Annotated in this window: 34 protein-coding genes and 6 pseudogenes; 18 read left to right on the top strand and 22 right to left on the bottom strand. The window is 39.4% G+C overall.

Translation table 11 applies throughout. The features are described 5' to 3' along the window. A partial coding sequence (locus IG80_RS0108280) for an AAA family ATPase (RefSeq protein ID WP_156962134.1) occupies window positions 1-5,070 on the bottom strand: 5,070 nt, incomplete at its 3' end. 182 nt (window positions 5,071-5,252) lie between these two features. Between IG80_RS0108280 and IG80_RS0108275 the strand changes: the two genes are divergently transcribed. Genes IG80_RS0108275 through IG80_RS0108265 form a run of 3 tightly spaced genes read left to right on the top strand, consistent with a single transcriptional unit; the run spans window position 5,253 to window position 6,243 of the window. Continuing rightward, window positions 5,253-5,609, top strand: a complete 357-nt coding sequence (locus tag IG80_RS0108275) for a hypothetical protein (protein WP_032113588.1) — start codon at window positions 5,253-5,255, stop codon at window positions 5,607-5,609. Next, complete coding sequence (locus IG80_RS0108270) at window positions 5,602-5,922, top strand: conjugal transfer protein TraD (protein ID WP_032113587.1); 321 nt, start codon at window positions 5,602-5,604, stop codon at window positions 5,920-5,922. Before IG80_RS0108275 ends, IG80_RS0108270 begins: the two co-directional genes overlap by 8 nt. Before the next feature lie 33 nt (window positions 5,923-5,955). Beyond that, the gene (locus IG80_RS0108265) at window positions 5,956-6,243 is read left to right on the top strand and encodes a GapR family DNA-binding domain-containing protein (RefSeq protein ID WP_084756309.1); all 288 of its coding nucleotides are present in this window, start codon (window positions 5,956-5,958) and stop codon (window positions 6,241-6,243) included. 1,089 nt (window positions 6,244-7,332) lie between these two features. Here the strand turns inward: IG80_RS0108265 and IG80_RS13385 are convergent. The 3 genes and pseudogenes from IG80_RS13385 to IG80_RS14695 all read right to left on the bottom strand — a co-directional run. Beyond that, window positions 7,333-8,442: a patatin-like phospholipase family protein gene (locus tag IG80_RS13385; protein WP_052046269.1), complete on the bottom strand. Its 1,110-nt coding sequence runs from the start codon at window positions 8,440-8,442 to the stop codon at window positions 7,333-7,335. 83 nt (window positions 8,443-8,525) lie between these two features. Further along, window positions 8,526-9,623 carry a patatin-like phospholipase family protein gene (locus tag IG80_RS0108255; protein WP_032113585.1) on the bottom strand — a complete coding sequence of 366 codons (1,098 nt, stop codon included), beginning with the start codon at window positions 9,621-9,623 and terminating at the stop codon, window positions 8,526-8,528. Window positions 9,624-9,882: 259 nt separating this feature from the next. After that, window positions 9,883-10,543, bottom strand: a pseudogene (locus IG80_RS14695) (IS5 family transposase); the annotation flags it as partial. Window positions 10,544-10,848: 305 nt separating this feature from the next. Here IG80_RS14695 and IG80_RS13380 point away from each other — a divergent pair. Together IG80_RS13380 and IG80_RS14065 are read left to right on the top strand one after the other, a co-directional pair. Continuing rightward, a complete protein-coding gene (locus IG80_RS13380) occupies window positions 10,849-13,218 on the top strand; it encodes a response regulator (RefSeq protein WP_052046268.1) in 2,370 nt (789 codons plus the stop codon). 504 nt (window positions 13,219-13,722) lie between these two features. Continuing rightward, a pseudogene (locus tag IG80_RS14065) lies at window positions 13,723-13,848 on the top strand (transposase); the annotation flags it as partial. Here IG80_RS14065 and IG80_RS15775 read toward each other — a convergent pair. The 4 genes from IG80_RS15775 to IG80_RS0108220 all read right to left on the bottom strand — a co-directional run bounded on the left by IG80_RS15775 (window position 13,812) and on the right by IG80_RS0108220 (window position 18,235). Continuing rightward, window positions 13,812-13,970, bottom strand: coding sequence for a hypothetical protein (locus IG80_RS15775; protein ID WP_198027318.1), 159 nt, complete (start codon window positions 13,968-13,970; stop codon window positions 13,812-13,814). The pseudogene IG80_RS14065 and the gene IG80_RS15775 overlap by 37 nt on opposite strands. Window positions 13,971-14,064: 94 nt before the next feature. Next, window positions 14,065-14,547 (bottom strand): hypothetical protein, encoded by a 483-nt coding sequence (locus tag IG80_RS0108230; RefSeq protein ID WP_032113582.1) that lies wholly within the window; start codon window positions 14,545-14,547, stop codon window positions 14,065-14,067. A gap of 2 nt (window positions 14,548-14,549) precedes the next feature. Beyond that, window positions 14,550-15,182 (bottom strand): hypothetical protein, encoded by a 633-nt coding sequence (locus tag IG80_RS0108225; protein ID WP_198027315.1) that lies wholly within the window; start codon window positions 15,180-15,182, stop codon window positions 14,550-14,552. A 35-nt stretch (window positions 15,183-15,217) separates the two neighbouring features. Beyond that, complete coding sequence (locus IG80_RS0108220) at window positions 15,218-18,235, bottom strand: Tn3 family transposase (protein WP_032113580.1); 3,018 nt, start codon at window positions 18,233-18,235, stop codon at window positions 15,218-15,220. Window positions 18,236-18,373: 138 nt separating this feature from the next. Here IG80_RS0108220 and IG80_RS0108215 point away from each other — a divergent pair, with 138 nt between their 5' ends. After that, window positions 18,374-18,997 carry a recombinase family protein gene (locus IG80_RS0108215; protein ID WP_032113579.1) on the top strand — a complete coding sequence of 208 codons (624 nt, stop codon included), beginning with the start codon at window positions 18,374-18,376 and terminating at the stop codon, window positions 18,995-18,997. 11 nt (window positions 18,998-19,008) lie between these two features. Next, window positions 19,009-19,212: a hypothetical protein gene (locus IG80_RS0108210; protein WP_032113578.1), complete on the top strand. Its 204-nt coding sequence runs from the start codon at window positions 19,009-19,011 to the stop codon at window positions 19,210-19,212. A 169-nt stretch (window positions 19,213-19,381) separates the two neighbouring features. On the opposite strand, the gene IG80_RS0108205 is transcribed toward IG80_RS0108210, so the two are convergent. The 4 genes from IG80_RS0108205 to IG80_RS15770 form a co-directional block, all read right to left on the bottom strand. Next, window positions 19,382-19,945 carry a hypothetical protein gene (locus IG80_RS0108205; RefSeq protein ID WP_032113577.1) on the bottom strand — a complete coding sequence of 188 codons (564 nt, stop codon included), beginning with the start codon at window positions 19,943-19,945 and terminating at the stop codon, window positions 19,382-19,384. 865 nt (window positions 19,946-20,810) lie between these two features. After that, a complete protein-coding gene (locus IG80_RS0108200) occupies window positions 20,811-21,902 on the bottom strand; it encodes an aKG-HExxH-type peptide beta-hydroxylase (RefSeq protein ID WP_198027314.1) in 1,092 nt (363 codons plus the stop codon). Beyond that, a complete protein-coding gene (locus IG80_RS0108195) occupies window positions 21,892-23,052 on the bottom strand; it encodes a radical SAM protein (RefSeq protein WP_032113575.1) in 1,161 nt (386 codons plus the stop codon). Before IG80_RS0108195 ends, IG80_RS0108200 begins: the two co-directional genes overlap by 11 nt. Further along, window positions 23,049-23,582, bottom strand: a complete 534-nt coding sequence (locus tag IG80_RS15770; RefSeq protein ID WP_198027312.1) for an aKG-HExxH-type peptide beta-hydroxylase — start codon at window positions 23,580-23,582, stop codon at window positions 23,049-23,051. Before IG80_RS15770 ends, IG80_RS0108195 begins: the two co-directional genes overlap by 4 nt. 45 nt (window positions 23,583-23,627) lie before the next feature. Here IG80_RS15770 and IG80_RS15765 point away from each other — a divergent pair, with 45 nt between their 5' ends. After that, window positions 23,628-23,918 carry a hypothetical protein gene (locus tag IG80_RS15765; protein WP_198027311.1) on the top strand — a complete coding sequence of 97 codons (291 nt, stop codon included), beginning with the start codon at window positions 23,628-23,630 and terminating at the stop codon, window positions 23,916-23,918. Between the two features lie 197 nt (window positions 23,919-24,115). Here the strand turns inward: IG80_RS15765 and IG80_RS0108185 are convergent, their stop codons facing one another. The 3 genes from IG80_RS0108185 to IG80_RS0108170 all read right to left on the bottom strand — a co-directional run bounded on the left by IG80_RS0108185 (window position 24,116) and on the right by IG80_RS0108170 (window position 28,094). Then, window positions 24,116-24,418, bottom strand: a complete 303-nt coding sequence (locus IG80_RS0108185; RefSeq protein WP_032113573.1) for a hypothetical protein — start codon at window positions 24,416-24,418, stop codon at window positions 24,116-24,118. Window positions 24,419-25,202: 784 nt separating this feature from the next. Beyond that, complete coding sequence (locus IG80_RS0108175) at window positions 25,203-26,180, bottom strand: alpha/beta hydrolase (protein ID WP_032113571.1); 978 nt, start codon at window positions 26,178-26,180, stop codon at window positions 25,203-25,205. Between the two features lie 945 nt (window positions 26,181-27,125). Next, complete coding sequence (locus IG80_RS0108170) at window positions 27,126-28,094, bottom strand: IS5 family transposase (RefSeq protein ID WP_052045949.1); 969 nt, start codon at window positions 28,092-28,094, stop codon at window positions 27,126-27,128. 351 nt (window positions 28,095-28,445) lie between these two features. Here IG80_RS0108170 and IG80_RS16835 point away from each other — a divergent pair. Next, window positions 28,446-28,731 (top strand): annotated as a pseudogene (locus IG80_RS16835) (site-specific integrase); the annotation flags it as partial. Window positions 28,732-29,169: 438 nt separating this feature from the next. Here IG80_RS16835 and IG80_RS0108165 read toward each other — a convergent pair. Further along, on the bottom strand, window positions 29,170-32,637 hold the full coding sequence (locus tag IG80_RS0108165; protein ID WP_032113570.1) for a tetratricopeptide repeat protein: 3,468 nt from the start codon (window positions 32,635-32,637) through the stop codon (window positions 29,170-29,172). Window positions 32,638-32,935: 298 nt separating this feature from the next. On the opposite strand from IG80_RS0108165, the gene IG80_RS0108160 reads away from it, so the two are divergent. Beyond that, window positions 32,936-33,526 carry a hypothetical protein gene (locus IG80_RS0108160; protein ID WP_032113569.1) on the top strand — a complete coding sequence of 197 codons (591 nt, stop codon included), beginning with the start codon at window positions 32,936-32,938 and terminating at the stop codon, window positions 33,524-33,526. Window positions 33,527-33,564: 38 nt separating this feature from the next. After that, on the top strand, window positions 33,565-34,107 hold the full coding sequence (locus tag IG80_RS0108155; protein ID WP_032113568.1) for a hypothetical protein: 543 nt from the start codon (window positions 33,565-33,567) through the stop codon (window positions 34,105-34,107). Window positions 34,108-35,032: 925 nt separating this feature from the next. On the opposite strand, the pseudogene IG80_RS16255 reads toward IG80_RS0108155, so the two are convergent. Both IG80_RS16255 and IG80_RS15130 read right to left on the bottom strand, forming a co-directional pair. After that, window positions 35,033-35,182, bottom strand: a pseudogene (locus IG80_RS16255) (DDE-type integrase/transposase/recombinase); the annotation flags it as partial. A gap of 653 nt (window positions 35,183-35,835) precedes the next feature. Further along, complete coding sequence (locus IG80_RS15130) at window positions 35,836-36,018, bottom strand: hypothetical protein (RefSeq protein ID WP_156962131.1); 183 nt, start codon at window positions 36,016-36,018, stop codon at window positions 35,836-35,838. 424 nt (window positions 36,019-36,442) lie between these two features. Here IG80_RS15130 and ltrA point away from each other — a divergent pair, with 424 nt between their 5' ends. The 4 genes and pseudogenes from ltrA to IG80_RS0108130 all read left to right on the top strand — a co-directional run bounded on the left by ltrA (window position 36,443) and on the right by IG80_RS0108130 (window position 41,027). Beyond that, the gene (gene ltrA / locus IG80_RS0108145; protein WP_052046267.1) at window positions 36,443-37,960 is read left to right on the top strand and encodes a group II intron reverse transcriptase/maturase; all 1,518 of its coding nucleotides are present in this window, start codon (window positions 36,443-36,445) and stop codon (window positions 37,958-37,960) included. Between the two features lie 82 nt (window positions 37,961-38,042). Beyond that, window positions 38,043-38,787 (top strand): annotated as a pseudogene (locus tag IG80_RS14055) (IS256 family transposase); the annotation flags it as partial. Between the two features lie 434 nt (window positions 38,788-39,221). Next, the gene (locus IG80_RS0108135) at window positions 39,222-39,803 is read left to right on the top strand and encodes a recombinase family protein (RefSeq protein ID WP_032113566.1); all 582 of its coding nucleotides are present in this window, start codon (window positions 39,222-39,224) and stop codon (window positions 39,801-39,803) included. A gap of 222 nt (window positions 39,804-40,025) precedes the next feature. Beyond that, the gene (locus IG80_RS0108130) at window positions 40,026-41,027 is read left to right on the top strand and encodes an IS110 family RNA-guided transposase (RefSeq protein ID WP_084756307.1); all 1,002 of its coding nucleotides are present in this window, start codon (window positions 40,026-40,028) and stop codon (window positions 41,025-41,027) included. Here IG80_RS0108130 and IG80_RS14050 read toward each other — a convergent pair. After that, entirely contained in the window at window positions 40,956-41,195 is a 240-nt protein-coding gene (locus IG80_RS14050; protein ID WP_032113564.1) for a recombinase family protein, read from the bottom strand. The two genes, IG80_RS0108130 and IG80_RS14050, sit on opposite strands and share 72 nt — an antisense overlap. A 663-nt stretch (window positions 41,196-41,858) precedes the next feature. Between IG80_RS14050 and IG80_RS0108120 the strand changes: the two are divergent. Both IG80_RS0108120 and IG80_RS0108115 read left to right on the top strand, forming a co-directional pair. Beyond that, window positions 41,859-42,431, top strand: a pseudogene (locus tag IG80_RS0108120) (recombinase family protein); the annotation flags it as partial. A 56-nt stretch (window positions 42,432-42,487) separates the two neighbouring features. Beyond that, window positions 42,488-43,081, top strand: a complete 594-nt coding sequence (locus IG80_RS0108115; RefSeq protein WP_320408881.1) for a group II intron maturase-specific domain-containing protein — start codon at window positions 42,488-42,490, stop codon at window positions 43,079-43,081. A gap of 224 nt (window positions 43,082-43,305) precedes the next feature. Here the strand turns inward: IG80_RS0108115 and IG80_RS0108110 are convergent, their stop codons facing one another. Further along, window positions 43,306-43,806: a hypothetical protein gene (locus IG80_RS0108110; RefSeq protein ID WP_032113561.1), complete on the bottom strand. Its 501-nt coding sequence runs from the start codon at window positions 43,804-43,806 to the stop codon at window positions 43,306-43,308. A 129-nt stretch (window positions 43,807-43,935) separates the two neighbouring features. After that, the gene (locus IG80_RS0108105) at window positions 43,936-44,424 is read right to left on the bottom strand and encodes a hypothetical protein (RefSeq protein WP_032113560.1); all 489 of its coding nucleotides are present in this window, start codon (window positions 44,422-44,424) and stop codon (window positions 43,936-43,938) included. Between the two features lie 393 nt (window positions 44,425-44,817). Here IG80_RS0108105 and IG80_RS0108100 point away from each other — a divergent pair, with 393 nt between their 5' ends. Beyond that, window positions 44,818-48,300: a tetratricopeptide repeat protein gene (locus IG80_RS0108100; RefSeq protein ID WP_032113559.1), complete on the top strand. Its 3,483-nt coding sequence runs from the start codon at window positions 44,818-44,820 to the stop codon at window positions 48,298-48,300. 199 nt (window positions 48,301-48,499) lie between these two features. Here IG80_RS0108100 and IG80_RS0108095 read toward each other — a convergent pair. After that, on the bottom strand, window positions 48,500-49,449 hold a 950-nt coding region (locus IG80_RS0108095), incomplete at its 5' end, for a group II intron maturase-specific domain-containing protein (RefSeq protein ID WP_269517183.1).

The raw sequence follows: 49,449 nt of genomic DNA, 5'->3' as shown, positions 1-49,449 counted from the left end.
AATTAATGTTCGAATATTCTCAATATTTAAATGATCAGGAAGTTTATCAGCCAGATCCCATTTTAACGGTAAGACTTTTGGAAGATCGACTGTTTTGACAGCACATTTAATACCTTGGTCATGATGTAATTGCTTTAAAATATTAGTAATCTTCTCCGCCGCCATAAATCCTGGCACGTCATTGTCGGGCCAAATAGTAACCTCGCGACCAACCAGTGGCATCCAGTCTGCTTTATTGACAGCGCCCGCCCCACCTGGCCAACTGAGAACGGCATGACTCGGAAGGATTTTTTGAGCGGCATCAGCTGCCTTCTCTCCTTCAACAATCAACACAGGCTTATTGTCTTGAAGGCGGTCTAGGCCGTATAGAGGGCGGTTATCGCCAAAGCCCTTCCAACGCCAATGTTGCTGGCCTTTTTCATTCTGGCAATAGGTTAAAGTTGGCGTTATCTTGGATCCGTCCTTATCCTCAAGGCGGGAGACATACCCGAGGGTCTGTCCCTGCTGATCCTTATAGGCATATAGGGATGTTACTTCCTTATCCTTGGTCATATAAGATAGATAAGGATTATCTTTAACATCAGGAGCCATAATTCCAGCAGGTACCGGCAATATAGGCATCCAGGTTTTTTCTTTTTCGGTTGCTAGCGTTTGTTGCAATGATAGAGATGATGTATAAGCTGGCGTCAGCGTTTGCCCCAACCAATCTCTTGCCCAACCAGTGGCCTCTTTCGGGGAGAGCTGAAGCTTATCCTCAATCATCTTTAATGGACCACCATGAACACCCGTTTCGAAGTTGGAGTAAAGTCCCTGATTAGATCCGTTTACCATGACAGAAATTGATCCTTTACGTCCGTATCTATGCTGATAAGCACTGCGACTGGAAGGATCCCCAAGCAACGTTTTACTTAATTCCCCTATCCGTTCCTTTAATGACTCGTGGATATTTTGGGAAACATTAAAGTTGATGCTTTTATTATGAGGCTGGCGTGGGCTGGCCAGATTACTCTGAACGGGAGATGGTGATTCCTGTGTGAAGGAGGATACTGTATCCTGATTCATATTAGAAGAGGATGTTTTTTTAAATTGAGATTCCTTTTCTTGTATATGGGTGATCAGTTCTCGGGGCAGAATCTTTGATTCAGCAAGCATCCCAAATGTCTGCTTTGATCCGGTTTCCCGATCAAAGTCAAGCCAAGCACGCAGCTCCTTAGCTGCTACGGCAGAGTGAGCCCCCATTCCGCTTAAGTAAACATCCGATATCTGACGCAAGTCATGGCGATGTGCTTCTTGATCAAGGCTCTTCAAGGAAACAGACATCTTTTCAGCCATAGCTTCAACAGATGGGTAGGACTGTTTGATCAGCGTAAAGGCAGCTGCGTCCTTTTCTTTGTTTACAGCTGCATACGCGGGATAATAACTACTTTCCCAAGGCTTAATGCCTTTATCATTTGCCTCTTCCACACAAAGCTTGTAGTGATCTCTAGCTGTATCCTTAATATCTTGGTAGTGACTCAGATCCTTAAACAATTGCTTATCTTGCTCATTTGTTAAAGATCCTTGCAGTTGGATGCGCTCAAAGTTTTGCGCTTCGGATTTGATCTCCAACAAATTAATTTTATTCTGCAGCAGTTCTCTAACTGTTGCTTTACTACCGACCTCTTTTTCGGCTTGCCATAAATGATTCAGCTCATAAGCGGCTAGTGACTTAGCCAATTGACTATTGCTCTGTTGATATTGCTCAATACAGGTTTGGCGAAGCCCGGTTTCTGCTTGCGTGAACAGCTTAGAGGTATCAAGAGTGATTTGGAGTGACTTCGCTAACGGGTGATACTCTTCGAACTGGTCGACAATTTGATAGGCAAGCTTATCGCGTTGCATAGAAAGGTTGCGCATAGACTGAACTTGGGCGTCTAATGTCGACTTCAGCAACGTTCCTTCTGCTTCCTTCAACTGCGGCTTCAATTCTTTCCATGTTTGACCAAACAGGTCTCTGGCGTCGACATATGCTGCCAACACTTCTAGTTTTTGAGAAGTTGAGTGGTCTAGCCCTTCTTGCTTCAAAGTCTGTTGTAACTGCGTGCTTTGGAAATCAATGGCTTGCTTTTGAATGGTCGAGAGGCCGTATCCCAAAGATTCAGAGACTTCTTTAATAAAAGGACGATGAAGAGTCGTTGACTCAACAATCATATTGGCAAGGCTGCCTCGTTCTTGCCGTAGTTCATCAAACCTTGGATAATCAGGATGTGTTTTAGCCAAGCTTCCAGGTGAAGTTTTCCGGATCTCTCGCCAAGTTTCTCTTGCCTCAAGGGCGACCATGGCATACTGCTCAACTGTCAGTTGGGCTTTTTGCTCAATCAGCGTTAATGGACGCTCTTTAAGACCAGCGGTCATCTCTAGCTTTTCAAAGGTCAGACCCGCCTGCATCACGTACAGCTTATGGTCATCCCTTTCTTCAACAATCAGGCGAGCTAACTCTTTTCTTTCCTTTAACAGGTCACTCAGAGAAGGAGCCGCCAATGACAGGCTTTCAGGAGAGGAAGAAAAAGCTTGATCGGGGATAGTATCTTTTTTGGTTCCCTTATCTTTAATGACTTGCATGATCTCACGGCCAAGAGCTTTGTAATCTTCGACATTAAAGTAAGCTTCATAATTCTCAGGCTTAATCGTGTAATCCACGGCAAGATCCTTATAACCAACCCGGATATTGTCAGCAAACTTACTAAACGATGCCACCTCTTCTTTATTGTGGTAAAGCGTTACGTCATCACGGTGACGCGTCATCATCACATACAGACCATACGCATCAAGGTTCTTACTTAAATGCACCATTGACCAATCAACTGTTTGGCCTTGCGCTTTATGACCCGTCACAGCATAAGCATGATCAATATCTTTATAGCCGCTTAAAGTAAACGTCACTCTCTCTGTATCACTGACGCGAACAGTTAGTTGGCTGCTCATTTCTTTTTTGGCAACGACTTGACCATCCTCTCCTCTTTTTTCAGGAATGACCACTGGCTTAATACTTTCAATAGTTCCTTGCGTCCCATTCTTGACAGCAAAGTTACCAGACTCACTGCTAACATGGTATTGACGTCGGTCATTAGCGAGAAAGACAATTTTCTCTCCTAAAGCCAAGCCTTTTCCTTGATGCTGAACCGCATCTTCTCCAAGAAGCCCATGGAGCTGTAGTTGCTGCCTGATTTCCTTGTTTAAAGCCAGACGTATGTCATTGGTGGAGGTGAGTACACACCCTGAGTGAGTAGGAGTGTTTTTGACCTTTTCGAGGTAGTCACGAGCAATAGTGGTGATCATATCACTAGAAGTATGTGACTCACGCACATGCCCTTTATTCTCATACGCCATTAAGGCTGTCGTTGTCTCTAATTGAGCCAGATTCATGGAAGCTTGCCTCATCCAATTTTCATTCTGACGGAAGATAAAGCTTACCTCTGCTTTGCAATCGTGAGCCTCGGCCACTTCAATACTTTTACGGAACACATCTCCCGCATCAATGGCTTTGTATTGATGATCATCACCGCAAACGATAAGTTTAGCCCCGGTCTTATCGGCCATAGCCACAAGATGATGCCAATCTTTTGTGCCTACCATCCCGGCTTCATCAACGATGATCACCGTATCCTTGGTGGGCAGAGTCCTTTGATAGGAATCAAGATCTCTCATCGCTTTGCCTCTATCCTTATCCGATAACTTCTCATTTAAAAGGGCCTCTTGAAGTTTCGGAATCTGCTTCCATCGATGAGTATAGTAAGCAATGGTCTCAGCGTGGCATCCCGTCTCTACGGCCAGGTTCTTGGCCGCTTCGGCAGCCAAAGCCATGCCCATCACCTTAAAACCAGCTTCTTGATGAAGCTTCACAACTGGCTTTAACACTGCGGTGGTTTTCCCTGTTCCTGCCCTTCCGACCAATACGCTAAAGGCAGAATCCTTACACAACGTATGGACCGCCTGTTCCTGCTGGTCACTGATTTGATCTTTTAAAGAACGACGATAATTGAGCTGACTTTGAATGGATAAGTGATCAATTTTCCTATCCACAGTGATCGTGGATAGCTTCTCAATGCCTTTAAGGAGTTCAGTTTCTTTTTGATGATATTCAGGCGACGTAAATCGTTTATGACGATCAAATCCATGACCGATGTGAACCGATTTATTGATCAATTCTTCAAAAACATGTTGGGCTAAATGAGGATGATCTAACGTTCGATTCTGGACAACTTTTAAAACATCCAGTTCACTAAAGGTCGCTTTTTTTGACGTCAATTCGTTAAAAATAATTTCGGGATACTGAGCAATTCGTTGTTGGTTTTCTTCTCGAATTTTTTTATTTTCTTCTACAACGCGTGAAGGAAGGCCTTTATCAGCAAGCGATTTTGCATACCAGCCTTCATGAATAGTTGGTATTAAATCAATGCCTTGATCCTTGTAGCTCCGATGATCAATACGGACATCCAATCCCTTTTTTTCTAAAGCATAATTAACTTCATTTGCGTAAATTTCTCTTTGAAGTTTTAACCCCGCTCTCGAATAAAGGTCTCTATTTTTAAAGAGGGATATGGTGCCATCTTTTTCAATCGTCCAATGAGAAACGAGTAAATGCGCATGAGGATTTCCCTCTTCTGCATGAACACCAAACGTAACCACATGACCTTTAGAAATAAAGGACTTTTGCATAATATTGTGCAGGATTTCTTTATGCTCTTCTGCAGATAATTCTTTGGGAAAAGCCAAAACAACTTTCATACCTGTTTGGGCAGACGCTTTAAATTTATCTTGAGTTTCTTTAGTTTTATAATATCTTGTTGCAAACTCATCAGCCTGCTTTTCAAAGGCATTCCAAGCTTTTTCTGTATCTCTAAATTCATCGCCTGCCCATTCAGGAGCGAGTGTTCCTGAGTAAGTAACATCATCTCTATTTGAGTAGTTTGCTGTTAAATTACGCCGCTCTTCATGTAGCTTTTCTCCTGTAATATAGGCAGCACTTTGCACAGAACTGCACCCTGTACTTCTGGAAACATGACTAACGCTATAATGACAAATGGCCAAAGATGAAAATTCCTATTACTAATCAACTACAATAATAAGCCGCCGGCCAGGCAAGCACAAGTGCTAATAGCACATAAGTGCGCATTTGTTCCAAATGACGGTGGATTAGAATTGCTTATTTTATTCATCCATGCTTTAATTTATCTAGATTTATATCAACTTTATTAACGTCCGAGAGATTCATGACCAAAAAACTATCCATCAAAAAAGTGCTAAGTAATCAAAATAAGTTAACAGATGTCCAACTAGAAATTATAAAGCTTCAAGAAAAAGAAAAGGCTTTGCAAAATGAAATTGCCATCAACTTTAGTTCAGTCTTAAGTAACACTGATGCTCTTTGTGTCCCTCACGATGTCTTAGTGGGTGGTATTCTCAATATCGTCAAATCTTACAAAGAGAATACCCCAGCGATAGGAGAATGGCAGCAAGCAGGCGCGACATTTCTTCAAGGAAAAAAGTCCTCTAAAAAGCCTAAAAATCAAAACTCACCACATTCAAAAGATAATAAAACAATTGCATCAAATACGCATCATGATTAATAGAAAGAATGCTGAGATGTCAGCCGTATCCTATAAAATGACAAAATCAAATTCTATAAATCGTAAAGCAAGAACACGCACATTAATTCAATTAGGAAATCTTGTATCAATATCTGGATTATCTTCTCTTCTCAATATTCAAGAGGGAGATGATCTGCAATCAGACCTCATCTCTAAAGATAAAGCGGCCATGCTTTTAGGGGCAATATCTGAAATAATGGAGAGTGAATCCCCCTCTCCTCTTCAGCAAGAAAGATGGCGAGATAAAGGGATACGCCTCTTAAAGATGAGAGAATATCAAAAGCGGTTATAAATAATTGGACCACTTATTTTTGAGTAGAAAAAAATGAAACTAGACAATAATTCAATGGAAGAAAGTTTTCAGAACCAGTTAGAAGAAATTATTTCCCAATTGAAAAAACTTGAAGCAGAAAAAGATCATATTTGTGAAGAAATACACAAGATCCTATTAGAAGCAAAAACAGCTGGCATTGATAAGGATATCTTAAATGAAATTCTAAAAATTCATAAAGTGCAAAGAGAGGCCCCTATTCCTAATGATGATATTCATCAGTTATACAATCATCTTTTGAAATGGAAAAATAATAAGGAAGGTTCTGCTTGCAGCCCTTAATATGAGAAAGGGCTCAAACTTATAAAGGCCATTTAAATTGCTTATATAATAAATTTAGATTCCATAAAAAATATATTTTTTATCTTTTAGAATATTTCCACAATATTTAAATATTATTCTTGATCATACTTTATAAAGTGCCACATACGTGGCACTTAGAAACGACACCACTTTTACAATGTTTTTTGTCGAAAAATCTAATCTTATTAAAAAGACTCCTCTTCCTCTTACAAATTCTTTCTTTTCATATTTCGAAACGATTTTGCCCACTTCGTCAAATGGTCTAAATTATGATGCTTTTTAGAAAAATCAATCTTCTCTTGGCTATAATTACTACCTTAATAAGGATGCCTACTTTTTAAGCAAATAGGTTAAAAGACTTAATTCTTGGGAAGTTAGATGTATGATAAGGGGGCAAACTCACAGAGTTATCCACAGGCAGGTCGAATAGTTTAAGGAATAGTTAATATTTAAAAGAAATAAAGAGAATAGTACTTTTCTCAGACAAGCTTCTTTTGATCTCTCAATCTCTTCTTTTTATTGGATGGATTTAAACGCAGAAACCTTGAATTACCGCTTATCTCAGTATTACAGTAGAGAAAATTATTGATTGCCAGCTTGGCATAAAAGATGAAAGTCATATGACCCGTCCCGTTCGTAGAAAACAACCTTCTTTTACAATTCCTCCCAAGGTAGCGATCTTAGGGGCCATTATTCTTGGATTTTCATATGCTGGTACTGAAATTTACAAATACCACAACTCCTATCAGGGGTTCCAGCCACAAACCCTCCATTTTTCTGAGTTACATAAATAACCACAACTTAATTCCAGGAAAACAGCTATTTTCTCTTTAAAAAGTAATGAAAAACCTTGTGATAGAAAAAACAATCTCTGCCAACAAAGAAAGGCACAGCAACGATTTTAAGCAGCCCTCAGAAAAATGGAGGGTTTGTGGCTGGAACCCCTAATATCTGAAGTCTGCCACAATGGCTGCTTAAAATTTTCCCTAACCTTATGTTAAATTATAATAATATGTAACCAAGACATATAAAGGAGAGTGTGCGACAAAACTTGATGGAGTCTCTTACCTACCATTTTCCTGCCCTCTTAAGCTGCTCACAGATTTCATCTACTTGATCCATTACAGATGATGCCGCTTTTTCTAATCGTTCTAAATTTTCCTCATCTACGCCTGCAAGGTCTATGGCTGCTTCTAAAACCGGCTGTACGCGTTTATAATTTTTTTTACCAAGCACGTATTTCATCTCTTTATGTACAGCCCAACTATTACTCTCCATAAAATAATCTGCTAGCACGGGTATCCATTTAGGTAAACAAGCATCAGCACCCGGCACAGAAAGCTTTTCTTGACTAACTACCCCTGTACCAAGGGAAAGCAAATAAACGTTGTCTGGCGTAGCGTTAAACTGTTTTTGCAGGCGGTTCCATACAAGTTGGGCAGGATTGTTACAGCAAATGCCACCATCTACATAATAAGTTACGGTGTAGCCTCTTTCATCTTCTGTCGGTTCTGTTACGCGTGCAGCTTGAAAATAAGTAGGTGCAGCCGAAGTGGCACGCATCACCTCTCGCATTAAAATTTCTCCTTCAAGTATTTTATTTCCAATATCTTTGCCTTCCTTACAAAATACACTCATATGCTTTGTTTTAAATTCTGTAGCAGTTATTAATATATTTGTTAAAGCATCGTTTAGGTAAAAATTCCCTACTTTTTTGCTAAGAAGTGTTTCATATTTATATGCTGAATATAAGGATCCTAAATATTTCCCAGCGGATTTAATCTTATTCATCAAAGAAGTCGAGAAGACCTCAAACCTCTCTTCTCCTGTAAAGAGGCTTACCAAACTCTTAGCCGTATAGCGAGGGACTCTTCCTTCTTTTTCATGAGGTACAGTAAGACCTAAAGTAAGTAAAGCTCCTGTTGATGTTCCACCAATATAGTCAAAAAGCTCACAAATCGGCTTTTCGGTTTTCTTTTCGATCTCCTCAAGTATTCTAAGTGGGATCAAACCACGGATACCTCCTCCATCAATTGATAAGGCTGTATAAATCTTGTTGCGAGAGGGATTACTGCTTCCTTCTGCTTCAAAAGCTTCTAGCCTCTCGCGAAAAATATTGAAAAAAGATACCACTAAAGTAAAGACCATAATATTTTTTTTAAAAGAATTCTTAAACATATTACACCTTCCTTTTAAAAATATTTTTTGTTTTTTATGTAAGCTATCAATCAATAGCAATATCGATTGGTAAAATACTCATATTAGTAATGTTCATTCTTCCTGTCATAAATATATAGAAGTTTGCGAGCCGTATCTTCGATCTCGCCTTTGCTTTTCAGCTTGTTTATTAAGTCCTTGCCGACCTCGTCAATTTTGATTATTACCTCATCTGTCGCGTCATCATATTTTATTTTCTCAATTTCTGATGTTGGAACAATGCGTTTATAGTTATCACCTAACAAACTTTTCATTTCGTGATTAACCCCATCATTTGCCCCTTCACGGAAATGGTTAATAAAGTAAGGGAGAAGCCATATGTTGCCCGTGTTTTTGTTTGTATCGCTTATTTGTACGTCTCCTCCGAGAGAAAGCATATAAATATTATTATGAGTAGCGACTTCACGCCCCTTTCTAAAATTCTCGTCTCGTGAGTTCTTCATAATCCTATTAACAATAAACTGAGATGAATTTATAAAAGAGATACAACCATCAATCAGGAGAGGGGTTGAAAAAGTAGCAGTCGAAACTCTGTAAGCTGGATATTGAGATACCACTGCGGTCGTTGCGCGTGCTACATCCCTTAGAAGGAAATTATATTTTTCGTCTCTTATTGCCTTTTCTTTAGTAAACAGGTAAGGTTTTTGCGTTTCTAGTTGGGTACTGGTAACAACGACGTCTGTGGTTAGGTCACTTAATGTTAATGGGCCAAACCAGTTCTTTAAATGCTCTTCATATTGTTTTGGAGAATATCGAGAACCCCAAAAAAATTGTTTAATATAATTCTTCCTACTCTTAGGAAAAATGACGTTCTTAGCACCTATAAATATGTCTAACCATTCTCCTAGAGAAGGAGGTTGTTGATCTGGCATAGGGGGAGGCAAAGTTAAAGCAAGCGCCAGCGTCCCTCCTCCAGAAGTGCCACCAATGTAATCGAACATTTCTGAAAGATGTTTTTTTGGCGCATGCTCATGAATTACATCTTCTAATGCAATAAGTACTTTTAACGATACTAAGGTTCTGATACCTCCCCCATCAATTGACAAGCCCGCATATTCTACTCTGGATTCCATGGCTTTTAAAGGGGTTAATTGTAAGAAAAAGGTAAGTATTGGAAGCAAAAAGAATAATATTTTTTTCATCTCAGTTCTCCTGATCTAAAATAGCGTTAAGCTCTCCAAGATTTTTCCTTTCATTAATTTTTTTTGGGACTACTACAGACTAAATCTGTATCTGTAAACAAAGTTTAGAAACTCAATTTTATGCCTCACCCTCAAAATAAAAAAACATCATTAAAAAAATACGTTAATTTTTATTTATAGTTTTCTACTTAAAGGTCGAGTAGCGACATTGTTGCGTAAATAGGACGAAAGAATAAAGTCCCCCTTTTCCCCGTATTTATTAGATTTTAACTGATTTCGGCATGCCAAGGTTGTAAAAGTATTCATGATAAGGCACCCAAGATGCAATTCTGCATCCTGGTTATCCCATAACCTGGCATTAAGCTTACGACCGATCACCTCTTTATAGCGGTATATCGTATTTTCTACTTTTGCTCTCCTGCCATAGTCATTTTTTGTTTGCCAGGCGTATAGTCCCTTTTTATCAATGTAATTAATACCCTTTTGTCTGACAGAGAAATCCTCTTGTGACAGTGAAGGGGATCCTGGAGCTGGAGGAATTGTTGGCTAATTCTAGCTTTTCATAAACACCTTCTCTATCATAGCCCGCATCAGCAATAAGCTGCGTAATCTTTGTCGCATCGGCCTGCTTAAGGTGAGCGTCTAAGCAGGATCGATCCTCTGTTAAATGACTTGTCATTATCCGAGAAACAATGAATCTCTTGCTGTTAATGCCAAGGTGAAGCTTACGCCAGACTTTGCGTTTGTACTGTTTTTGTTTCGAGCCATTCACTTTCTCCAAATACTTTAATACCTGTACTATCAATGACAAGATGACCGGGTTCATCCATTTTTTCTAATTGGCGCAAAGGGACAGTCCCTCGGCGTGATAGTCTTGTGTAATCAGGAACATCCAATTGAAGGCCAAGGAGGTGAAACAAGAGATATAACCGAAAGTTGTGTATAGGGGGTTCCAGGCGCAACCCCTATAGCTTATTTTTGCTGCTAAACTGTCCAATAATTGGGGACCACCTCTTTTTTCTTGGTTTCCCTAACGACCCCCCGGATTGGAATGCTCTCCTATCTTAAGATTAGTTGCAAATTTTTCTATTTCTGGTATAGTCTTAAGTAATTTTTCATTATTTAACAATAATTTAGCAACTTTCCTTATTGCTGGCAACTTGCCTTAATTTAAAAGTTATTCTTGTTAATTGTTGGTATTTTTATTTCCTGGGGAGTATTGAAAATGTCATACTTAAAAGCCCTCATTCTTTTCTACTTTCTTATAGCCCTTTCCCCTCTTAAAGCATCAGATTTAGAGGAGAAAAAGGATGATCTCCCTCTCCTTAAAGCATCCACCGTTCATGATAATGTTTCCTCTTCCATTGCAGTGCCATTGCCAGCCCCATCCCAGCCTTTAACTCTACACTCTCAAAGTCGGATATGGGGATTTACAGAAGATGAATTGGAGAGATTATTTGAGCAGTCACAGTATATTTTTGTGCTCGTGGAACTCCCACCACCTATGAAATTCAGGCGCGTCAGCAGAGAATTTTGTCGCCTCCTTGGCTGGAGTAAAGAAGAGCTGCTTATGCATTGCCTTGAGGACTACCTCCATCCTGACGATGTAAAAGAGACCCAAAATGCTGTTAGTAACCAACTCGGCAGGGGTATTGCTCAATTCAGTTCTGAGAACCGATACTATACAAAAAACGGGGATTTTCGTTGGTTCCGTTGGGTTGGGCTCCCGGAAAACTGTTCAGAACCTCGGCTGATTCTGGGCATCGCCCATGATATTACGGAAGAAAAAATGCGAGAGGCTGAGATAAAAAAGTTAAACCAGGTACTATGGAATAATAATATCATTTTAAAAGCTATAAATAAAATTGGGGAAGCTTATGTGGCATCCGAAGAAAAAGAAGCAATGTTTTCAGACGGCGACCTTTACCGTGTAAAGGATATAAGCACCCTCCAGCTTATAACAAGAACTTTTATAAAACTTTCAAAAAGTCACAATGGATTTTTAAAAGAGGTTTTTTATGAGAATGGGCAAGCTGTGATGAGCCGAGCGTTTGAGGATACTTCTGTTCTTTCCTCAGAGAGGCCAGAGATAGAAGCTTCTTTAAAAGAGTTATTTGCACAAGTGCTTGAGTTAAGGCGGCCGCTCATTGGTAATCACTTTTTTTCTTCTTATTCCTGTTTAATTCTTCCTCTTGCCATAGACCCATCAAAGCTCTTAGGCGTTGTAGCCTTGATAAATAATAGCGAATATAGTTATACGACAGGTCTTGTAAATTGGCTTATGCCTCTTACCGAAAAAGCATCTTCTATAGTGAAGGATATAAAACTCAGTCGTTGGCTGAGAGAGGCTGAAAAAGAATCTATGCGACGAAAAGAAGAAGAACTTGAACTCCAGCGTCAAGCCCGAGAAAAAGCAGAAGAAGCAAACAAGATGAAAACAGCCTTTGTTGCTCTTATGTCCCATGAAACCCGTACCCCTCTCAATGCTATTATTGGCTTTGCTGAGCTCTCACTAAAAGAAGAGCTCACAGATACAGTAAGGGAATATCTCAACCATATTTATAATGCATCTCAATCTCTTCTTACCATTGCAAATGATGTTATTGATGTCTCGCGTATTGAAGCCAATGCCCTAAAGCTTGAACGCAAGGAGCTTAAACCGGCCACTGTCCTTCAGAAGGTCTATGATTTATTAAAATTAGAAGCTCAAAAAAAAGATCTCAGACTTAAATCTACGGTTGCGACTCGTGTGCCTGAGATTTTGGTTGGTGATGAAGTACGCTTACAACAAATACTCCTTAACCTTGGGAATAATGCTATAAAGTTCACAAACCAAGGTAAAGTCTCTCTCCGTCTTGATGGCATCCTGGATCCTCACCATAAGAACATCTTTCTTTTAACAGGCGAGGTAAAAGACACAGGCATGGGGATTGATGCAAAAGCTCTCTCTCGCCTTTTTCAACCATTCTCACAAGCAGACAATGCCATTATGAGACAGTTTGGTGGCACGGGCTTAGGCCTTTACATAACAAAACAGCTTTGTGAAAAGATGAATGGGACCATCCAGGTAATAAGCGATGTAGGATTGGGATCCACATTTCGTTTTACGGTCTCTTTAGAACTTCCAGGGGCTTCCTCTTCTTCAAAACATAAGGATAAAGATGAGGCTATTCCAGCAAATCTTGCTTTGCCATCTTTACGGATTCTGGTTGCTGAAGACAACCGGACAAACCAACGCCTTATGCAAAGACTTCTTCACAAGATAGGATGCGACGTTGTTGATATTGTTGCTAATGGGAAAGAGGCTTTAGAAGCTGTCCTGGAAAAACCTTATGATGTTATCTTGATGGATGGAGAAATGCCAGTTATGGATGGGCTTCAATCAACCCGCCAGATACGCACTTACTCTCGACTCCAGCATCTTACAATTATTGGCGTAAGTGCCCATGCGATGAGTGAGCATCGGCAGCAGTTTATTGATGCAGGTATGAACGGCTATGTGCCAAAGCCTGTTAAAGAAAAGATTTTGGTTTCAGAAATTTTACGTTGCATTCCTCACCAATATAATGAGAAAGAAGGGGGGGGGAATAAGTAGACCTCTTTCGAGGGCTCTAATGCGAGACCATCTAAAAGTTGGGGGTATCTAGGGAAATCAAGGGAGACAGAGGAATTTAAAAACTCTGATCAAGAGCTGAAACTAGGTTTGCAAAAATCATACAGCAGGAAACTTCTTCGCCTTTTCCTTTAGCTGCTTGACGACCCCCAACTTTTAGATGGTCTCCTTTTAGAGCCGCCTGCACCATCTGGTCTGAGGCGGCTCAAGAGCTCATTTGCGTCTAATGGGTCTAATTAAACATATCTTTACTATCTACAAAAGTTAACTTGACGGCGCCCTTCAGCTGGCAGTAATGTAATCATATTCCGCCGATTATAGGGCAATTTCTTTTAATCTGTATCTTTAAGGTTGACTCGTCTATTAAAAAGCTTTTGTCCAGTTTTTTTTGGAGAGTGACCTACTCCCCATAAACTAATCCAAAATGAATTAGAGTCTGATAACTTAATTTAAAAAGGATCAGACGATGAAAAAAGATTTAATGAAGTGCAAATTATTTGGATTATCAAGGAACAGGAAAGTAGTTGTCTTGTACCAAATATTTGCCGCCGGCATGGCATAGCCCAAGCTACATTTTACAAATGGAAATCAAAATACGGAGGCTTGCAGTTGCCTGTATAGCGTAAGCCATATTCTAGGCCTAAACCTAGGGTATCAGCCAGAACGCCCACACCCTGAACAATGTTTTTTGTCGTTGCCAGTTCCTCATGTTGTTCCTCATAGGATTCTTTCAAGAATTGGCGGGTGAGACAATAAATAGCTGCTCAAATTAAAAGGAAGCATCTAACAAATGCTTCCCTTTTTTCTACAGCCATTAATAGATGGCCCTTACATCACAGCAAAATCAAAACGTTTTGGAAAATCTACTTTAGACCAGTATTCATACCATTTTTCATCAGCTTCATTTTCTTGTCCCATAGGGCAATTAAGATACTCTCGGATAAAGGGAATATCCTCTGGTAGGAGAGGTTTCATACTAGCACTCATTAGAAGAGACAGAACTGTCCAATCAAGCGCATCCCTATACTTCGTTAAATCTAGATCCTTAGGCTGAAAATTTGTAATTTCAAAGTTTTTCTTATCAACGATACCTACAATAGCTTGGCATTCATCTGATACTTCATCCCACAGTTCATCTGCTATATCACTCAGTTCACAATTACCTATTTCCCCTTTTTCAAGGAGAGAAAGCAATTCAAACATTCTTTCACGATCGGGGGAAATATGAGACTTTATGACATCCACAAAGGTTATGCCAGTTTTTGTGCTAAACTCATATACAAGTAAATCTTTGTTAATGGATAGAACCATCTTTATTCTCCTTTTGGTACATGAACAGTGATTTTTTCCTCAATGTTTCGGTACGTATCTCTTATGTCAACTTTTGGCTGGCCCGATTTTCCTTCTGAACGGATGGCTACCCGAGATCCATTTGCAAACTTTGTTTGTAAGGCAGGTTTGTTATTGTCAGTCATAAATCGGCTTGTGGCTGATTCTCCGTGGATCCCCTCCTTTTCGAATTGGCGAATTTGTTGACGATAAAGTGATGCTGCTGATTGAGTTGAATCTGTAAATACTGTTACTTCACCTGTATTTTTATTAACACCCTTAGGTATAGGATTATTGCCTTTAAAACCAAGGAGTTCAATGTTTTCTTTCATTTTTAAAGCATCTTTATCACCGCTCATGATTATTTTTCTGAGTTCTTCTTCCTTCCGCAATTCAATTTTATATCTCTCATGGCTTGCAACATTTTTAGCACTGGATTTGCCTTCCACAGACGAAGAAGAACTACTTCTAGATGTATGTAGTCTCTCCTTTCCCTTCTGTTCCAATTTACCCGTTTCGAGATTACGCCCGAGCTGCGTCGTTCTTCCACCTACTGCCTCTTTAACCCCACCACCAGTTAGGCATTCCAGGCCCAAACCCCCGAAAATTCTGAGCAAGTCAAAAAGATTGATTATTTTGGAAAAACGAGGAGTTATAAATCAATGTATTCAATGAGATGCCTGAGATTAATTGGTTTTTTGTTGGTATAGAAGGTGAATCTTCCTGTGAAGTGAATATGTTGCCAAGCAACAGGTGATGATTTCTTAACAATTTTCAATTTCTTCTGGTTATGGGGATTAGCATCAAGAAAACATGAATGAATTGAGGCATTATAGTAAATAATAGCTCCAGCGATAAGGCGACCACATTGATTACTCTTCTCAATTTCAATATCACTTCGTCCTGACAAAGCTTTTCTTCCACCAGCTTTTGCAATGGCAGCTCGTAAGGTATGATAGGATTCAAGCCGGTTTTGAGAGCGGTGGACATCTGATAAGATCTTGGGATTCAAGATACATTTTAATGTATAGATGCTGCGAATGAGTTTGTTAAATTCAAAGATGGCTTTACGTGTATTATTATGGGGTGACAGGGAACAAAGCTTTCTTACCAAAGTACTTTGGTTCATTTCTTTTAAGGCTAACGTTGCAATCACTCTATCGATGTTTTCTTTTTCATCGATGATAAGCTGCCGATTTAATTGACCGGCTGGTTGTACCAGAAAGTTTTGATAAGACGGCATTTCTTTCGTTCCATAAATATTATCAAGTTCTTTTTTGAGGTTGGTGAACCTTGGTCTGAACTCGCCGCCAAACCAGTGTAAAAGAGCAAAGTTGACTTTATTGATACTATGCATGTCCCCTGTAATAACTGTTGGTTTAATGGTAGAGGTATTGCCATACCAGATATCGAATACGAAATGACTTTCATGCTCATGTGCCCCAATAAGTTTAGTCTGTATTGGAACGTGGTTGGATAATAATGTATACGCAACAACACCGCTACCTTTGCCAAAATATTTGCGTGAGCGCCGTGCTTTAATTGTGGAGGTGGTGACCTCGTATTTTTGGCCATCAGTACTGCCATAAAGAATATCCAGATCAAAAGTATAATGCAGAAAAATACTTAAAGTCCTGATCTTGTTGGCAATACAATCATGAGATTTTTCTAACGTTGCCAGACGTATATACTGCTGACAAGTCGTATCAAGCATATTGTACGAAATATCGCTTGTTTGCGCCATTTTATGGGCCCCTACCCCTGTGGCATGGGACAACAAGGCAGCAATCAGATGCTCTTCATCAGGCTTTTGTTTGTTATAGAGAGGTTGTAATGGAGTAAAAGCGGACAAGAACCCGGTTTGGCTATTCACAAAACTTAAGACATCACTAATTTCACTTATGGGCAGTTTATCGTAAAAATCTTGTTGGTCACTCTCCTTGTCATCATTGATAAATTTTGGCTTAGTCCATATGATCTCTTTTTTAAGAGGATCATATTTAAGATGCTTTAATTGGCCTTTTTTCAGCCTATGATTGAATTGGTACCAAAGCGTCTCCAGTTCGCTGAAAAGTGAGTTAATCTGTTCTTCGCAGGATGATTTTAACCAAGGAATATCCAGAGTCTTCAATATGGTAGATTTTTGTGTTAAGCAAACAAGCTCATCTGCGAAAGGCCGATGCTGAACGCTATCATTAATATAGAGAGCGCCGGTTTCCATTTGTTTTATAATTTGGCGATAGACAAGGATTTCATAGCATTTTGCCTGGATAATTGGGGTTTCATCTTTATCGAATGTAAATAGATAAGGTTCCAGCCTGGAAGAAATGAAATTGCGAGGAAATATCTCAAAACGTTGCTGTGATAGAGATTGCTTTTTTGCAAACACTTCTTTCATCCAATCGATCGCCTTGAGCAGGGGGTTATCCAGGAGTCGACTCTCAAAATCAATATGCATAAATAAAGGTCGTAAGTGGCGTTTGTAGCGGGAAGCCATTTTTTCTCGTTCTTCCCATTGAAGCTCCTGCCTGCGTTGAGGCTTTTTTACCATCTTCTCTCCAAGAGACCGGATCGTGTCTTTGGGAAGAATCTCGAATGCGTGTTGACGTGCCTGCCCTAATGTGAGCGTATCACTCAGATTATCATCAACGTACATGAGAAGAAGGCGCCCGACCTTTTGATCGGATTGTTCAACATTTTCAACAAGATGGCTCTTTGCTTTTTCCTTAATTTCGTTTTCCAGCTTTCTTAACCAAAAAGCAAAGGCATCAACCAAATTATCATTGATTTGGCGGTAACGTTTAAATACATAGCACAAAAGGTAAAGGTAGGTTTGTTCCTCCTCAAATCGGCCCAAGTCATAAATCGTATAATGATGAGCCAGGCTTGCATAGTAGGTGATATTCTGTTGGGAAATATCAAGATGTGGTAAAATTTGTTGAGCAATACTGTATAAGGGCTTCAAAATGCTATGTTTTTTGCGCTCCAGTCCCATCAGTGTTGCCCCAAAACTCTTGGCATCTTGTTTAAGGGCTGCCAACTCCGATAGAGTATTTTCCTTCTGGATAAGTTGATTTAGGCTTTGCTTATGAGAGTCTGTAATCTGGTTTTTCAAAAGGCATTTAAGTCGATTTCTCTCTTGTGTCAAAGTCTGGCTGACAATAGTTTGCAGAGTTGTATAGCCGGGTCGTACAATCTTTTGATTTTGTAAGAAATCCAGAATTTCATGGGTTATAAAATTTGGCGCCGTATCACGCTTTGCGCTTAGCTCAGCCCGGTTGTTTAGTTCAGGTAAAAAATGGCGTGACCAGAGTTGGTAACCAAATAAGTTGCTGATTGATTTACGTTGCAGATAATATTCATGCTTTGTCACTGTAGATGAAAGTAAATCCTTACTATCGAAGTAACACAAAAGAATGAATTGGAGGTCATCTTTGGGTATTTTATCAAGTGAAAAACGAAAGAAAAGTTTCTTGGCTTTGAAGTAGCCAATCTGCACAACGCAGTAAACTTGGGAATGAAAAGAAGGACGTCTTAAAATTATTTCCAACTCTTTTTCTGTAAAATCGAAAAATGTTGCCCGTTGTTCTTTATCAAAATCTGGGAAGCCATAAAAAGCAAATTCTTCCAGAGGTGATAAGATGGAAAGTCTTTTGTTTATTGAGTTCATTAAATATGATCTAGTTTGATTATTTGTTAATGGGCGTTATACTATTAACATTCTGTAAATACAAAATATGTTGAATCAATCATACAAAGTGGTTTAATTTTTAACGAAAACTAGGTTAATACAGAACAGGCCATTTTAATGGGTAAAATAGTCGCTTATTTAAGGGCTTCTACTGACAAACAGGATCTCAATCATCAAAAACTGGAACTTTTGGAGTTTGCTAGAAAAAAATCACTGACAATTAATGAATTTATTGAAATCACCATCTCTTCTCGCAAAACCACCAAACAACGACGTATTGATGAACTTCTAGAAAAACTCAATGAAGCTGATACTTTGATCGTAACAGAGTTGAGCCGTTTAGGACGCAGTACAGCTGAAGTAATCTCCCTGGTTAATTCTCTGGCTGAGCGCAATGTTCGGGTTATTATAATCAAACAAAATCTGGATATTAGTCGCCAGGATATGAATTCAAAGGTTATCTTGACCTTGTTCTCTTTGTTTTCTGAATTGGAAAGAGACCTGATTAGCTTAAGAACAAAAGAAGCCTTGGCTTCCAAAAAGCGACAAGGTCAAGTTTTAGGAAAACCCAAAGGGACAATCCAAAAAAGCAAATTTGATAAAGATATTGAAAGAATCAATGAACTCTTGGGTTATGGTCTTTCAACAAGAAAAATTGCCAAGGTTCTTGGCTATACAAACCATATTGCTCTCAACACTTATGTAAGGAAAAGAAACTTAAGAAATCCGCCTATTTCGTGACTTGATTCACTTTGCTCGGAATTTTCGGGGGTTTGGGCCTGGAATGCCAACTTGCCGTGGTTGAAATGTGTGAGGGTGATTATAAAAACATCAGGCAGATTATTGTGACGCCAAACATTAATGTTGAGGGCTTACGGGAGGACTGGTGCCTTGATTACTGCCATGCCCATGATATGTCCGTCACCACATCTGATCAATACTTTACACCAGCCTGACCAAGGCAATACGGGATACGAACTGGAACAGAAAAGGCAATTTGCCTTTCTGTTCCCTTTCATCATTAAAAGGTATTACCCTCACTTATAGAACCATAGCACAATAGTCATCACCCTGTTAAAACTGTGAGAGCAATCCCACGGAATGCCTCTGGATCTTGAAAATCAATTAATCGTGTAGCTTTTCAACCTGAAGCCAACTATATAACGGATTGTACTGAACGGGTGAGGAATCACCTTTAATAGCAAGCATTATTTTATCACCCCTTCTTAATCTCGTAACATAATTTATAATACCTTCATCCCACTTATGATTCTCTAGAGCATGAAGCTTACTAAAATCTTCTGCGTGTTGAAAGTCATTAATTACTATACTGGTATAGGTAGCGTTAGTTTTTTTATCATCTCCAATTTTTACATAAAAACGACCCGTCAATGAATAGACCCCATCTCCTGGAATCACCAAGTGATCAAAATTACCAACTGAGATGCGATCTGGCTTTCCTGCATCTCCTATTAAAACTCTATCTCCATCAAACTTATCAAATTTCATGGATTCCCAGTTCGTCGGAAAGGTTGCGTAACCATCTCTCGTATTACAGAGGCGCCCTTTTATAAAATTCTGGTGAGTAGGATCATTTTGTTGCATTGCTATTGCAACTTGCATACTACTAAGCGCCAAGCATAGGCTCAGAACGAAAAAAGTTATGTGTTTACGCATAACATGTGCCATGGCAAAAATCCTCTTGTTAAATACTAAATAAAGTTTACATAAAATTATTTAATTGCCCACCAATAACATGTCAAGAATTTTTTATGGAACCTTAATTGGTGTTCCGCGAGGGAATGACGGATATATGACAAAATCAGCTGTAGGATGCTGATTTTAAAGGATAAAGTGACCAGGAAGAATTTATAGAGAATTTTTCAACTTGTTGAATTTGAACAATATTTTCCGAGAATTTTTCAACAAAACAGTAGGAAGTGCATTAAAAAACACAACTTATTGATTGTAGAGCAAAAAAACAACTCGCTAATGACTTATCTTTATTCCTGACGATTAAAAGACATAACTTTTGGAAAGCTGTGAAATTAAAGAAATTTTTACAACATCTTGTACACAATTGAATTATAATAATTTTTCATATTTTTAGATGGGGCGCAACCTCACACATATCATAATATTCTTGTTGGAAAATTAGAGAAAAAGATTATTTGAAATCAATGAGTTATAAAAAATTTCAGAAATTCTTTCTCGTCATATTTTACACTATTTTCAATAATTTGCAGCCGAGTTTGTCAAATATCCGTCATTCCGACGCCTGACCCCAAATTGCTATGATAATGCAGCCATGGAGTCTTTTTATCATACCCTTAAAACTGAGCATGTTTATTTTGAATCTTATCAAACGAGGTAAAAAGAAAATGGTCGCTTTGACTGCCCTTATGCGTAAAATCGTTATTATTGCTAATGCTAAACTTAAATCTTTATAAACATAGTTGATGATGGTACCCTCGACCACTATCTTAGTGGACCGGCCTCGGGTGTTAGTCAGGGGCTGGGTTCATAAGTGAAGCTTAACTTGAGTGCATCGGGACTAGCCGTACCAATCGACGATGTCACTCTGGAGAGCACGGCAACCCTGTCGCACCGCAATACTTAATGCTTCTTCTTGCTCGATGTGATGAAGTGCGTCATTGAGAAAGCCTTTCACCGAGCCCCACATCCGAAACCTTGGCTGCACGCCGAGGACTGTTTCATCCACCCCATCCAGCTGAAACCATAATCCTGCCAGGGCATACCAGACAAAACAGGCGTGGGAGTAGGCGTGTAGCGACAGTTTATTTCCAGACCAGGGCGACGTAATTTTTTGTGACCAGGCTGGTCCATCGTCAACCCAATGATGGAATGCTTCGAGCTTGTAGAGCAAGGTGTGGAGCGATTCATGAACCAGCGCTTCGGCCACTTCTCCAACTGTGAGGCCTCGCTTGGGGAAATCCAGCACTGCGCGGCCGGGGTAGGATATGGTGGATGATGAGCCGGCACTGTCCGTACTTCGGGGGACCACCACACGCAGTTCGCGACGAACAAACTCGCTAGCAGTTGCGCAATGCTTATCGAGCAGTTCGATTGCGGAGGAGATCAGTTGCTTAGCCTCAATTTGTATATCGGATGTTTCTGGTGGAAAGTCACGCCACGGTCCGGCCCCCGATCCTTCCAAGCGGCTGGGACTCACGGTATCGATCACGATGCCCTCGATGCGCGGGGCGATATACTCCGCGATCCCCTTCTTGAGAAACACATCACCAAGTGGCGTCCATCCTGTTGAATTTTTGTCTTGGGATAGTAACAAAATGGCGTCCTTCAAGAATTTCGCGATCTCACTATGATGGTAGCGGTTTCGTTCCCAATAACATCGCGCCGCCACTGCCGGTGTGTCGAGCAAAGTTTGGATAACATCTTCAGTGCAGTTTGTCAAGAGATCGACGCAGGCACATTCTTCCCCGTCCTCATCGGCATTCAATAGCGCAACACCCGCGACGTTCCCGACATGAATCGCGAGTTTTTTACGATAGGCCAATTCCATTGAATCGCACGCGGGTCCAAATGGTATGTTCCAGCGTGCGGTAGTGCGGTGAATTTCGGACAAAACGTCGGGTAAATCGCAAGCAATTGATTTAGACTTCAATTTTTACCTCATGCAGCGAGCGCAGGATCTGCCGGCGCAGTTCGGTTTCCGGATGCGGGACAGCCAGCCGATGCCTGATGTGGGAGAATAAGGCCTTCAGATCACGACACCAGATTGACGGATTATCAAACCCTCGCCCGCGGCTGTAACGATGAGGTAAGTAACCGCCGCCGCAGGTGCTGGCTTCAGGGCAGGTAGCGCAGGCGGATGGAAGATCGCTCCCTTGGAAAGTGGCTTTCGCGCCAATGGAATTGCTTCTCGTGTAATCCTCAAAGCCGTTGGTAAGGACATTGAATGGCGTCAAGGTCATGCCATTTTCGCAGACCTTCAGCACATCCAACGGTTCTATAGTTCCATCGGTTTCAATGAATATAAACCCGAGCGGGTCATTGCCGAAAATGTCTACTGTGCTGTTGCCGCCCATGATCAGGGATGCCATTGCACGGAAAGGTTGCACAGGTATTCGCATAGTCCCTTGGAACCACCATTCGTCGAATAGCTCTTGGAGATACTCCCCAAGACGACCATCACGACAGGTAATTGGGAAAGTGTCGTGTGAGTAATCAGGCAGTAAATAACTGATGGCATCTGGTTTCAGCGCCATGATATCGTCGTACAGCGTCTTGGCTGGAGTCAGCATGTTGAGAACACTGAGTACCGCGTAGGGCACATGCGCTTCACGTAGCAGCGCAAGTCCTCTAAACACTTCGCCATACGAGCCCTTGCCTGCGTGGGTTACCCGGAAGCGATCATGAATTGCTCGCGGTCCGTCGATAGAGACCCCTACGCTAAAGGCGAATTTTTTTAGTACCTCGACCAGCGGTTTTGTGAAACGTGTCCCGTTGGTCTGGATGCCAAACGAAACGCCAAATTCGGCTAGTTCCTCGCGCGCTATTTCGCACCATCGGGCCAAACGCTCGGAGCCCACTAAAGTGGGCTCGCCGCCGTGGAATATGATACGCAGTGGCCTGGTGTTGGACGCCCGCGCATGCTCGGCCAGCCTTTTGATGGCAGCCAAAAACACGATGTCACTCATGATTTTCGGCCGGCTGCGCCAAGCATCATCCTTGGCGTTGTAAACGTAGCAGTAAGTGCAGTTAAGATTACAGCGCGAGGCCACTTTCATCGTGAGCGAACTCAATCTGGTCATGCCAGTTGTCCCATCATTTCTTCTATATGCGTGAAAACGGATCGCCCTCGTTCGGTGAAATATCCAAGCCTTGTCTTGACCCCCTGCATCAGCGGCAAGAGGCTGACGGTCAGCTCGTGGATGCGATGATTGAACTCGGGCGCGGCGGTCTTTTCCACAAATTCGATGTGAAAGGCGAGCATGTGCGCCATTGCATGCGCCGCGAAGAACGCACCGCGCAAAGGTCTTTCGGTCTTGCGTAGTGGTGAATAGAGCGTGATCGTGTTACCGGATTCCACAATTAGTGGCTCATGCATCTCCTCAAGTAGCAAGTGGCAGTGAGCCGATTCATGAATGAGCGTTTCAACAGCGTCGCAACGGTCGGTCGGCACGGTCAACCAGAAATGGCCCGGCATTTCCGAACTGGAACCGCTTAGCGTCTTGCCTTCACGCTTTGGCAGAAGAGTTACAACACTCACTGCATCCCGCACCCAGGCAGCCCACAACTGAAATTCAGTTGCCACAGTTTCCCACCACACGAGGAGTGTCAACAAAGACTCCCGCACCAGCTGGCCCTCAATTTTAAAGGGCGCCCAGTGATATGTCGCGTCGATCGGGACCACCGACCCAAGCGGTCGATTAATCGACCGCTTTATTTGGGAATACTCGAGTTGATGCGACTCACCCATGGCAAGCCTAATGGTCGATCCGTCCGGCAACCAGACGGAACTTGGCGTCTGGAGCAAGTGGCGGGCTTCAGGTGTGTGCCCAACCACCCAGGCGATGAGCTGGGGCAACCTGTCATCAATCCCAAAGCCGGGATGATAAATGAGCGGTGCCATACTTGGATGAAGCAACCATCGCTCGCGGTTAATCGCTCCCATTAGAATGCGGTCGCGAACAAACGCGGGCAGTGCTCGCGTTATGTCGCACTTCAGGGCAACGCTACAAAGGACGCGTCTGAACCATCCCTCCTTTTCGGTGGTTCTTGCCCATGGCATAATTGCAGATCTTATGCTATCTCCCGAAAGCTTCTCCGCTATGCTATCCACGGTCATATCTCAAGGTGCTGGGGGGAAACAAATTAACCACCTTGTCCTTTAAGCGTCTTGAGTCGCTCAGCAAAATTCTTATACTGCTCTTCATCCATCGCCGAAATTTTGTTTGCCAGATCGTGTTCGATCAAGTCCTTGTTACATTTGCTGAAGTCTTTCGAATGCAGCGGCCCTGCCTCCTTGTTATGCTCGCAGCCACTAACTACACCACCGGGCGCAAGGTTGGCGAGTTCACGCTCAATCGTCGCCTTGAGTGCGGCATGAACCGCATCGCGATCACCGGCCGGAATTCGCGCAAGTATTGCAGGATCAATGGAAATCTTTGTGGTCATAATGTTCTCTCCTCAAAATGGCAGAATGGATACCAAGAGGCCATGAGCGCTATGTACGTAGCGTTCACCCTACATACCAATCGCACTTCTACCTGAACTTATTCAAAGTAAAAATGACATTAAAATTCATGTTCGAACCAAAGGGAAAAGATTACCAAATAATTTAAAATTTAAAGAGGGAGCCTTCATATGAGTTGCAAAATGGCTTTTTGCTACCTTGGTAAGACTTCAGGAGGTGCCTTAACTAGCCTGTGCTTAGGGTATTGAGCATTTGCGTTCTAAAATTCACGCTAAGATGCAGCTGGATGTGTAAATTATTGATTTTTTGAACTTCGTTCTTTCTTGGTATGTTAAATTTTGGAAGCTTGCAATATAGAAATTTTTCTATAATTAATTGAGAATAAACCACATTTTCTGTTAGCGTGAATTTTAGAACAAAAATGCCTAATCCCCTTTCTTCAGCCATGTTAGTAAGAAGTGCCGTAGCTTGTGGGGTGATACGAAACTTTTTATACCAGTTTCTTGGGTATTTAAGATTTTCTTTGTCTGCGAAATTAGTTTCTATAAGTATACGTGTAGGAACTTATCTGCGGAAAATGGGCCCATTATGAACCGATAATTTAATAGAAAGTTATTATAGTTACAATTGCAATTTTCATCTAGAAACTATACATAATTCACTCATCATGCCTCAGACTGTGCCTCATAACAGCTTCTCTTACGCCACCCTCAGTTGGCACTTGTCCCTTTCCTGCAATTTTTAACCTACCTTTCTTCGGTACAGCTAAGTAAGCCCTAAAACTCCTGAACGAGAAGTTGCATTTAATTCAAAAACCCGACCAGTCTGTAAACAATCATACATGTGCTGAAATAAAAGACCAGAACTGCTAGCTGCTGTATTATCTTTTGTTGTAAAATAAGTATGTCCAATAGGTGCATCATAAGTATTATTAAAGCTATCACAATCAAAGGCATACACATTTGGTGGGACGTTATTAAAACTTTCAGGTCCTGTATGTCCTAAACGGCGGGATACAATTTTTTCTTTCGGGTTCATCATCTTACTTGATCTTAGAGCCCAATCATCACCAGCATAGTAAATACATACATTTCTAGCCGCCCGGCAGATATGTTCTCCGGTGTTTCCTATTTCAAGAGAAGTATTATTTATATCAGCTGCTATCATGAAAATATTTCTAAAAAGCTGTGGGACTCCGCGGGCAAGATCATAGTGGTTCCATACATTTAAACTTTCTCTTAAAACTCTATTTCCCATAGAATGGGCAAGGATATTTATTCGTTTTAAACATATATTTTCTTTTATTTGAGCTGTGCTCCATTCAATAAATTTGCAAAGAACCCTCGCGAAAGAAAACGCACTCATGTCAGCTGATTTTTCATCATCCCAATAATCCTGTATTATACCTAGATCATTATCACATGGCCATATGATAGGAATTACAAGAATAGAACCAGGTTGCTGTTGGTCAAATAATAGCTGTAATAACTCTGCTTGTGGAAAAATGCTTGGTTCAGGTAAGCTGTTAAACCCATGTATAAAAAGAAGGATTTGTTCATACCCTAATTCTTGCACAGTTTTGGTAAAATTTTGGCTTCCAATTTCTGTGTAATCATCCTTACTCCTTCTTATACAACAGTAAACAGAATTAGAAGGAGCGTTATTATCAAGATCAAAAGTAACCCTTCTATTAACAATAGTTTGGTTGCCTTCATTGAAAGCTCTATTTGTGATAAAAAGCATTTTTTGTCTCTTTTATTTAAAGTGAATTGGCTCACTTAGCAACAGAAACTGGACCAAATAAATCTTGGATATAATCAACCATAAGTGCCCATCCAAAATGCATTGAAGATTAGCACCCAACACTCTCCCTCTGATGGTAGTGAATGCTTTCGCTTAATCTGTTTTATATAAATTTACCCTTTTTGCAGAACTACCAACCAGGTTAAAACGATGCTGAGTTTCCTATAAATCCCTGTAATAGCCATTTCGATTAGCATAAAAAATAAAAGATTGTGAATTGTTTGATGAGACAGAAACTCATCTTTGGAAAGTGCGGACAATAAATAAGGTGAATTAGTTCTGACCTAATCTGAGTGCGCCACGAAGCGCTTTGTGACTAACGGTTGGAAGTACCGTGATAGAAAAGAAGCCCCATCTTACTATGTACTGAGCCTTGAGCCCCATATGGTAACATCTGATGTTAAGCTTAGGTAGGGAAACAGCAGGCCGTAAGCATAAGCTGAAGTGATTGAGCTCCGTTAAGGTCAAATTAGAGTGGCCGATGATTTTCAGATATCAGAAGGCAATATTGAAGCGCGTACTACGGGCAATGCGTTTTCAACACTCTCGGGGTCGTAGAGCACGGCATGTTGTTAAAGCCATAAAGTGAACGTGGGAGACCCTAATTATTCGCAAAGGACGCGTATTGAGCGACAAGTCTGAATGGCAAGGAACACAAGATGATAATTAGGGAGTCAGAGGAAGCATAGTACCGCTGAGCGTGGGTAATGCCACGGGAGGGAAGGCTTCCAGGTAAACTTGACCTCGAAAGGGAAACGTAAATGGGAACAGCAGAATTCCAGATAGATACGGCAACAAAACTTAAGAGGATAGCTTGGTTGTCTGCAAGTGGCATTGTTGCGCAAATAGGACGAAAGAATAAAGTCCCCCTTTTCCCCGTATTTATTAGATTTTAACTGATTCCGGCATGCCAAGATTAGTAAAAGTGTTCATGATGAAGCACCCAAGATGCAATTCTGCATCCTGGTTATCCCATAACCTGGCATTAAGCTTACGACCGATCACCTCTTTATAGCGGTATATCGTATTTTCTACTTTTGCTCTCCTGCCATAATCATTTTTTGTTTGCCAGGCGTATAGTCCCTTTTTATCAATGTAATTAATACCCTTTTGTCTGACAGAGCAATGCTCTTCTGACAGTGAAGGAGATCCTCGAGCTGGAGGAATAATGGCTTGAATGTTGTCTAATTCTAGTTTTTCATAAACACTTTCCCCATCATAGCCCGCATCAGCAATAAGTTGCGTAATATTTGTCGCATCGGCCTGCTTAAGGTGAGCGTCTAAGCAGGATCGATCATCTGTTAAATGACTAGTCATTATCCGAGAAACAATTAATCCCTTGCTGCTAATGCCAAGGTGAAGCTTACGCCAGACTTTGCGTTTGTACTGTTTGCCATATTTTGTTTCGAGCCATTCACTTTCTCCAAATACTTTAATACCTGTACTATCAATGACAAGGTGACCGTGTTCATCCATTTTTTCTAATTGGCGCGTGATTAAAGGGACAGTCCCTCGACGTGATAGTCTTGTGTAATCAGGGACATCCAATTGAAGGCCAAGGAGATGAAACAATGACTTGACCAATCCTTGAGTTTGTCTAAGTTTTTGTTTAAAGATGAGCCTTAATGTTAGCATTAGTGTAATGGCATGATCAGAATAGTGAAGAGGCCGCCCTTTTTTAGAAATAGGAGATTTTTGCGCGTACCACTTATGGTGAAGATCCTCACAAAGCCATAAAGTGAGATCTCCTCTGTTTATTAAAGTTTGATTATAGTCTGGCCAATTCTGTAGGCGATAGTGCTCTTGACGTTTATGAATAGCGCCTGATCGCCTAATACGTTCTTTATAAGGCATAGGTCGTCCTTTTTTATTTTAAAAAAAATACTTCCATTTACCTTTTAATAACAACTTTTTCTATTTGCGCAACAAATCCGTTTTTCTTGCTTTCTTTCTTCTAAGTTCTCTCGTCATTACTCTTTCCTTATTTTTTTGTAATTCTGAGTTGATGCCCTATTTCTTTAAGGAGTTAGCTCCCCCCCGGACGCTTTTTATCAGCGTTCTCGTTTAAAGTATCTCCAACTTTGTTAAATTCCTTTCCTTGTACTATTTCCTTAAGGATTTTATCTTTATCTTCTCCTGATGGCAGCGTGAAGCTTTGGCTCCAACTACATAAGCGGGTCAAATTGTTCCTAAGGCTCCTACAGATCGATCACTTACATCCGTAAAATAGTTCAGTCATGCTTTGATCGAGCTGTTAATAACCTTAATAAAGATGGGTTCATAGAAGAAGCAGAATCTTTAATAGAATCTACAGTTCATTGGCTAAGGCATACTGGCATCTCAGACGATGTAAAACGTAGACCGCGTGAGCACGTCCGGGATGATGCTAGGCACGGGTCAGGAGCCATCACTGATAAAATACATCGATATTGAGCTTAGAGAGCGGCATCGATCAGCTAAAAGCAAAATAATCCTCTCAAAAAGCCCTTAGGAACAATTTGACCCGCTTATGTAGTTGGAGCCAAAGTAGGACGGTATAAACAGAGCGCCAAAGAGTATCGATAAAAGTTTATCCAGTCGGTAGACATCTTTAATGAGATTGTGGCTTCACACCATCATTATGCCTAATAAGAAAGGCACAAGGAACGTCTATCTTCTTCCCTCTCAACAACTTGACGGCACCAGAAGATCAAAAAAAGAGACGTTGTATTAAAACAGATATAATAAAAGATGATAGTGTAACGTTGTTTCTGTAAATTGGTTATAAGGACTGGTTGGCAGGTGATAAACCAAGTTTTACTCTTTAATTATCAAAAAAGGAGTAAAAAAGATGGCCTATCGAGTGAATTGTAACACATTGAATTCAGCAATTGAAAGTCTCAGTGAGCATGGATTAGAGGGTCTTTAAAGGCAATAATATATGTAAAGGCTATATTCTGGGATGCTCTCCGGAATGTTGCGCTCTAATGGCTTCAAGTTTAAAGTGAATTCGTGTAATGTGTGGAGAATGGGGTGAAACTCGTTCCTTTACAATTTCTAGCGCTTCCTTTAAACAATCAATTGCTTGCCTTTTAAAAACTTGGGCTCGTCCCATATCACCTGTACTCATTACAATATTAGATTTTTTTAGGTACAATTCTGCTAAGCTTTCTAAGCAAATATAAATTTCGGGGTGTTTATTTTGTTGGAATATCTTTAAGGACTTACTAATGAGATTTTCAGCAGCCTCTGTATTGCCTTCTAACAAATAAACTTGCCCTAATCTCTGTAGAATTCGGGCAGTTGCGGTATGATCCTTGCCATAATTTTTCTTATAAATTATGAGAGTCCTCTCTAGGAGATGTTTGGCTTTTTTATAATTCCCTAATTTCATATGGACATAACCTAACCGTCCTAAAGCCCAAGCGATATAAGCAATATTCTTGTAATGAGGTTTGTGATAGATCATGAGGCTCTGTTCTAATAACTGCTTAGCCTTTTTATAATTCCCTAATTCCCCATAAATAATTCCTAAGTGTGTTAATATCCAAGCCACGAAAGTATGATCTTTAGAAAGGTGTTTTTTATAAATTGTAAGGCTCTGTTCAAATAAATTTTTGGCTTTTTTATATTCGCCAAGTTCTCTATAAAATACACCCAAGTGCCCTAAAATCCAGGAAAATCCGATATGATCTTCGGAAAAATGCTGTTTATAGATTGAAATGCTTTCTTCATATAAGGATTTCGCTTTTTCATAATTGCCTGTGGCTCTGTAAACATAGCCTAAATATGTTAAAGCTTGTGCAATACAACCGTGATTATTAGAAATATCTTCTTTATAAATCATAAGGCTCTGTTCTAACAACTGCTTAGCTTTTTCATAGTCCCCTAAGTTAAGGTAAACAGCACCTAACCGTATTAACACCCTTGCTTTTCCCTCAAGATTATTAGGGAAATGCTTTTTATAAATCATGAAGCTCTGTTCTAATAATTGCTTAGCTTTTTCATAGTCCCCTAATTCTCTATAGACATTTCCTAAATGGGCGAAAACATACGCACTTTCTATCTGAAATTTGTTATTATTTTTATTTAAGTTTGTAAAACTTTCTTCAAGGATAGGAATTGCTTTAATGTAATTTCCTAGAAAAAAATATAGACAACCTAATTCTCCAAAAATAACTTCTTTAACTTTGTCAGGTAATAAATTTTTATAAAATAAAAACATTTCAATATGGCTTATTAGATTTTTTATTTTTGGGATATTTTCTTCTTCTATTATCTCATCTATGTGATGGCATAAAACATCTCCAATAGATTTTATTAGTTGGTTGCTTTTTTCTAAATTCAACGTTGTTGTAAGATAATCTAAAATTATAGCTTGAGTGCTTCTATGAATTGAAAAACTTGGAATTGAAGAAGGTGAAAGAGAAGATTGACTTGAAATAAAAGAATATTTCTTTAAGTGATAAATAAAGTTATCAACAACAGCCCCACTTTTGAATGCATCCAACAAGCTGTTAGGAATATTTTGAGAGTCTAAGAGGCTAATAAATAATAATAAATTTTTAAAGTCTTTATGAGTCTCTATCATTTGTTTTAATGAGAGAGTGATAATACTATACCGTGTTTTGGTATAATTGCTTAATTCCTTTAAAAGATTTGCCTGGAGAATGGTAAATTCTTGGTTATATTTTTTCAAATACCCTAAATATTTTTTATAAGGAGTATTGGTAGCCTTTAGATAGTAGGCTGCGCTCGAAACCTCCAATGGAAAAGGGGGGATATGAACCAAGAATTTTCTGGTTTCCTCTTCCTGAATAGCAGTAAATTTATTGTTTATGATTTTAGCAAAAAGATTGAATTTATCTTGAGAACTTAATTCCCCTATATGAATGATATGATTGATACTGTTTTGAATAGTACTGTCTCTTGTGGTCAAAATAGCTTTCCCCCTTCCCCAAACATTTGGATCAGAAGGAAAATATTTTTGAATATCGGTAAGAGTCTCGACATTGTCATAGATGAGCAACCAATCTGAATAAGCTTTCAGTTTTCCTTTTACAAAGAGCCTAATTTTTTCTTCCCGTTCCAAGAGGCCTTTTATCCTTTGGATCTCTTTTAATAATTTCCTTTCTTCTTCTGTCTTTGAAAGGGCATAAGCTAGATTTTCAAATGCTTGATTGATTGATTTTGTTTCGGCATTAACCTCCCAAATCACATTTGCATTTTGGGAGTGTGCATATTGACGCGCAAGGGTTGTTTTTCCAGCACCGCCAATGCCTACAATAGCCACTGTTTGAATACCTTGTTGCTCCTTTAATTTCTCTTTTATTTGAGTTACCAGGTAAGAACGTTGTAAAAGATTATCTTCAGAAGGGAGAGGTAAATCAGATCGAATAGAGCCTAATTTTTGAAAAGTATCTCTTTGAAGAGGCTCGCTAATTGTTTTTTTATTAGATATTAATAACAAAATACCAACGGTAATAAAACAGAGAATACCTCCAACAAGCAACCAGTGCTTGTTCTTTCTAAAGATCTCCAAAAAACCCCTATCTGCACTTTCTTGTTGCCGAGGAGCGCTTATTTTTGAATCTATTTGAATAGGAAGTTCATCAGGCGAATCGTAAATTATTTTATATTGGTTTTTGAACCCTGAAATGATTCTATCAAAATCTACGCCCGTCAATACTTTTTTTAAAATTTCAAAAACGGAATAATAGTAATTTTCTTTCTTGCCAAGTTCTACATAACTATTTTCAATTATTTGTTGAGGAAGACTGGTGGTTGGTTCCCTATCACACAAAAGGTAAAGACCTAAATTTTGATGGAAAGAGGGGAATGTTGTAGCATCATCTAATTGAAATTCCTCTATCAAAGAGTCGGACAAGGCGAAGAGGATAGTAGTATGAGCTACCAATGGTCGTGTAACGGAAGTCAAGGGTTTAACGTTTTCTATACCTTTGCTCCATGCTTTGATTCCAGAAAGTTTTAAATACTTCTCTAGTTGTTCGCAATGTCCTTTTATAAGAGTTGTCTTTTTGTCTGCCCAATATGTAATCTGGCAAACAGCATTTCTATCTTCTGTTAGTTTTGAAGCTTCCTTTAAGGACTGGATAAAAGCTTGGTGAAGCCGCAAGCTTAAATAGTGGGAATTTAGAATTGGGTATTTATCAAGTTTCTTTATAACCTCTCTTATCCTTGCTTGCGAATTGCACTGTAATTTTCCCATAATACTGCGTATATGCGTACCAACAGTCCTGAATCCGACCCCTAGAAGAGAATCCATCTCATTCATGCTATCTTTCTTGATAATGCAAGCAAAAATATCAATTTCTCGTTCCGTAAATCTTATATTGTTTATTGTTTTTAAGTCTTCTGAATAAAAGTCAGAAGGAAGTTTAACCTTATCGTGTTGCATGAATAAAGGTCTCCTCAAACAATTTTCCCAAATTGTTGTCTTTTTATGGGAGCGTTATTGGAGCTCATCTTATGCTAAAAAATAGTTTAAATAAATTGTTTTGGTGTTAGTTTATTCCCTTAATTTTTACCTAGGTAATAAAATCACAAACGTACGTCAATTTTCTAAATAGTCATGCAAAAGAATCTCTGTATAAGCTAAGGCTGTTTGTAGACAGTGGATTTAATTAAAGAAAACAAACCTGTTTAAAAACAAGAATGGAAGAAAAATCAAATCTAAAATTTGAGGAGAAAGAAAAATGAAAAGTACTATATTAAAACCGATTATGAAGTATGCATCTATTACATGTATGTTATTGGCAAATGTTTATGCTAGTGATCCTAACAATGAGCCTATGTTTGCAGCTCCTGTGATCAGTACTAAGTTCGCACTCATTGTAATAAAGGAAGATGAAGCTAAAAATAAATTTGCAACAGCATATGCACTTACTACAGTTAAAAAGAGAGAGAAGATAATTGACAATCTTAGATTGTGGGACCCAGAAGATGAAAACGGATACATAGCTTCTTTTATCAACACTGTTGAAAATATGGTCCCTGTAACGGAGGAAGCTTTGAATAAAAGAATGGAAGAAGAACATGACAGCCCCCTCCCTCAATCGAAGTCTACAGAATGCTTATTTAAAAGAGTAAAACATGAATATGTAAAAGGTTATAAGTACCATATTGATGGAGCGCGAAAGAGCGAGAGTCTAGATCGTAGGAAGGCTGCTCATCAAAGGTTAAAAACTTATGGGGTTATGACTAAGGATATGGATGAGGTTCTTAAAAATGAGATTGGAAACTACAAAGCCACACTTGCGCTTATTGAAGAAAAAACAAAATTGTAAACGAGACAATAGAATTAGCTATATCTTCTATCGCGCTAGTGTCTGACTCTAAACCTGTAACTGATGCAAACAATCCAATAAAATTTGAACAAACAAAGCTTGAAAAAATGCGTGAAGATGTCATTGGTCTTAATAAAATTTCGAAATCCGATGCAAAAAAAGCAAAAGAACAAAGAGACAAGCGAGAAAAAGCTTCTAAAGAAAAACTTAAGCAGGAGAGTTTTAAATCGCACAGCTTAAGTTGGTTTAATCCTAGGCGCCATAATGATGAACGAGAAAAAGTGATAGAAAGCCTCACTGATTATTGCCCGTCAGTTAATAAAAAACAATCAGAGTCCACCATAGAAACACTCATGACTAGCCATCTAGATACTACAGACAAAGCTACTGTTCAAGCTTGTGCTACATCAGCAGCAGTAGTTAATTATTTAGGGGCTAGCGAGAATTTCATGCTAGGAACCCATTCTGTGTATGCTGATAATATACAAAAAACAAAGGCAGCAATATTAGCTAAAGCTAAGGCTGAAAGACAAACAGCTAACCAAGCAAATGCAAATCAAAGCTCGATTGGAGTTGGTTGAGTAATATCTTAGAAGTGGAGATGCTTGCTATGTTTGTCAACGTTGCCGCATCTCCAGAAAAGGTAGACCCCATTGTTTGTACAACTTAGCAGCAAAATTAAGCTGTAGTTGAAGGTGCCCCAAAATTAGGGCCACGTATACTGCCCCCTCATTGATGTTAAGCTTATCTCCTCAGCAAGTTTATTCCAGTTCATGCATGACGGAGTCCTCTTAACGTATGTTTAACGCTATCTTGCTACTATCTATAAAGAAGATTTTTATAGGAATGAGAAAATCTGAATATGCAAGAAAAATTGAAAATTAGAAAAAGTAAAATTCTATTCTTTAGCATTTTAACTTTGTTTTTTTTTACAAGTATCCTAGAGAGCTTTGCTATGGAGGAGACGCGCAAGAGAGTAGTAGAGTCTCATGATGTTCTGAAGTCATCACCGAATAAGGGGTCAGGCGTCGGAATGACGGATATTTGACAAACTCGGCTGCAAATTATTGAAAATAGTGTAAAATATGACGAGAAAGAATTTCTGAAATTTTTTATAACTCATTGATTTCAAATAATCTTTTTCTCTAATTTTCCAACAAGAATATTATGATATGTGTGAGGTTGCGCCCCATCTAAAAATATGAAAAATTATTATAATTCAATTGTGTACAAGATGTTGTAAAAATTTCTTTAATTTCACAGCTTTCCAAAAGTTATGTCTTTTAATCGTCAGGAATAAAGATAAGTCATTAGCGAGTTGTTTTTTTGCTCTACAATCAATAAGTTGTGTTTTTTAATGCACTTCCTACTGTTTTGTTGAAAAATTCTCGGAAAATATTGTTCAAATTCAACAAGTTGAAAAATTCTCTATAAATTCTTCCTGGTCACTTTATCCTTTAAAATCAGCATCCTACAGCTGATTTTGTCATATATCCGTCATTCCCTCGCGGAACACCAATTTCCGCTACGACTCATGCTGGCAGTAATACCATGCATTTCTAACTCCTTTTGAAAGTTGCAACTGGTATATTGGCTACCACGGTCAGAATGATGTACAAGTCCTGTTTGAGGTTGGCAATGTGTTAAGGCCTGTCGAAAAGTGCGGCAATCACTAAACCGTCAGTCATCCGTTCTCCCATAGCAAAATGGGGGATTGGGCCCATTCGTGTCAAAATTTACGGTTAGCTATTTTGAGGGGTATAGAGACAAAAGTTTGTCTGGTTAAAGTCTACTCTATCCTGACGTCAGACGAAAGAAACAATTCTTGTCAGTTTAAAGTTACTTGGTAACCTGTTGCATAATTCATGCTGATTTTATGGTTAGATCTTAACGCATGTTGAATGAGTTGTTATTTTTAGGCTTTTAAGGAGACCATCTAAAAGTTGGGGGTCGTCAAGCAGCTAAAGGAAAAGGCGAAGAAGTTTCCTGCTGTATGATTTTTACAAACCTAGTTTCAGCTCTTGATCAGAGTTTTTAAGTTCCTCTGTCTCCCTTGATTTCCCTAGATACGCCGGATAAACGGGACCCATTGCTGAGCCCCATTCTCCTAAGAACCCCGCATGGGCATTTCTGTCCACGAGGCTCAAGCCTTTATAAAGTCATTACTTAATGACCCAGCTTTTCTGCCCTCTATCTTTAACAAATTTTCCCATAACAAACTCCATTTTGTGCGTTTAGGCTGATTACCCTTACGCTTTACTAATCGATTACCGAAATATTCTTGGTAAATCGGATCATATGGAGTTGCTTCAGTTCTTATTTGGGCTTGCTACTCGACGTGCGACACGAAAGTCGCCAATAAGAGCTGTGGTGCTCTTAATTTTAAGAAAACACCACCATCCATGCTGCTGGATGAACCTACGATCCTGAATCAAGAGCGGATCGGACAACGTAGCAAAGTACGAAAGTACGGGATTTAAAGCGCAAGCCAAGGATCCTCCTGGTAGCCGAAACCAGGTGAGCGCTAGGTAGCTGATATGTCGAAGATATCTGAATCTGCGTCAAAAGACCGTAATGTTAAATGAGGGTAAACGGCTGATACCTTCATCAGGAAATAGGAAAGCCATGGGCCCAAAGGCTTTCGCAGTCATCAATGTTTCCCGGTCTCTAGCAGGCGACTAAGTCAGCGTGCTCTTATGGCGGAACGTGGTAAGCCGGTAGAACTCCTCCCAGGAGGACAGTCAATCGTAAGAAAGACCTATGGTTCTGCCGGTAAAGGATGCTCGAGAAAGCAAATGCCTCTTTGTAATGAAGTGGATACGGGTTTAAACGTTACCCGGCACGAAAATGAGCCCACTTCGAGCAGGTCTTCAATGGTGAGAGAACTTGGAGAATCGACTTTATGAAAGAACGCAAATGACAGCGACACAATCGACTGGTGCCCTTTCGGCAAAAGCTGACAAATCTTGGTCCACAATAAATTGGGATCAGATTAAAGCTTTTGTCTTTCGACTCCAAGTACGTATCGCCAAGGCAGAAAGGGCAGGAAGAAAGGGCAAGGTGAAAGCCTTGCAACGACTCCTGACCACCTCGTTTTACGGTAAATGCTTATCCGTTAAGCGAGTTACAAGCAGCGCAGGCGCTAAAACTCCTGGCATTGATAATGTGATCTGGAGTACTGATCTCCAGAAAATGAGAGCTGTAAAGAGTCTCAAACGCAAAGGCTACAAGCCACAACCGTTAAGACGCATTTACATCCCGAAGAAAACAGGAAAAGGCCAAAGACCGCTCTCCATTCCAACATTGAAATGTCGAGCGATGCAAGCCCTACACCTACTCGCCCTAGAACCAATTGTCGAAGAACGAGCCGACCCGAATGCCTACGGTTTCCGTATGAAGCGGTCGACTCATGATGCGATTGAACAATGCTTCATTGCATTGGGAAGAGCAAAATCAGCGACATTCGTGCTTGAAGGTGATATTCGGGACTGCTTTGGCCAAATCAATCATGACTGGCTTCTTGCAAATATTCCTATGGACAAACAGATCCTCAGGAAATTTATCAAAGCAGGCTTCATGGAAAAAGGTCATCTCAACCCAACAATGAAAGGAACTCCACAGGGTTCGGTGATTTCGCCAGCACTTACGGTTATAACCTTAGCTGGTTTGGAGGGCAAGCTCCGACCAGCCAGCGAGAACCAGAGAAAAGGGAAGAAAATCAATACCATTTCCTATGCTGATGACTTTATAGTCACAGCGGCTTCAGCAGAGCTTCTCCAAAACGAAGTGATGCCAAAGCTGGTTGAATTCCTTAAAACAGTTGGACTTGAGTTATCGACAGAGAAGACAAAGATTACCTCGATTGAGGACGGGTTCGATTTTCTTGGATTTAACATACGAAAATACAAGAATGGACGTGTCTTCACGAAACCCTCCAAGGCAAACATAAAGCAGTTCCGACAAGAACTCAGAAGTTTGATCAAGAAGGGAATCGCGCTGCCCACCGACAAGTTGATCCACGCGTTAAATGAAAAGATAACAGGATGGACCAATTATTATAGAAGTGTGGTGTCATCGAAAGTCTTCGCTCAAATCGACCATGAACTCTTCCAGGCCCTCAAACGATGGGCGCTCAAAAGGCACTCCCGTAAAGGCATAAAGTGGATTATGAAACACTACTGGAAGAGCCATAAAGGCGATAATTGGCGTTTCTATTGCCTGATAAAGGATAAAGAAGGGAAGAAGAAAACCCTCTTCCTGAAGCGCGCAATAGACACCAAGATTCGCCGTCACATTAAAATTGTCGCTAAAGCTAATCCTTTTGACCCTTTTTACAAAGACTACTTCGTAAAGAGAGAAGCGGAAAGGCAACGCCGTTGCAACCTCAGTCACGACACTGAGCTGACCGGGCTGAAAACCATTCAGCCTTATTGAGGGCTTGAGCTGTGTACGGTGAAAATCGTCCGCACAGTTCTGAGAGGGCTACCCAGGAGTAATCTTGGGCTTGCTACTCGACTACATGTTGGCTGATGGTGTTTATCTGCAAGCTCGTCTTGAGGGGGAGAAACAGTGCCTTCTCGTCATCATTGGCGCCACGCCAGAAGGCAAAAAAGAACTCGTTGGCTTTACAGACGGTTATCGTGAGAGTGCCCAAAATTGGCGGGAGTTGTTGCTGGATCTCAAAGCCAGGGGATTGACCGTTGCTCCGAAGCTGGCTGTTGGGGATGGCGCTTTAGGTTTTTGGAAAGCGTTAGAGGAGATATGGCCTAAGACGCAAGCTCAGCGCTGTTGGGTCCATAAAACAATGAATGTGCTGAATAATTTTCCTAAATCTTTGCATGGTAAAGCCAAAAGTGACCTACAAAACATCTGGATGGCTGAAACAAAAGAAGATGCCAGCAAAGCTTTTGACTTATTTATTGAAAAGTACCAGGCCAAGTATCCAAAGGCTACTCACTGCTTGAGCAAAGATCGCGAGGAACTGTTGAACTTTTATGATTTTCCAGCTGAGCATTGGAAGCATATTCGAACCACAAACCCAATAGAAAGCACCTTTGCCACAGTCAAACATCGAACAAAACGATCAAAAAATTGCCTATCTTCGCCAAACAGCTTTTGTTATGGTGTTTAAACTTATTAAAGAAGCTGAAAAAAGGTGGCGGCGCCTGGATGGCAAAAACCAATTGCCAAAAATCATCTCAGGTGTCAAATTTAATAACGGTTGTGAAGTCATCCTGGATGATACCAAGCACGCTGCTTAAATGACACGTCACCAACTTTTGCGTATATCTCTGAATTTCTTTGGATATTCTTGTAAACATGTAAGGTAAAAGAGGGTTGGCCACTAAACGTGTAAAAGGTATACACATCTCTACTTTTACATGTTACTCGTTGAATTTTGTAAGAATCTTTCAAAAATAAGAGAAAGTCTTTGATTATGCGAGATCATTATAAAGGATATCGTATCCCTAAAAGTGTTATCGGCTTTGCTGTTCGCTACTATTACCGTTATAGGGTTCGGTCAGAGTGATCTGGCCGTTCTACTCAACCGAGACGCCTAATGAAAATGATTATGGGTGTCCAAAAACGATCGGTTTTGGACATAGCTTGTTTCCCTGTCCAAAAATTATATTGACGCACTTTAGAACATATGAAACATTTAGGACATCCTTTTTAATACACTTTATATTCGATTATGCCCCGTACTTTTGCTTATGCCCGGGTTTCCAAAACTGAACAGGAACCTGAAAACCAGATAAAAGAAATTAAAGCCGCTGGGTTTGCCATTGAGCCGCATCGGATAATTACTGAAACAATATCCGGATCCATGCATATTTCCCGACGTAAAGGATTTGCACGCTTGTTAGATAAAATGGAAAAGGGAGATATGCTGGTTGTCACTAAGCTCGATCGATTAGGGCGTGATGCCATTGATGTAAGCATCACTGTTGCTAAACTAGAGAAAATGGGAATCAGGGTTCACTGTCTGGCGCTTGGAGGTGTTGACCTGACGAGTTCAGCTGGAAAAATGACTATGGGAGTGATCAATGCCGTTGCTCAATTCGAGCGCGATCTCTTAATTGAACGCACACAATCTGGCCTTGCTAGAGCCAAATCAAAAGGGAAAACTCTTGGTCGACCAAAAATTTTATCAGAATTACAAACAAAACAGGCGATACAGCAATTACAGGAAGGGAAATCTATTGCAGCTATTGCAAGGAACTTTAACACAAGCCGACAAACCATCATGCGCATCAGAGATGCTATCAATCACTAAGGGGGCCTATGGTACTTTACGTTCCTTGTATCTTTCAAGTATCCAGTATATGAAGCTAATATGCTGGTATAAAAGGCAGAGAGAAGCCGTTTACGTACCTGTGCCATGTGAGCACGTCATAAAGAGTCAACTCTCTCTGCCCATATCTGGTTTTAAAACCGAACGGTATCTTATGACCTCAAAATTGAGTGATCATGCATTTTACAAGGTTGGTTAAAAACCATGATCATTATACTGTGTGAGGCAAATATGCAAAATGTTCATGTTATTGGGATTGATATATCAAAAAAAACCTTTGACGCTTGCGCTATGTTTAACGGAAAAAACAAGAAAAATTCTTTTAATAATAATGGCACGGGGTGTGAAGAGTTAATTTCATGGATTAAGGAATTTGGGCTTACTGATCCTCATATTTGTATGGAATCCACTGGTTCTTATTCAGAAGCAGTAGCAGATTTTTTATACAACTCTGGTTATAAGGTAAGCGTAATTAACCCCTTGCAAGTTAAGTCTTTCAGAATCAGTAAGATGATACGTCAGAAGACAGATAAATCTGATTGTGAAGTAATTGCGATGTTTTGCTTGCAAAATTTTCCTGTTTTATGGAGCCCAAAGTCTCGGGAAAATAAAGAATTACACGAAGTTAATGCTCGAATAGATACTCTTAAAATGGAATTAAACAGATTGATCAATTCCCTTGAGAAAGAAATTATAAATAAAATTGTAGCAAACTCCATAAATGAAGAAATGCAATTTATCAAAGACATGATAAAAAAATTAGAACAAGAAGCATTGAATATTATCAATGACTCGCCACAACTGAAAAGGCAATATGATATCCTTACAGAAATCAAGGGAATCGGAACTAAAACGGCAATGACCATTTTAGCTGATATGCCTGATGTCAGTCGTTTTGAGAATGCCAAACAATATGCTGCTTTTGTAGGTGTTACTCCATCTCATTTCCAATCTGGAACGTCTGTTAAGGGTAAATCTCATATCTCCAGATTGGGTTCTAGGAAGATTAGAAAAGCGCTCTATATGTCGGCGATTGTTGTAAAAAATCATAACAACGCTTTTCAAGCCTTTGTAAATCGCCTGGTAAGTAAAGGTAAACGTCCAAAAGTTATAATTGTCGCTATCATGAGAAAGCTACTCCATATATTTTTTGGAATCTTGAAAAGTAATAAATCTTTCAATCAAAATCTTGCTTTTCATTGTTGACACTAAAGACGGTATCTTGTCTAAAAGCCGGTTTAGTTCTTTGCGATCATCTTTAGCTCCTGAGGCTTTCTCCATCAAGATTTCATCACATCCAGCTGCTTGCAGTTTTTGCATTTGGATATCTAAACTTTGATCATTTTTTGACACACGGGCATAGCCAAATTTCATACAAGTCTTCTTCCATCAAAAACATTCCAAAACCCTAGAATCTAAGATGCTTTTGATACAAAGTTAATTGAAAGTAGTTTTGGAACAATTCTTAGCCTCTTTTAAATAAAAACTCAAGTTCCCAATCAACCATCCCAAAAACACTTGTTTTTGAAACACAGAAAGCAAAATTATGACCTCCATTGAACGTACTGCCTATCCTCGTCTTTTTGAAAGCAAGGTTATCTCTAAGGGGTCCTGCAGATTAACCCCCAAAAGTGTTCGTTCTGAGTTAGGCTGCTTTCCAGAAGTGCTGTTTTAAGTGTTTTTCAAGTGCGCTAACCATTGTATCTATATCAATGCCGCTATTATTCTTTTAAAGACTATATACGCCCATGCAATGGGCGAAATTCTAGCAAATTAGTACTGATGTCATTTCAAAATAGAGCAATTGCTCATTGTGGTTAAAAACTGGTCTTGCATAGAGATCGGCAATTTCAGATTCGGGTAGAAGAGAAAGGCGCTTTAGTTTATTCATGGGGTTCAAAAAAACGGAGGTTTAGCTGGACTGGCTGGTTCAGTTATCTAAGGTGGGATTCTACGCCTATTTCTGGTAAGATAAAATGGTTCAGTTAATCTAGGTTCAAAATATTATTTTTTTATTAGTAAAATGGACTAAAGTACATGAAAATAGGATATGCTCGTGTTTCAACCAGAGACCAATCGTTATCTATGCAGGTGGAGGCACTAAAAGAGGCTGGTTGTATTCAAATCCATGAAGAAATTGCCAGTGGTGCAAAAACAGCAAGACCTATACTTGATGAGATAATGCGAAATCTTCGAGAAGGTGACACATTGGTTATCTGGAAATTAGATAGGCTTGGCAGAAACTTGGCACATTTAATCCACCTGACAACAAAATTAATTGAAAAAAAGGTGGGGTTAATTAGTTTGAATGACCCAATCGATACTACTACTCCTCAAGGACGGTTAATTTTTGGAATTTTTGCTTCCCTTGCAGAATTTGAACGGGAATTAATTCTCGAGCGCACACAAGCAGGGTTAAAATCAGCTCGGGCTCGCGGGCGAAAAGGGGGGAGACCAAAAGGACTATCTCAGTCAGCGATAGAAAAGGCCGTCATTGCTGAGGCGCTTTATAAAAATGGCAGTATTCCTGTAAAGAAAATAGCTGAACAGCTAGAGATTTCTAAAACTACTTTGTATTTGTACTTACGCCACCGTAAAGTCGCCATTGGCGGAAAAAATCCAGAAATTTTAGAGGTTTAGCTCAGAACGAACACTTTTGGGGGTTAATCTGCAGGACCCCTCTAGGATTCCACTTACGAAAGTACAAGAATGGAAAACTGCTGATTAAACCCTCAAAGGGCAATATAAATCGGTTCCAAAAAGAAATCAGGATGCTTATCAAAAAGGGTGTTGCATGGCCAACGGACAAACTCATTCACGCGTTAAATGAAAAGATAACGGGGTGGACGAATTACTACCGAACGGCTGTGTCTTCAAAAGTGTTTTCCTCCATTGATGATCAAATCTTCCTGGCGCTAAAAAGATGGGGTTTGAAAAGGCATGCGCGCAAAGGAAAGCGCTGGATTATCAACCACTACTTTACGCGATACAAAGGCGATAACTGGAGATTTTATTGTATGGTCAGGGATAAAAAGGGGAATAAAAACCTCCTTTATCTCAAAAATGCCAGCGATACAAAAATCCGACGCCACACCAAAATTATGGCCGAAGCAACTCCTTTTAACCCTGTTTACAAAGACTACTTTGACCAGAGAGAGAAGGATCGCAAAAAGCGCTGCTTGCTCAGTCACAAGACTGATTTAGCTGGGCTGAGAATCATTCAGCCTTATGAGGGTCCGAGCGGAGTGCTGGGAAACTAGCTCGCTCCGTTCCAAGAGGGCTGCTTCTGGGTAACTGGAAGTGGCTACTCAACAGTTGGATTTTGCCTTCTTTGCGGCCTGATTATATATATCTGTTATTTAGTTATTATTAAATGGCTGAAGATTTTAAGAAATTCCTGGTGAAATCTTTTAAGGGTTCTCCTACAGAACCCCTATTAGTTTTATTTGTGCACCACAGCCCAATATTGATATGTCATATACAACTACTGCTCATAACAACCACTCATGGTCCCACCATTTTGATTACATACATCGGAACACATCTTAAGATCTGAAGCTTTCCCTATGTTGCTCCCATATGTTTCCGGCCTCCCCAAACGCCAACTAGTACGATTACAATAACAGTGACAATCTGCGGCTACAGCTGCAACATTGGTTGCTAAAATAAGACCAACAATCATTGCTTTTTGTGGACTTTGTGTAGCGTAATTAATTATCTTATAAGTATTATAAACAGCAGATTGAATAGGAGAGAATAAATATGACGTCCAAGAGACTGAAGACTCTTCCAGCTTGATAGTTTCTGGAGCTATTAGCTCGTTATCACTCAGTTGGGTATCCTCATTTTGATAAAATAATTTCGTTTTATTTGATGCTATCGTTTCAGGATCTGTTAAGTCTTGTGCAGATTGAACCTCTGAGCATAAAACCATAATCAAAGAACACATGGTTATTGATAATCTTTTTAATGTGCTATATTTCATTTTTAACTCCTACTTATTTAAAGTTGTTATATTTGCCTCATGGCCGTAAAGTCGGTTGGCTGTTCCATTGCTCCCCTAACTTCAAGAACCCCTATTAGTTTTATTTGTGCCCAATCTAGTATTGCTCTGTCATTTACAGCTTCGCATGGTATAGCTATTTTGAGTGCATACATTGGAACACATCTGCAGATCTGTAGCCGTACCCATATATTCAATAGATTTTTCCCTGCTAAGTACATCGTAAAAATAGCAACTACAATCGCAACTTGCGGCTACAGCTGTAATATTGGTTGCTAAAATAAGACCAGCAATCATTGCTTTTTGTGGGTTTTGTGTAGCGTAATTAATTATCTTATAAGTATTATTAATAGCTGATTTGAAAGGGGTGAATAAATAAGATGCCCAAGAGGCTGGAGACTCTTCCAGCTTGATAGTTTCTGAGGCTATTAACTCATTATCACTTAGTTGGGTATCATCATTTTGGTAAAATAAATTCGTTTTACTTGGTGCTATAGTTTCAGGATCTGTTAAGTCTTGCGCAGATTGAACTTCTGAACATAACACCATAATCAAAGAACACATGGCTATTGATAATTTTTTTAAAATAATATATTTCATTTTTAACTCCTAGTTATTTAAAGTTGATATACTTGGCCTCATTACCCTTCACTTTAACACTTTATAAATTACTTCTCCTCATCCATCTTCGGGGGTAAAAAACATTTTTATATATTCTTTTACCCTGATTAAGAGCTTTGTTGGGTTCCGCATTGTGAAGCATATTTCCATTGTTTGTATTTATCTCTCAGAAAATTGCCTTAAGGGGTAACCCTTAAGGGTCAGGAATTAACGCGGTTTTTGTCGTTAAAGAATAGAAAGATGGATAATGAGGAGTTTCATAAAAAGTTGTGGTAAAATTCTATTAGTGGTATTAGAGATAATGCAGCTCAAAGAAAATAAGAATAATGAGGTGCTGCTTAAAATTTTCCGATTTTATAGAGCGCTTTCTCCATGATTAATACTCATCATTTTAAATCTTCTAGCACTCTTCATCTACCGAGTGAGTTTTACTCGCAAGATTTATTAGTAATCAAGGAAGTAAAATTTACTCTTCGCCATATTGATATTATTTCGTGCGTAGTAAACAGCGTGGCCGATAAAACAATTGCAAAGCTTTTATCAATCAGTATCAAAACTGTTGAAACTCATAAGAAAGACATCCGTGCCAGAATAAGGGAAAAATTCCAAGAAGATATTATTCCTTTCATTCTTAAATCAGGTAAAGTTGATGTAGTTCGCCAGCATTATTTGAAACTATTATATAAATCTGACTTTGAACAAGAGCTCCAAAATATCTCTAAATCAACGAGAGAAAAGGACATTGCTTGTTCTATCCAAGTTGAAAAAGCATACTATAAGAATTACCTAGATTTTTTAGAATTGCTAACGGGATATCTTAAGTTAGTAGGGATAAAAATAGCCGATGACTCAGCTAAAATAGACACTTCAACTGTTAACCTTTGCATTCTAACAAACGGTAATATTCAGAGGGGAATCCCAAACCTAGAAAACACTATTTTTTTGTTACCATCTCAAGAAAGAAACCTCTCTCTATGTGATCAAACAGCTGAAGCCACTTACATAGATTTTAGTGACTTACAAAATTTCTTTCCATCTTTTGTCAAACTTCTAGTCATACTGTATCCCGGGGACAATCTTGATAAACTGATATATTTAGGGAACGAAAATCTTAATAGAAAATTATTTGAATCTTCAGAACCTCAACCAACCTCGCTAAAACTATCTCCACTATCACAACTAGAAGAACCTATTCTTAAAAATGAATATGTTTTAATTAAAAATTGGAAACTAATAACAGGAATAGGAGCTGGAATAGCCGTTTGTTTGTTTGCAATAGATCTGATAGGCTCACATTTTTGGGGAGCTAAATTTAACGTCCCTAAATTTGCCGTAACGCCCCCTATCAGAGTTGAGCTAACAATCCCTGCAGATAATATTCTCTTAAAGCGCCTTCAGTTAATAGACCAAATTAATGCTAGACTTACTGATAAAAAAGGTATTAAGATGGTCGTTTTACTGGGAATCGGTGGAGCTGGAAAAACAACCCTAGCTCATCAATATGTCCGCCAATATAGTACTTCCCTTGTTTGGGAAGTAAATGCTCAAACAAAAGAAAGCATAAGGAGCTCTTTTGAATCTCTGGCCTCTGTTATCATCTCAACGCAAGAAGACCAAAAACTTCTAAGAGGCATTCAAGAAATCTTAGACATTAATAAAAAATACCAAGAGTTACTTATCTTTGTGAAAAGAAAACTAAAGATCTATCCAAATTGGACTCTTATCTTCGACAATTTAGAAATGAATACATTTTTAGATATTAAAGACTATCTTCCTCAAGACACTGAGGTTTGGGGGCATGGTCAGGTCATCATTACAACACGTGATAGTACTATTAAGAATGTAAAATACATAAGTTCCCAGGATGTTATAGATATTAATATGCTAAACGAAGAAGAAACCCTTACTCTTTTTAGTAAAATATATCACGAGTGTAACCCGACAGAGTTAGATGATAATGAAAAGAGAAGAGTAAGAGAATTCCTGAATAATATTACTAGTTTTCCGCTAGATATCTCTACAGCTGCACACTACATAAAAGATACTCAAGTAGGCTTTGGTGATTATTTAAAAAGGATTAAAGAACCCAACGAAGATTTTAATCTAGCTCAAGAATCTCTCATGAGAGAAATAGGTGATTATACACAAACCCGTTACCAGATTGTTAGCACAACCTTACAAGAAGTTATCTCTAAAAATTTAGAATTTGAGAATCTCTTACTCATAATCAGTATCTTGTTTAACCATGATATCCCAATTGAACTATTACAAGATTATAAAGGAAAATTCATTGTAGAAGATTTATTGCGTAGTCTGAGGAAATATTCCTTATTGACTAACGAGAAAAATGTTAATGAGTCTGATAAAAGTTTTTCATTGCATCAAAGCACACAAGATATAAGCCTTTATTATTTTTCAAGATTTGCAAGTATTAATAAGAGCAAACAAATTATTGAAGATTTCTTCCTTACATTAGAATCATATATAGAGCAGGCTATTAATAGTTTGAATATTCCTAAAATGAAAATCATGAAGGTGCATGTGCGCACAATCTTAAACCACGAGCAACTTTTAACTCCTAATATTAAATCCGTTTTGCAGTCCAAACTAGGTGTTATGCTATTTTTGCTAGGTGAAGAAAATGAAGCACAAAGATTACTTGAAGTGGCTTTTGAAAAACTAAATAAGAACAAAGATAAGCTAAATTCACAATTAGGATGGACTTTACATTATTTAGGAGAGATGTACAGATATCGGGGTGAATTTGAAAAGGCTAGAGTATTTTTAAACCGAAGCTTAAATATTTATAGAAATCTTGCCCCTAAAAATTATTATAAAATAGCTCAGAATTTAGTTTGTTTAGCTAATACATACTGGCCCAAGGGTGACTATAAAAATGGTGAAATGTACCTTCGTCAATGCATTAAACTTTACCAGGATCACAATATCCTAAATAGAAATACACTTGCTCAATGTTTTGGATCTTTAGGGATAATTTATAAAGATAAAGGGTATTATAAGAAAGCAAAAGAACTGTTCGAAGAAAGTTTAAAGATTTACCAAGAAAACCCAAATAACTATATCGGTGTAAATTGGGCTCGAGCTTATTTAGGCGATACATACAAATTTTTAGGAGATTATGGAAAAGCTAAAGTTCTTTTAGAAAAAAGTTGGGCCGAGTATAAAAAATATTATCCAAATGATCATGTACGTATCGCGCCAATTTTAATATTTTTAGGGGATACAAATCGTATTATAGGAAATCTGAGGGTTGCAGAAGATCTTTTAAAGCAAGGTGAAGAAATTTATAGAAAAAACTTCTCAGAGACCTATGTATGGACAGGCTGGTCTATGGCGAATTTAGCGGTTACTTATAAAGACTTAAGACAATATCAAACTGCAAAAGATTTGATCGAAAAAAGTATTAGTGTATTTAAAAAACACTATGGTGAAACACACTCAGAGATTGACCGCTTATATATTGAGTTAGCAAGGATTTACCTCGAACGAGATGATTTAGCCGAAGCAGAAATCTTGCTTCAGAAAGCGTTAATTAATTTTGAATCACAAGAATATCCTGATATTTATACTATATTGGAGGATTTGTCTGTAATTTACCAACGGAAAGCTGCAAATTTGAGGGGTACTAAGGATTTAACTAAGATTAAGAAATTCAGCCAGCAAAGCCTTGATTATTTACTAAGATCATTAACACTTATGGAGCAGTATCTTCCTCAAGATTCAACTCATATTCATAGGGTAAAAAGAAAAATCAAAAGCGTAGATTTAAATCAAGGCCCGGTGTGTACAAAGACCCTATTTTTTACCAACTTTGTTCCTAATGTAATAATGTAGTTGTCATTATATTTGATATTCACTATGGAGACCATCTAAAACTTGGGGGTCATGCTAAAATGGCAGCTCAGCACCCACAATTTACAGATTTAATTTATCGAGAAAAATGCACAAATAGTCGAGTAGCAAGCCCAAGATTACTCCTGGGCAGCCCTCTCAGAACTGTGCGGACGATTTTCACCGTACACAGCTCAAGCCCTCAATAAGGCTGAATGGTTTTCAACCCGGTCAGCTCAGTGTCGTAACTGAGTTTACAACGGCGTTGCTTTTCCTGTTCTCTCTTTACAAAGTATTCCTTGTAAAAAGGGTCAAAAGGATTAGCTTTAGCGACAATTTTAATGTGACGGCGAATCTTGGTGTCTATTGCGCGTTTTAGGAAGAGGGTTTTCTTCTTCCCTTCTTTATCCTTTATCAGACAATAGAAACGCCAATTATCGCCCTTATGGCTCTTCCAGTAGTGTTTCATAATCCACTTTATGCCTTTTCGGGAATGCCTTTTGAGCGCCCACCGTTTGAGGGCCTGGAAGAGTTCATGGTCGATTTGAGCGAAGACTTTCGATGCCACGACACTGCGGTAGTAATTTGTCCATCCGGTTATCTTTTCGTTTAACGCATGGATTAGCTTATCTGTTGGCAGTGCTGCCCCTTTTCGGATCAACTCTCTGATTTCTTTTAAAAATCTCTTGATATTTATCTTTGAGGGTTTGGTTAGGACTTTGCCATTCTTGTACTTGCGCATTGTGAAGCCAAGAAAGTCAAACCCCTTTTCAATCGGTGTAATCTTTGTCTTCTCTGTCGATAACTCAAGTCCAACTGTTTTAAGGAATTCAACCAGCTTTGGCATCACTTCGTTTTGGAGAAGCTCTGCTGAAGCCGCTGTGACTATAAAGTCATCAGCATAGGAAATGGTATTGATTTTCTTCCCTTTTCTCTGGTTCTCGCTGGCTGGTCGGAGCTTGCCCTCCAAACCAGCTAAGGTTATAACCGTAAGTGCTGGCGAAATCACCGAACCCTGTGGAGTTCCTTTCATTGTTGGGTTGAGATGACCTTTTTCCATGAAGCCTGCTTTGATAAATTTCCTGAGGATCTGTTTGTCCATAGGAATATTTGCAAGAAGCCAGTCATGATTGATTTGGCCAAAGCAGTCCC

The sequence above is a fragment of the Candidatus Paracaedibacter symbiosus genome (genome assembly GCF_000757605.1).
Lineage (GTDB): Bacteria > Pseudomonadota > Alphaproteobacteria > Paracaedibacterales > Paracaedibacteraceae > Paracaedibacter_A > Paracaedibacter_A symbiosus.
The sequence above is the reverse complement of the archived record's forward strand: the minus strand, read 5'-3'. Positions and strand labels throughout refer to the sequence as shown.

Bases quoted from the DNA above. Each gene is read 5' to 3' on its own strand.
- IG80_RS0108100 (WP_032113559.1), top strand. From the start codon at position 44,818: ATGATTAATACTCATCATTTTAAATCTTCTAGCACTCTTCATCTACCG.
- IG80_RS0108175 (WP_032113571.1), bottom strand. From the start codon at position 26,180: ATGCTTTTTATCACAAATAGAGCTTTCAATGAAGGCAACCAAACTATT.
- IG80_RS0108170 (WP_052045949.1), bottom strand. From the start codon at position 28,094: ATGCCTTATAAAGAACGTATTAGGCGATCAGGCGCTATTCATAAACGT.
- IG80_RS0108215 (WP_032113579.1), top strand. From the start codon at position 18,374: ATGGGTAAAATAGTCGCTTATTTAAGGGCTTCTACTGACAAACAGGAT.
- IG80_RS0108275 (WP_032113588.1), top strand. From the start codon at position 5,253: ATGACCAAAAAACTATCCATCAAAAAAGTGCTAAGTAATCAAAATAAG.
- IG80_RS0108165 (WP_032113570.1), bottom strand. From the start codon at position 32,637: ATGCAACACGATAAGGTTAAACTTCCTTCTGACTTTTATTCAGAAGAC.
- IG80_RS0108135 (WP_032113566.1), top strand. From the start codon at position 39,222: ATGCCCCGTACTTTTGCTTATGCCCGGGTTTCCAAAACTGAACAGGAA.
- IG80_RS0108195 (WP_032113575.1), bottom strand. From the start codon at position 23,052: ATGACCAGATTGAGTTCGCTCACGATGAAAGTGGCCTCGCGCTGTAAT.
- IG80_RS0108160 (WP_032113569.1), top strand. From the start codon at position 32,936: ATGAAAAGTACTATATTAAAACCGATTATGAAGTATGCATCTATTACA.
- IG80_RS0108265 (WP_084756309.1), top strand. From the start codon at position 5,956: ATGAAACTAGACAATAATTCAATGGAAGAAAGTTTTCAGAACCAGTTA.
- IG80_RS0108110 (WP_032113561.1), bottom strand. From the start codon at position 43,806: ATGAAATATAGCACATTAAAAAGATTATCAATAACCATGTGTTCTTTG.
- IG80_RS0108130 (WP_084756307.1), top strand. From the start codon at position 40,026: ATGATCATTATACTGTGTGAGGCAAATATGCAAAATGTTCATGTTATT.
- IG80_RS0108185 (WP_032113573.1), bottom strand. From the start codon at position 24,418: ATGACCACAAAGATTTCCATTGATCCTGCAATACTTGCGCGAATTCCG.
- IG80_RS0108270 (WP_032113587.1), top strand. From the start codon at position 5,602: ATGATTAATAGAAAGAATGCTGAGATGTCAGCCGTATCCTATAAAATG.
- IG80_RS13385 (WP_052046269.1), bottom strand. From the start codon at position 8,442: ATGTTTAAGAATTCTTTTAAAAAAAATATTATGGTCTTTACTTTAGTG.
- IG80_RS0108105 (WP_032113560.1), bottom strand. From the start codon at position 44,424: ATGAAATATATTATTTTAAAAAAATTATCAATAGCCATGTGTTCTTTG.
- IG80_RS14050 (WP_032113564.1), bottom strand. From the start codon at position 41,195: ATGAAATTTGGCTATGCCCGTGTGTCAAAAAATGATCAAAGTTTAGAT.
- IG80_RS0108205 (WP_032113577.1), bottom strand. From the start codon at position 19,945: ATGGCACATGTTATGCGTAAACACATAACTTTTTTCGTTCTGAGCCTA.
- IG80_RS0108220 (WP_032113580.1), bottom strand. From the start codon at position 18,235: ATGAACTCAATAAACAAAAGACTTTCCATCTTATCACCTCTGGAAGAA.
- IG80_RS0108255 (WP_032113585.1), bottom strand. From the start codon at position 9,623: ATGAAAAAAATATTATTCTTTTTGCTTCCAATACTTACCTTTTTCTTA.
- ltrA (WP_052046267.1), top strand. From the start codon at position 36,443: ATGACAGCGACACAATCGACTGGTGCCCTTTCGGCAAAAGCTGACAAA.
- IG80_RS0108230 (WP_032113582.1), bottom strand. From the start codon at position 14,547: ATGGTTCTATCCATTAACAAAGATTTACTTGTATATGAGTTTAGCACA.
- IG80_RS13380 (WP_052046268.1), top strand. From the start codon at position 10,849: ATGTCATACTTAAAAGCCCTCATTCTTTTCTACTTTCTTATAGCCCTT.